The 57,671-nt window shown below is 56.8% G+C and carries 41 protein-coding genes and 1 pseudogene (1 of these 42 running past the window's edge); 19 read left to right on the forward strand and 23 right to left on the reverse strand.

Annotated features, from left to right (window positions below):
• Nucleotides 1-47 precede the first annotated feature (47 nt).
• On the reverse strand, nt 48-1,832 hold the full coding sequence (locus HMPREF3178_RS27000) for a sigma-54 interaction domain-containing protein (protein WP_004103163.1): 1,785 nt from the start codon (nt 1,830-1,832) through the stop codon (nt 48-50).
• Nucleotides 1,833-2,322: 490 nt separating this feature from the next.
• Here HMPREF3178_RS27000 and ygeW point away from each other — a divergent pair, with 490 nt between their 5' ends.
• From ygeW to arcC, 5 genes are all read left to right on the forward strand, one after another.
• The gene (gene ygeW / locus HMPREF3178_RS27010) at nt 2,323-3,510 is read left to right on the forward strand and encodes a knotted carbamoyltransferase YgeW (RefSeq protein WP_004103164.1); all 1,188 of its coding nucleotides are present in this window, start codon (nt 2,323-2,325) and stop codon (nt 3,508-3,510) included.
• 61 nt (nt 3,511-3,571) lie between these two features.
• The gene (gene dpaL, locus HMPREF3178_RS27015) at nt 3,572-4,771 is read left to right on the forward strand and encodes a diaminopropionate ammonia-lyase (RefSeq protein WP_017145668.1); all 1,200 of its coding nucleotides are present in this window, start codon (nt 3,572-3,574) and stop codon (nt 4,769-4,771) included.
• Between the two features lie 62 nt (nt 4,772-4,833).
• Complete coding sequence (locus HMPREF3178_RS27020) at nt 4,834-6,045, forward strand: YgeY family selenium metabolism-linked hydrolase (protein ID WP_004113674.1); 1,212 nt, start codon at nt 4,834-4,836, stop codon at nt 6,043-6,045.
• A gap of 50 nt (nt 6,046-6,095) precedes the next feature.
• Nucleotides 6,096-7,502 carry a dihydropyrimidinase gene (gene hydA / locus HMPREF3178_RS27025; RefSeq protein WP_004113675.1) on the forward strand — a complete coding sequence of 469 codons (1,407 nt, stop codon included), beginning with the start codon at nt 6,096-6,098 and terminating at the stop codon, nt 7,500-7,502.
• Between the two features lie 12 nt (nt 7,503-7,514).
• Nucleotides 7,515-8,447 carry a carbamate kinase gene (arcC, locus tag HMPREF3178_RS27030; protein ID WP_004103169.1) on the forward strand — a complete coding sequence of 311 codons (933 nt, stop codon included), beginning with the start codon at nt 7,515-7,517 and terminating at the stop codon, nt 8,445-8,447.
• A 107-nt stretch (nt 8,448-8,554) separates the two neighbouring features.
• On the opposite strand, the pseudogene HMPREF3178_RS27035 reads toward arcC, so the two are convergent.
• Nucleotides 8,555-9,331: pseudogene (locus HMPREF3178_RS27035) on the reverse strand (XdhC family protein); the annotation flags it as partial.
• Nucleotides 9,332-9,862: 531 nt separating this feature from the next.
• Here HMPREF3178_RS27035 and ygfK point away from each other — a divergent pair.
• Both ygfK and ssnA read left to right on the forward strand, forming a co-directional pair.
• Complete coding sequence (ygfK, locus tag HMPREF3178_RS27040; protein WP_004113677.1) at nt 9,863-12,967, forward strand: putative selenate reductase subunit YgfK; 3,105 nt, start codon at nt 9,863-9,865, stop codon at nt 12,965-12,967.
• A 2-nt stretch (nt 12,968-12,969) separates the two neighbouring features.
• Nucleotides 12,970-14,301, forward strand: a complete 1,332-nt coding sequence (gene ssnA, locus HMPREF3178_RS27045; protein ID WP_175438969.1) for a putative aminohydrolase SsnA — start codon at nt 12,970-12,972, stop codon at nt 14,299-14,301.
• A 98-nt stretch (nt 14,302-14,399) separates the two neighbouring features.
• Here the strand turns inward: ssnA and HMPREF3178_RS27050 are convergent, their stop codons facing one another.
• Both HMPREF3178_RS27050 and ygfT read right to left on the reverse strand, forming a co-directional pair.
• Nucleotides 14,400-14,876 (reverse strand): 4Fe-4S dicluster domain-containing protein, encoded by a 477-nt coding sequence (locus HMPREF3178_RS27050; RefSeq protein ID WP_004103174.1) that lies wholly within the window; start codon nt 14,874-14,876, stop codon nt 14,400-14,402.
• Nucleotides 14,873-16,813, reverse strand: a complete 1,941-nt coding sequence (ygfT, locus tag HMPREF3178_RS27055; protein ID WP_017145667.1) for a formate-dependent uric acid utilization protein YgfT — start codon at nt 16,811-16,813, stop codon at nt 14,873-14,875. Before ygfT ends, HMPREF3178_RS27050 begins: the two co-directional genes overlap by 4 nt.
• Before the next feature lie 510 nt (nt 16,814-17,323).
• On the opposite strand from ygfT, the gene HMPREF3178_RS27060 reads away from it, so the two are divergent.
• Nucleotides 17,324-18,799, forward strand: a complete 1,476-nt coding sequence (locus HMPREF3178_RS27060) for a nucleobase:cation symporter-2 family protein (RefSeq protein WP_004103176.1) — start codon at nt 17,324-17,326, stop codon at nt 18,797-18,799.
• Between the two features lie 133 nt (nt 18,800-18,932).
• Nucleotides 18,933-21,080 carry a formate dehydrogenase subunit alpha gene (gene fdhF, locus HMPREF3178_RS27070; RefSeq protein ID WP_077252900.1) on the forward strand — a complete coding sequence of 716 codons (2,148 nt, stop codon included), beginning with the start codon at nt 18,933-18,935 and terminating at the stop codon, nt 21,078-21,080.
• Nucleotides 21,081-21,153: 73 nt separating this feature from the next.
• On the opposite strand, the gene HMPREF3178_RS27075 is transcribed toward fdhF, so the two are convergent.
• From HMPREF3178_RS27075 to HMPREF3178_RS27085, 3 genes are all read right to left on the reverse strand, one after another.
• Nucleotides 21,154-21,759, reverse strand: coding sequence for a CTP--molybdopterin cytidylyltransferase (locus tag HMPREF3178_RS27075; protein ID WP_017145665.1), 606 nt, complete (start codon nt 21,757-21,759; stop codon nt 21,154-21,156).
• Nucleotides 21,760-21,824: 65 nt separating this feature from the next.
• Nucleotides 21,825-22,283 carry a (2Fe-2S)-binding protein gene (locus HMPREF3178_RS27080; protein WP_004103181.1) on the reverse strand — a complete coding sequence of 153 codons (459 nt, stop codon included), beginning with the start codon at nt 22,281-22,283 and terminating at the stop codon, nt 21,825-21,827.
• A gap of 12 nt (nt 22,284-22,295) precedes the next feature.
• Nucleotides 22,296-25,508, reverse strand: a complete 3,213-nt coding sequence (locus tag HMPREF3178_RS27085) for a molybdopterin cofactor-binding domain-containing protein (protein WP_017145664.1) — start codon at nt 25,506-25,508, stop codon at nt 22,296-22,298.
• 1,011 nt (nt 25,509-26,519) lie between these two features.
• Between HMPREF3178_RS27085 and HMPREF3178_RS27090 the strand changes: the two genes are divergently transcribed.
• Together HMPREF3178_RS27090 and HMPREF3178_RS27095 are read left to right on the forward strand one after the other, a co-directional pair.
• Nucleotides 26,520-27,959 (forward strand): sugar porter family MFS transporter, encoded by a 1,440-nt coding sequence (locus HMPREF3178_RS27090; protein WP_004113687.1) that lies wholly within the window; start codon nt 26,520-26,522, stop codon nt 27,957-27,959.
• Complete coding sequence (locus HMPREF3178_RS27095) at nt 27,956-28,390, forward strand: PTS sugar transporter subunit IIA (protein WP_004103186.1); 435 nt, start codon at nt 27,956-27,958, stop codon at nt 28,388-28,390. The genes HMPREF3178_RS27090 and HMPREF3178_RS27095 overlap by 4 nt, the downstream gene beginning before the upstream one ends.
• Before the next feature lie 96 nt (nt 28,391-28,486).
• On the opposite strand, the gene uraH is transcribed toward HMPREF3178_RS27095, so the two are convergent.
• Entirely contained in the window at nt 28,487-28,861 is a 375-nt protein-coding gene (uraH, locus tag HMPREF3178_RS27100) for a hydroxyisourate hydrolase (RefSeq protein ID WP_029779342.1), read from the reverse strand.
• Nucleotides 28,862-29,110: 249 nt separating this feature from the next.
• On the opposite strand from uraH, the gene HMPREF3178_RS27105 reads away from it, so the two are divergent.
• Nucleotides 29,111-29,638: a lipocalin family protein gene (locus HMPREF3178_RS27105; protein ID WP_004103190.1), complete on the forward strand. Its 528-nt coding sequence runs from the start codon at nt 29,111-29,113 to the stop codon at nt 29,636-29,638.
• A 78-nt stretch (nt 29,639-29,716) separates the two neighbouring features.
• Here the strand turns inward: HMPREF3178_RS27105 and HMPREF3178_RS27110 are convergent, their stop codons facing one another.
• Both HMPREF3178_RS27110 and pckA read right to left on the reverse strand, forming a co-directional pair.
• Nucleotides 29,717-30,211, reverse strand: a complete 495-nt coding sequence (locus tag HMPREF3178_RS27110; RefSeq protein WP_004103192.1) for a hypothetical protein — start codon at nt 30,209-30,211, stop codon at nt 29,717-29,719.
• Between the two features lie 232 nt (nt 30,212-30,443).
• Nucleotides 30,444-32,084 carry a phosphoenolpyruvate carboxykinase (ATP) gene (gene pckA / locus HMPREF3178_RS27115; RefSeq protein ID WP_004103194.1) on the reverse strand — a complete coding sequence of 547 codons (1,641 nt, stop codon included), beginning with the start codon at nt 32,082-32,084 and terminating at the stop codon, nt 30,444-30,446.
• Between the two features lie 315 nt (nt 32,085-32,399).
• On the opposite strand from pckA, the gene HMPREF3178_RS27120 reads away from it, so the two are divergent.
• Nucleotides 32,400-33,293 carry a LysR substrate-binding domain-containing protein gene (locus HMPREF3178_RS27120; protein ID WP_004103196.1) on the forward strand — a complete coding sequence of 298 codons (894 nt, stop codon included), beginning with the start codon at nt 32,400-32,402 and terminating at the stop codon, nt 33,291-33,293.
• A gap of 59 nt (nt 33,294-33,352) precedes the next feature.
• Nucleotides 33,353-34,039: an RluA family pseudouridine synthase gene (locus HMPREF3178_RS27125; protein WP_017145663.1), complete on the forward strand. Its 687-nt coding sequence runs from the start codon at nt 33,353-33,355 to the stop codon at nt 34,037-34,039.
• 187 nt (nt 34,040-34,226) lie between these two features.
• Here HMPREF3178_RS27125 and HMPREF3178_RS27130 read toward each other — a convergent pair whose 3' ends face one another.
• From HMPREF3178_RS27130 to HMPREF3178_RS27140, 3 genes are all read right to left on the reverse strand, one after another.
• Nucleotides 34,227-35,027, reverse strand: a complete 801-nt coding sequence (locus tag HMPREF3178_RS27130; RefSeq protein ID WP_017145662.1) for a phosphate/phosphite/phosphonate ABC transporter substrate-binding protein — start codon at nt 35,025-35,027, stop codon at nt 34,227-34,229.
• On the reverse strand, nt 35,020-36,003 hold the full coding sequence (locus HMPREF3178_RS27135; protein WP_017145661.1) for a fatty acid desaturase: 984 nt from the start codon (nt 36,001-36,003) through the stop codon (nt 35,020-35,022). Before HMPREF3178_RS27135 ends, HMPREF3178_RS27130 begins: the two co-directional genes overlap by 8 nt.
• Nucleotides 36,004-36,108: 105 nt before the next feature.
• Nucleotides 36,109-37,248, reverse strand: coding sequence for a multidrug effflux MFS transporter (locus tag HMPREF3178_RS27140; RefSeq protein WP_017145660.1), 1,140 nt, complete (start codon nt 37,246-37,248; stop codon nt 36,109-36,111).
• 94 nt (nt 37,249-37,342) lie between these two features.
• Between HMPREF3178_RS27140 and HMPREF3178_RS27145 the strand changes: the two genes are divergently transcribed.
• The gene (locus HMPREF3178_RS27145) at nt 37,343-38,110 is read left to right on the forward strand and encodes an AraC family transcriptional regulator (protein ID WP_004103208.1); all 768 of its coding nucleotides are present in this window, start codon (nt 37,343-37,345) and stop codon (nt 38,108-38,110) included.
• On the opposite strand, the gene HMPREF3178_RS27150 is transcribed toward HMPREF3178_RS27145, so the two are convergent.
• The 7 genes from HMPREF3178_RS27150 to HMPREF3178_RS27180 all read right to left on the reverse strand — a co-directional run bounded on the left by HMPREF3178_RS27150 (nt 38,095) and on the right by HMPREF3178_RS27180 (nt 48,026).
• Complete coding sequence (locus HMPREF3178_RS27150; protein WP_004103211.1) at nt 38,095-38,847, reverse strand: proteasome-type protease; 753 nt, start codon at nt 38,845-38,847, stop codon at nt 38,095-38,097. The two genes, HMPREF3178_RS27145 and HMPREF3178_RS27150, sit on opposite strands and share 16 nt — an antisense overlap.
• A 16-nt stretch (nt 38,848-38,863) precedes the next feature.
• Nucleotides 38,864-39,679, reverse strand: coding sequence for a transglutaminase family protein (locus tag HMPREF3178_RS27155; RefSeq protein WP_017145659.1), 816 nt, complete (start codon nt 39,677-39,679; stop codon nt 38,864-38,866).
• A complete protein-coding gene (locus HMPREF3178_RS27160; RefSeq protein WP_004103215.1) occupies nt 39,676-40,605 on the reverse strand; it encodes an alpha-E domain-containing protein in 930 nt (309 codons plus the stop codon). The genes HMPREF3178_RS27155 and HMPREF3178_RS27160 overlap by 4 nt, the downstream gene beginning before the upstream one ends.
• Entirely contained in the window at nt 40,599-42,038 is a 1,440-nt protein-coding gene (locus tag HMPREF3178_RS27165; RefSeq protein WP_004113694.1) for a circularly permuted type 2 ATP-grasp protein, read from the reverse strand. Before HMPREF3178_RS27165 ends, HMPREF3178_RS27160 begins: the two co-directional genes overlap by 7 nt.
• Nucleotides 42,039-42,312: 274 nt before the next feature.
• The gene (locus HMPREF3178_RS27170) at nt 42,313-45,093 is read right to left on the reverse strand and encodes a beta-glucosidase (protein WP_017145658.1); all 2,781 of its coding nucleotides are present in this window, start codon (nt 45,091-45,093) and stop codon (nt 42,313-42,315) included.
• 83 nt (nt 45,094-45,176) lie between these two features.
• On the reverse strand, nt 45,177-46,568 hold the full coding sequence (locus HMPREF3178_RS27175) for a carbohydrate porin (RefSeq protein WP_004113698.1): 1,392 nt from the start codon (nt 46,566-46,568) through the stop codon (nt 45,177-45,179).
• Between the two features lie 99 nt (nt 46,569-46,667).
• Entirely contained in the window at nt 46,668-48,026 is a 1,359-nt protein-coding gene (locus tag HMPREF3178_RS27180) for a glycoside-pentoside-hexuronide (GPH):cation symporter (protein ID WP_017145657.1), read from the reverse strand.
• Nucleotides 48,027-48,534: 508 nt separating this feature from the next.
• Here HMPREF3178_RS27180 and HMPREF3178_RS27185 point away from each other — a divergent pair.
• Nucleotides 48,535-50,241: an alpha,alpha-trehalase gene (locus tag HMPREF3178_RS27185; protein WP_004113700.1), complete on the forward strand. Its 1,707-nt coding sequence runs from the start codon at nt 48,535-48,537 to the stop codon at nt 50,239-50,241.
• A 102-nt stretch (nt 50,242-50,343) separates the two neighbouring features.
• On the opposite strand, the gene emtA is transcribed toward HMPREF3178_RS27185, so the two are convergent.
• A complete protein-coding gene (gene emtA / locus HMPREF3178_RS27190; protein ID WP_016808276.1) occupies nt 50,344-50,955 on the reverse strand; it encodes a membrane-bound lytic murein transglycosylase EmtA in 612 nt (203 codons plus the stop codon).
• Between the two features lie 95 nt (nt 50,956-51,050).
• On the opposite strand from emtA, the gene ldcA reads away from it, so the two are divergent.
• A complete protein-coding gene (gene ldcA / locus HMPREF3178_RS27195) occupies nt 51,051-51,965 on the forward strand; it encodes a muramoyltetrapeptide carboxypeptidase (RefSeq protein ID WP_004103238.1) in 915 nt (304 codons plus the stop codon).
• 92 nt (nt 51,966-52,057) lie between these two features.
• Nucleotides 52,058-53,791, forward strand: a complete 1,734-nt coding sequence (locus HMPREF3178_RS27200; RefSeq protein ID WP_004103240.1) for a potassium/proton antiporter — start codon at nt 52,058-52,060, stop codon at nt 53,789-53,791.
• A 16-nt stretch (nt 53,792-53,807) separates the two neighbouring features.
• On the opposite strand, the gene dadX is transcribed toward HMPREF3178_RS27200, so the two are convergent.
• Nucleotides 53,808-54,878, reverse strand: a complete 1,071-nt coding sequence (gene dadX, locus HMPREF3178_RS27205) for a catabolic alanine racemase DadX (RefSeq protein ID WP_017145656.1) — start codon at nt 54,876-54,878, stop codon at nt 53,808-53,810.
• A 12-nt stretch (nt 54,879-54,890) separates the two neighbouring features.
• Nucleotides 54,891-56,189: a D-amino acid dehydrogenase gene (locus HMPREF3178_RS27210; RefSeq protein WP_004103245.1), complete on the reverse strand. Its 1,299-nt coding sequence runs from the start codon at nt 56,187-56,189 to the stop codon at nt 54,891-54,893.
• A gap of 320 nt (nt 56,190-56,509) precedes the next feature.
• Between HMPREF3178_RS27210 and HMPREF3178_RS27215 the strand changes: the two genes are divergently transcribed.
• A protein-coding gene (locus HMPREF3178_RS27215; protein ID WP_004103247.1) for a SpoVR family protein crosses the window boundary here: on the forward strand, nt 56,510-57,671 show its 5' portion. The gene runs 371 nt beyond the window's last position; the window shows 1,162 of its 1,533 coding nt (coding positions 1-1,162); its start codon is at nt 56,510-56,512; the stop codon falls past the right edge of the window.

The raw sequence follows: 57,671 nt of genomic DNA on the forward strand, positions 1-57,671 counted from the left end.
CAAAAGCCACCTTCTCAGAAGGTGGTCTTTTACTGACGCCGTTCCCGTCAGTTCTGACCCGCCGCCAGCGAATATTTCTTTATTTTGCGATACAGCGTGGCGATGCCGATACCCAGCTCGTCCGCTGCCTGCTTTTTATTACTGTAGCGAGAGAGGGCGTCACGGATCATCTGCCGCTCCATCTCTTCCAGCGCCGTTACGTTTTCCTCCTGGGCGATGGTCGCTGCCGCTGAAACAGGCGCTGTCGGCTGGCTCGCCAGTTCACCGCTGCTCAACAGATTGGGCGGCAGGAGGGACATATCGATAATCTCGCCCGAGGGCACCACGTTGACCAGGTACTCCATCAAATTGCTGAGTTCGCGAATATTGCCCGGCCAGCGGTAGCGTTTGAGGAAATCGATCACATCCTGCGCGACGCCGGGGTAAACCAGGTTGAGCCGACCGGTATGCAAATGCAGAAAATAGTGAATCAGTAGCTCAATGTCGTCCTGGCGTTCGCGTAGCGGCGGTAGACGCAGCGGGATGACGTTCAGGCGATAGTAGAGATCTTCGCGGAACTTCCCTTCCGCAATGTACTGGTCAAGGTTTTGATTGGTTGCGGAAATAATGCGGATATCGACCTGAACCGGATGGCTGGCGCCTACCGGCTGAATCTCTCGTGATTCGATGGCCCGCAGCAGCTTGGCCTGCAGGGTGAGCGGCATATCGCCAATTTCATCCAGGAATAGCGTTCCGCTGTTGGCCGCCTGAATCAGGCCGGTCTTACCGTTAGCCGATGCGCCGGTGAACGCCCCCTTCACGTAGCCGAACAGTTCACTCTCCAGTAGCTGCTCGGGTATGGCGGCGCAGTTAATGGCGATAAAGGGCTTCGTGTGGCGGTCGCTGAGCTTGTGGATAGCGCGGGCAACAACCTCTTTCCCGGTCCCGCTCTCGCCGGCTATCATCACGCTGGACGGGCTTGGCGCCACGCGGCTGATGAGCTTTTTCAACTGCCGCATAGGCCGACACTCGCCAACCATCGCTTCAATTTGCGGCCCTTCCTGCCCGCAGCTGAAATCGCCAGAAGAGTGCGACTGGTGAAAGGCCATTAAAAACAGCCATTGATCCTGCACCGCGTGCAGCTGGCCGATAATGAGCTCCTTGCGATCGTCAAAGGAGATAATGTGCTGCATATGGCCGTGCTTGAAATTATCTTCGAAGGTCAAAGGCTGAAACTGGATGGACTTGCCAATAACGTGGCCCTGCGTCACGCTCATTATTTTCAGCGCGGCCTGGTTGGCAAATTTAACTTTTTGATCGTTGCCTACCACCAACACGCCCTGGTCCATATTTTCAATCATGGTTAAAAATATTTTGTGGATATTATCGCCAACCGCCCGTTCCTGTAAAAAGCGGGAAACGAATATGCTGGATACGTGGCGAACGTAATCTGAAAATTCCTGAATGTTCTCATTAATACGTTCCTGCTGCTCGCGGGTTAGCGCCACCAGGCTAATAACGCCAACGCAGCGGTCGTGATACATCACCGGAGTGCCGAGGAACGCTTTCTCTTCGCACTTGTCCTTATTGTTACAATCTTTGCAGAGAGGATCGAAGCGGGAATGGGTGACGACCTTTTCGCTCTGTGTTTCAATAATGTAACGAAGAAGCCGTGAATTTGAATTTAATTTATAGCCAATCTGCTTACTATAAGCCCCGGTTCCCGCAACGCGGTATAATTCGTTATCGACAATCTCAACCTCCAACTGTAGTACGCTGGACAACATCCTTGCAAACTTCTGAATTGTAGGCTGAATCTGCATTAAAATGGAAGGTGCTTTGGACGGTATCATGTATATCGGCCTTCTATTATTGCTCACCTGATCGGCATCGAGCGAGGCGGTTTTATTTATCTCTGAAGAATGATACCACTCCCTTTAGCGGCGAGCATTGATATAGATAGGGCCGATCCCCCCACCTTATCTTAATTATGCAATAGCTATCACAGTTCCTTATCAATATGATAAATTCACAGCGGATTTTATCATATTGGCGCAGTGTGAAGATGATAATCGTATTATTCACTGCGCCCTCCCTTGCCTGTACTGCTGGAATTGACGCCAGTGGCACAAATGTCAGCGTTTCCCTGCCGGAGAAACACGCCTGAATTCGTGACCGAGTTAGCATAATCTCAACCATTCAATTTTGACCGTCGCCTCCTGCGGAGGATTTGGCACGCTTATTGTTAGTGATTATACAGCGCTGGCAGTCGCTAATTCGGCAACTCTGCATATCCGACCGCACAGCAATCATTAAGCCGTCATTCACGACCAGGATTGAAACATGAAAACTGTTAACGAACTGATTAAGGATATCAATAAACTTAACTCTCATCTCAGTGAGAAAGACTTTTTGCTGACCTGGGAGCAATCGCCGGATGAGCTGAAGCAGGTGCTGGATGTCGCCGCCGCGCTGAAAACCCTGCGCGATGAAAATATCGCCACCAAAGTGTTTAACAGCGGATTAGGTATTTCCGTATTCCGCGATAACTCAACCCGCACCCGCTTCTCCTATGCCTCCGCGCTCAACCTGTTAGGTCTGGCCCAGCAGGATCTGGATGAGGGAAAATCGCAAATTGCCCACGGCGAAACGGTCCGTGAAACCGCCAACATGATCTCCTTCTGCGCCGATGCCATCGGCATCCGCGATGACATGTTCCTTGGCGCGGGCAATGCCTACATGCGTGAGGTAGGCGAAGCGCTGGATGACGGCCACAAGCAGGGCGTCCTGCCGCAGCGTCCGGCGCTGATCAATCTGCAGTGCGATATCGACCACCCGACGCAATCCATGGCCGATCTCGCCTGGCTGCGCGAGCACTTCGGTTCGCTGGAGAACCTGAAGGGCAAGAAAATCGCTATGACCTGGGCCTATTCGCCGAGCTATGGCAAACCGCTCTCGGTACCGCAGGGCATTATCGGCCTGATGACCCGCTTCGGAATGGACGTTACCCTCGCCCACCCGGAAGGTTACGACCTGATCCCGGACGTTATTGAAGTGGCAAAAAACAACGCCAAAGCTTCCGGCGGCAGCTTCCGCCAGGTAAACAGCATGGAAGAAGCATTTAAAGACGCCGATATCGTCTACCCGAAATCCTGGGCGCCGTACAAGGTGATGGAAAAACGCACCGAGCTGCTGCGCGCGAATGACCATGAAGGTCTGAAGGCGCTGGAAAAAGCCTGCCTTGAACAGAACGCCGGACATAAAGACTGGCACTGTACGGAAGAGATGATGAAACACACCCGCGACGGCGACGCGCTATACATGCACTGCCTGCCGGCGGATATCACCGGCGTCTCCTGCGACGCGGGCGAAGTCACCGAGGGCGTCTTCGAGAAGTACCGTATCCCGACCTACAAAGAGGCCAGCTGGAAGCCGTATATCATCGCCGCGATGATCGTGTGCCGCAAATACGCCAATCCGGGCAAGGTGCTGGAGCAGCTGCTCAAGGAAGCGCAGAAACGCATCAAATAATCCCCAGGCTGGCCTGCGGGCCAGCCTCATGACTTCGCCCATAAAAGGATAAGGATCGAGTATGTCTGCTTTCTCACTGAAAATGGATATTGCTGAAAACCGTTTTTTCAACGGGGAGACTTCGCCGCTGTTTTCACGCCAGCAGGCGCAGCAGGCTCGCCGCTTTCATCAAAAAATTACCGGCTATAAGCCTACGCCGCTGGTGGCGCTGAACGAGCTTTCCGCCCTGTTTGGCGTGCAAAAAATCCTCGTCAAAGACGAGTCCCGGCGCTTTGGCCTCAATGCCTTCAAAATGCTCGGTGGCTCTTACGCTATTGCCAGGCTGCTCTGTGAAAAATACCATTTAGATATCAACGACCTCTCATTCGAAACGCTCAAATCCAGCATTAAAGAGAAGATGACGTTCGCCACCACCACCGATGGCAACCACGGCCGCGGAGTGGCGTGGGCGGCCCGCCAGTTAGGCCAGAACGCCGTTATCTATATGCCTAAAGGTTCCGCACAGGAGCGGGTTGATGCCATTCTGCGCCTCGGCGCCGAGTGTATCGTCACCGACATGAACTACGACGACACCGTCCGCTTTACCATGCAGACCGCGCAGAAAAACGGCTGGGAGGTGGTGCAGGACACCGCCTGGGAAGGCTACACAAAAATTCCGACCTGGATTATGCAGGGCTACGCCACCCTCGCTGATGAAGCGGTAGAACAGCTCTCCTCGATGGGTATCGCCCGTCCGACGCACGTGCTCCTGCAGGGCGGCGTGGGGGCGATGGCGGGCGGCGTGCTGGGCTACCTGGCCGATGTCTACGGCGCGAAGCATCTCCATTCCATTATCGTCGAACCGGAGCTGGCCGACTGTCTCTACCGCTCTGCCCTGAAGGGCCAGATCGTTAACGTCAGCGGCGATATGGCCACCATTATGGCCGGCCTCGCCTGCGGTGAGCCTAACCCGCTGGGCTGGGAAGTGCTGCGCAACTGCGCCACGCAGTTTGTCTCCTGTCAGGACGCCGTCGCCGCCCTCGGCATGCGGGTGCTGGGAAACCCGACGGGCCAGGATCCTCGCATCATCTCCGGCGAATCCGGCGCCGTCGGTCTCGGCCTGCTGGCGGCGATTCATTTCCATCCGCAGCGCGAAGCGCTGATGCACAAGCTCAAGCTGGATAGCGATTCCGTGGTGCTGGTGATTAGCACCGAGGGCGACACCGACGTTAAGCACTATCGCGAAGTCGTCTGGGAAGGCAAACATCCGGCCGCGCAGTAGCCGACTTATCAAATTCCTCCCGCCCGGCGGGAAACCTGTATTCAGAACTGGAGAACATCCTTATGGCTAAGCAAATTCCGTTCAACGCGATCCTGGAAAAATCAAAGCAGTATGAAAAAGAGATGACCCGCTTCCTGCGCGATATGATCGCCATCCCCAGCGAAAGCAGTGATGAGAAGCGCGTGGTGCACCGCATCAAAGAGGAGATGGAGAAAGTCGGGTTCGACAAAGTTGAAATCGATCCGATGGGCAACGTACTGGGCTACATCGGCCACGGCCCGCGTCTGGTCGCCATGGACGCGCACATTGATACCGTCGGCATTGGCAACATCAAAAACTGGAACTTCGACCCGTACGAAGGTATGGAGACCGATGAGCTGATCGGCGGACGCGGCGCGTCTGACCAGGAGGGCGGAATGGCCTCCATGGTTTATGCCGGTAAAATTATTAAAGATCTGGGTCTGGAAGATGAGTATACCCTGCTGGTGACCGGTACCGTTCAGGAGGAGGATTGCGACGGCCTGTGCTGGCAGTACATTATTGAACAGTCCGGCATTCGTCCTGAATTTGTCGTCAGCACCGAACCCACCGACTGCCAGATTTACCGCGGCCAGCGCGGGCGTATGGAGATCCGCGTGGAAGTTCAGGGCGTCAGCTGCCACGGCTCCGCTCCGGAGCGCGGCGATAACGCCATTTTCAAAATGGCCCCCATTCTCACCGAGCTGGAACAACTTTCGCAGAAGCTGGGCTACGACGAGTTCCTCGGCAAAGGCACCCTGACGGTGTCAGAGATTTTCTTCACCTCGCCGAGCCGCTGCGCGGTGGCGGATAGCTGCGCCGTCTCCATTGACCGCCGTCTGACCTGGGGCGAAACCTGGGAAGGCGCGCTGGAAGAGATCCGCGCGCTGCCGGCGGTGAAAAAAGCCGCCGCGGTGGTCTCAATGTACAACTACGAACGCCCCTCCTGGACCGGGCTGGTCTACCCGACCGAATGCTACTTCCCGACCTGGAAAGTGGAAGAGAACCACTTCACCGTCCGCGCCCTGAGTAACGCCTACGAAGGTCTGTTCGGCAAAGCGCCGGTGGTGGATAAGTGGACCTTCTCCACCAACGGCGTGTCAATTATGGGCCGCCACGGCATTCCGGTTATCGGTTTTGGGCCAGGGAAAGAGCCGGAAGCGCACGCGCCAAATGAGAAAACCTGGAAATCGCATCTGGTGACCTGCGCCGCAATGTATGCCGCCATCCCGCTGAGCTGGCTGGCTACGGAGTAATTGTTCGTCCTGTCTGCCGCCGCGCTCTGCGGCGGTATGTTGAGGTTTCTATGCGCGTACTGATTAAAAATGGCCTCGTCGTCAACGCCGACGGACAGGTAAAGCAGGACCTGCTCATTGAAGATGGCCTCGTCAAGCGCCTTGCCGATTCTATTGAGGCAGAACAACCCTGCGAAGTGATTGACGCCGAGGGCTGCTACGTGATGCCCGGCGGCGTCGACGTTCATACTCATTTCAATATTGACGTGGGGCTCGCCCGCAGCTGCGATGATTTTTTTACCGGAACCCGGGCCGCGGCCTGCGGCGGCACCACCACCATTGTTGATCATATGGGCTTTGGCCCCGTCGGCTGCCACCTGCGCCACCAGTTCGAAGTCTATCGCGGCTACGCCGCCTATAAAGCCGTTATCGACTACAGTTTTCACGGCGTTATCCAGCACGTTAACCACGGCATTCTCGACGAGATCCCGATGATGGTGGATAGCGGCATCAGCAGCTTTAAGCTCTATCTGACCTACCAGTACAAACTTAACGATGACGAGTTGCTGCAGGCAATGCGCCACCTGCAGCGCGCCGGCGCGCTGACGACGGTTCATCCGGAAAACGATGCCGCCATTGCCCAGCGCCGGGCGGAATTTATCAACGCCGGTAAAACCGCGCCGCGCTATCACGCCCTGAGCCGCCCGCTGGAGTGCGAGGCGGAAGCCATCGCCCGAACGATCAACCTCGCCAGGCTGGCGGGAAACGCGCCGCTCTATATTGTTCATCTTTCCAACGCCCTGGGCCTGGAGTATCTACGTCTTGCCAGAAGACGCCACCAGCCGGTGTGGGTAGAGACCTGCCCGCAGTATCTGCTGCTCGACGAGCGCTGCTATGAGCGTGAAGATGCGCTTAACTACCTGCTCAGCCCTCCTCTGCGCAACGCCAGTAATAACGATGCGCTATGGCGCGGCATCCATGATGGGGATATTGACACGGTCGCCACCGACCACTGCGCGTTCTCTGCGCAGCAGCGCAGGCAGATCTCCGGCGGCGACTTTAGCCGCTGCCCGAACGGCCTGCCTGGGGTGGAAAACCGGCTGCTGCTGCTGTTCTCGCACGGCGTGATGACCGGGCGCATCACCCCCGAGCGCTTTGTGGCGCTCACCAGCGCCAATCCGGCGAAGCTGTTTGGTCTGTGGCCGCAGAAGGGTCTGCTGGCGCCCGGCGCCGATGGCGACGTGGTTATCATCGATCCACAGCGTACGACCACCATCCGCCATGCCATGCTGCACGACAACGCAGACTATTCACCCTATGAAGGCTTTATCTGCCAGGGCGCGATTCGCCAGACGCTCTCCCACGGCAGAGTGATCTTCGATAACGGCACCTTTACCGGCATCGCCGGACAGGGCCGCTTTTTACGCCGACAACCTTTTTCCACCGCTCACCAGACCGTCAGCGGAACAGAAACGTAATGAGAGGAAGCTATGAGTAAAAAAATTGTTCTCGCTCTCGGCGGGAATGCGCTGGGCGACGATCTCGCCGGACAGATGCGGGCCGTACAGCACACCGCCCGGACGATCGTCGATCTTATCTCCCTTGGTCACCAGGTGGTGGTCACTCACGGCAACGGCCCGCAGGTGGGCATGATTAATCAGGCCTTCGAGGCCGCGGCAAAAACCGAAGCCCACACACCGATGCTACCGATGTCGGTCTGCGTGGCTCTCAGCCAGGGCTACATCGGCTACGACCTGCAGAACGCGATTCGTGAAGAACTGCTCACGCGCCAGCTGGACATTCCGGTGGCCACCCTGATAACCCAGGTGGAAGTGGACGCTAACGATGAGGCTTTTCTTAATCCGACCAAGCCCATCGGCTCATTCTTCAGCAAAGAAGAGGCTGAGAAGCTGAGCCAAAACGGCTACATCATGAAAGAGGATGCCGGGCGCGGCTACCGTCGCGTCGTCGCGTCGCCAAAGCCGGTCGATATTATCGAGAAACAAACGGTAAAAGCGCTGATGGATGACTGCCACGTGGTGATCACCGTCGGCGGCGGCGGCATTCCGGTCATACGCGAAGGTAATCATCTGCGCGGCGCCAGCGCGGTCATCGACAAGGACTGGGCCAGCGCGAAGCTGGCGGAGATGATCGACGCCGATCTGCTGATCATCCTCACCGCCGTGGAGAAGGTGGCGATCAACTTCGGTAAACCTGACGAGCAGTGGCTGGATAACCTCTCCCTGCGCGATGCCGAACGTTTTATCGAAGAGGGACACTTTGCCAAAGGCTCTATGCTGCCAAAAGTGGAAGCCGCCGCCGCCTTCGCCCGCTCAGGCCCGGGGCGCAAAGCGCTGATCACGATGCTAAGCAAAGCCAAAGAGGGGATAGAAGGAAAAACGGGCACCATCATAAGCCAATAAGCTGTACGCTACGGGTTGCCGGGAACCTCCCGGCAACTCTCCCCTGCTCTTCAGATTGCCACCGCTTCAGCCAGACAATCCGGCTGACAAGATTGCCGCACCTGATCCATAAGCCCCCCAGGCGCGCCGTTTTTCACCTGCAGGATTTCCGCCAGTACGCTGATAGCAATCTCGTTTGGCGTCTCGGCGCCGATGTCATAACCAATCGGCGCCCGCAGGCGGCTGATATCCGCCTCCGGCACGCCGTTCTCCCGCATCTGGCGTAAAAAAGCCTGCACTTTCCGTCGGCTGGCCAGCAGCCCAAGCCAGGCTACCGGCTGGGTTATCAGCCTGTCCAGCGCCTCGCGATCCTGGTTGTTGGTGGCGATCAGTACGAAATCCTGCGGCCGCACCGCCATCGCCTCGACCACTTCCGTAAAGCTGGAGCCATGGACCAGCCTCGCCGAAAGCGGAAAAGCCTCCGGGCAAAGGCTGGCGGGATAGATATCGCCCACGCAGATGTCAAAATCCACCAGCGCCGCGGCGTGGGCAACCGCACGATTGACGTGCCCGGCGCCGACCAACAGCAGGCGCGGGCGCAGGCCGTGAACGCTGATATAAACCGACATCGCGCCGCCGCAGTCGGAGCCCACGGCGTCGCTACCGGTGCGCGCCATGCGGCCGTGGAACATTCGCGACTCCCGCTCGCTCAGCGCCTCCAGCGCCTCATCGATGACTTTACGCTCCACCATCCCGCCGCCAATGGTGCCCACAATCGAGCCGTCCTCCCGGATGAGCATCTGAGCGGAGTGTCGGGGGGTAGAGCCCCGGCTTACGACAATCTGCGCCAGGGCAAAGGGACGGTTCTGCTCCTCAAGTCGTGCAGCTTCTGCAAAAATATTCATACCAACCTCAAAGGCGATGTTTACGGCTCTATTTGATTATCTGCGATATTTCCCCGGGTTCTCAGTTTGAGAGTCTACCCGGCGTAGAAATAGCGTCGCAGCGACCCGTAGCAACTATGCAATATTTATACTTAGCCGCTATTTTTCATCGTAAATTGTGAGCCAGGTCATTTCGTTAGCCCTATTGACGCTGCAACGAGGGTATCTCATCGATTATTTCCTCTGTTACCGCAGCAAAAATAAGCCGCCTGCTGAAATCACCGCCGAATAGCCGACATAAATTATCATTCTGATATTCCGGATCTGATTTTGAGAAATCTCGCCGAATGATAAAGCGTATTGATTTGAGTTCTCATTTACCCGCTATGGAATTATTCGCCCGGCATCGTCGAGTTTCGACCTGGTTCACAAATTAATTATTTCGCCGCCGCGGTTTGAATAACTGGTGTGATTGTTGCTCCTCTTTCGTTATCCGTCGGGATTATTACCACCGGCAATGTCGATCTTACAATGATATCTAAGGAGAGGGTTATGGGAGATATAATGCGTCCCGTGCCGTTTGAGGAGCTTTTAACGCGCATTTTCGACGAGTATCAGAGTCAGCGGACTATTTTTGGCATTCCCGAGCAACAGTTTTACACGCCGCAGGCGCAGAGGTCGATCGGCGTATTCGGCGAAAGCTGTGCGACGCCGCTCGGCCCGGCAGCCGGGCCGCATACCCAGCTGGCGCAAAACATCATTACCGCATGGCTCACCGGCGGGCGGTTTATCGAGCTGAAAACCGTACAGATCCTTGACCGGCTGGAGCTGGAAAAACCCTGTATCGATGCCGAAGATGAGTGCTTTAACACCGAATGGTCCACCGAATTTACCCTCAAGAAAGCCTGGGATGAATACCTGAAAGCCTGGTTCACGCTGCATCTGCTCGAGCAGGTCTTTCCGCTGGGCACCCATAAAGAGAGCAAGTCGTTTATTTTCAATATGAGCGTTGGCTACAACCTTGACGGTATTAAACAGCCGCCAATGCAGGAATTTATCGACAATATGATGGACGCCTCCGCCCATCCTAAATTCGCCCAGTACCGCGACACCCTGAACCGCTGGCTGCAAAATAGAACCTTTATCGATCGCCTGCCAACATGCGCGCGCAAAGACGGGCTCGATAACCTTGCCCAGCGCGTGCCCGCCAGGCTGGTGGAAGGGGTGACCCTCTCGACGATGCACGGCTGTCCGCCGGATGAGATCGAAGCCATCTGCCGCTATATGCTGACGGAGAAAAACCTCAACACCTTTGTGAAGCTCAATCCGACCCTGCTCGGCTATCCACGCGTACGCCAGATCCTCGACGCCTGCGGCTTCGGCTATATCGGCCTTAGCGAAGAGTCATTTGACCACGACCTTAAGATCGACCGGGCACTGGAGATGCTGACGCGCCTGATGGCGCTGGCGAAAGAGCGCAGCCTTGGCTTTGGCGTCAAGCTGACCAACACCCTCGGCACCGTCAATAACAAGGGGGCGCTGCCGGGAGATGAAATGTATATGTCCGGCCGCGCCCTGTTCCCGCTATCTATCAACGTGGCCGCCCTGCTCTCGCGGGCGTTTGACGGCAAGCTGCCGATCTCCTATTCCGGCGGCGCCAGCCAGCTGAACATTCGCGAAATTTTCGAAACCGGCATTCGCCCTATCACCATGGCCACCGACCTGCTGAAGCCGGGAGGATATCTGCGCCTGAGCGAGTGCATGCGCGAGCTGGAAAAAGCCGACGGCTGGAACATGACGCAGATCGACGTCGAGCGCCTCAACGCGCTGGCGGAAAAAGCGGTGAGCATGGACTACACCCAGAAACAGTGGAAGCCGGAAGAGCGCATTGATACCGGCGAGCCCCTGCCGCTGCTTGACTGCTACGTCGCCCCCTGCGTAACGGCCTGCGCCATTAAGCAGGATATTCCGGAATATATTCGCCTGCTGGGCGAGCATCGCTACGCCGACGCGCTGGAGCTAATCTATCAGCGTAACGCGTTGCCGGCCATTACCGGCCATATCTGCGACCACCAGTGCCAGTACAACTGTACGCGCCTGGATTACGACAGCGCGCTCAACATTCGTGAGCTGAAAAAAGTGGCGCTGGAGAAAGGCTGGGACGAGTACCGCAGCCGCTGGCACAAACCCGCGGGCTCCGGCTCCCTGCACCCGGTAGCGGTGATCGGCGCAGGCCCTGCGGGTCTCGCCGCCGGATACTTTCTCGCCCGCGCCGGGCATCCGGTCACGGTTTTTGAACGCGAAGCCAACGCCGGGGGCGTGGTGCAGAATATCATTCCGCAGTTCCGCATTCCCGGCGAGCTTATCCAGCACGATATCGATTTTGTCGTCGCCCACGGCGTCAAAATTGAGTACGGCTGCGACCCGCATCTGAGCGTAGAAAAGCTGCAGGCGGAAGGTTTTCGTTATGTGCTGGTCGGCACCGGTACCGATAAAAACAGCGGCGTGAAGCTGCGCGGCGATAACCAGAACGTGCATAAGTCGCTGCAGTTCCTGCGCCAGTTCAACCGCGGCGACCGACTGGATCTGGGCAAACGCGTGGCCGTGGTCGGCGCCGGCAATACCGCGATGGACTGCGCCCGCGCGGCGCTACGCGTGCCGGGCGTGCAGAGCGCAACCATCGTCTATCGCCGTTCTCAGCAAGAGATGCCCGCCTGGCGCGAAGAGTACGATGAGGCGCTGCTCGACGGCGTCGACTTCGAGTGGCTATGCAACCCGGAACAGTTTAACGCCGACGGAACGCTCGTCGTACGCGTGATGAAGCTGGGCGAGCCGGATGAGAAAGGCCGCCGCCGTCCGGTAGAAACCGATGAACTTCGCACGCTGAAAGTCGACTCCCTGATTACCGCCATCGGCGAGCAGCAGGACGGCGAAGCGCTGTCGGCAATGGGGATCCCGCTCGACCCGCAGGGCTGGCCGGTGGTCAACGCCGATGGCGAGACCAGCAAGCCGAACGTCTTTCTGATTGGCGACGTTCAGCGCGGCCCCTCTTCTATCGTCTCCGCTATCGGCAACGCGCGGCGGGCCACGGACGTGATCCTGGCGCGGGAGAATATCGCCAGCAGCTACGGGAATAAAGTCTGGAACAATGTCGATCCGGCGAAGGTGTATCAGCGTAAAGGCGCTATCGCCGTCACGCTGGTGGATAAAAACCAGCGCGAGGCTTTTGTCGAGCAGGAAGCCAGCCGCTGCCTGGAGTGCAACTACGTGTGCAGCAAGTGCGTCGACGTCTGTCCAAACCGCGCCAATATTTCCGTGGCCGTCCCGGGGTTCCAGAATCGTTTCCAGACCCTGCACCTGGACGCTTATTGCAACGAATGCGGCAACTGCGCTCAGTTCTGCCCGTGGCAGGGGAAACCGTATAAAGACAAAATCACCGTATTCAGCCTCGAGCAGGATTTTGTCAACAGCACCAATCCGGGCTTCTTCGTCGAGGGTGCCAGCGTCAAAGTGCGTCAGAACGACCAGACGTGGCAGCTGGAAATTAACGACCGCGGCCAGTTTAACGAGGTGCCGGCCCAGCTCGACGCCATGTGCCGCATCATAAGCCATATTCATCAGCATCAAAGCTATCTCCTGGGAGGCGTTGAAGTATGAGTATCCTGATCCTGAAAAATGCCACCGCCGCGCAGATCTATCCGGCGAAAGTGTGGGAGAACGTCGATATTGCCATTGAGGATGATAAAATTCTCGCCGTCGGCCCCGGCCTGTGCCAGCGCTATCCGCAGGCGCAGGTGAAAGAGATGGGCGGGCAACTGGTAATGCCCGGCATGGTCTGCTCGCACAATCACTTTTATTCCGGCCTGTCCCGGGGGATTCAGGCTAATATCGCGCCCAGCCCGGACTTTATCTCCACGCTGAAAAACCTGTGGTGGCGCCTTGACCGGGCGCTGGACGAAGAGTCGCTTTTCTACAGCGGGCTGATCTGCGCCATGGAGGCCGTGCGTAGCGGCTGCACGGCGGTTATCGATCATCATGCGTCGCCCCACTATATCGCTGGCTCCCTGAGCCAGCTGCGCAACGCTTTTCTCAAAATCGGGCTGCGCGGGATGACCTGCTTCGAAACGACCGACCGCAACTTTGGCAGCCGCGAGCTGCGCGACAGCGTTGAGGAGAACATTCGCTTTGCCAGAGAGATCGACGCCGCCCGCGAAAAAGGAGAGCAACCTTATCTGGTGGAGGCCCATATCGGCGCCCATGCGCCGTTCACCGTGCCTGATGAAGGCCTGGCGATGCTGCGCGAAGCGCTAAAAGCCACCGGCCGCGGCCTGCATATCCACGCGGCGGAAGACCGCTACGATGTTTCTCACAGCCATCACCTTTACGGCAAGGACCTGCTGGTGCGGCTGGCGGAGTTCGACCTTATCAACAGTAAGACGCTGATTGCTCACGGTCTGTATATCTCCGATGCCGACGTGGAGCTGCTCAATGCGCAGGACGGTTTCCTGGTGCATAACGCGCGCTCCAATATGAACAATCACGTCGGCTACAACTACCGCCTGCCGCAGATCCGTAATCTGGCGCTCGGCACCGACGGCATTGGTTCCGATATGTTCGAGGAGCTGAAGTTTGCCTTCTTTAAACACCGCGACGCCGACGGGCCGCTGTGGCCGGACAGCTTCGCGAAGGCGCTGAGTAACGGTAATGAACTGTTGAATCGCAACTTCAACGCCCACTTTGGCCGCCTTGAGGCGGGCTATAAAGCGGACCTCACCATTTGCGACTATATGGCGCCGACGCCGCTGATCGCGGAAAATATCGCCGGACATATCGCCTTCGGCCTGGGAGCAAACAGCGTGCGCAGCGTGATGGTGAACGGCGTGATGATCTACGAGGATCGCCAGTTCAGCTTCGACTGCGAGCCGATATTCCGCGAAGCGCAGAAAGTGGCGAAAAAAATGTGGGCGCGAATGGATGCGCTCCCCGCATAGCCCGTGCAAAAATGCTAAACCGGCCTGACAAGCCGGTTTTTTTTGCAGACAGCGCGCGTGAAATGACCCGGCAGCTTACGCGCCGCCGGGCGCAACGTTTATAGCGACAGCAGCGCGGCAGTAGCGATATTGCGCTGCTTTTGCAGCGCTCTGAGCTGCTCTTCGGTCATGATACTCAGCGCCGCCGTCGGGCAGACATCAACGCAGGCGGGGCCGCGCTCGCGGGTACCGCAAAGGTCGCACTTGACGATAACCGGCGTCAGACCGGCCTCCACCTCGATGGTAATCGCCCCAAACGGGCAGGCGACAACGCAGCTCTGACAACCAATGCAGCGTCCGCCGTCGGCTTCAACTTTCTCCGCCCCCATACTCAGCGCCCCGGTCGGGCAGGCGCCCACGCAGGGCGCATTCTCGCACTGATGACACATCACCGGCACGCTAAGATCGTCGAGGCGCATCACCTTCAGGCGGGGATGGAACTCCGCCCCCGGCGCCACATGTTCCAGCGCACAGGCAACCTCACAGGTCCTGCAGCCGATGCAGGCCTGCGAACTGGCAACGATAAAACTGGTCATATCTCCTCCCGGGCCCTGAATTGCGTCAACATCTCGCTGGCCGCCTGCCGCCCGGCGACCATGGCGGTAACCACCAGGTCCGCCCCGGTCACGGCGTCGCCGCCGGCAAAGATTTTGTCATGGCTGGTTTGCGTCGTTCCGCGCCCTTTTCCACCGGTGACTATCTGCCCCCAGCGGTCCAGCTTAATGCCGTGGCCGCGTAGCCACGGCATCTCGTGAGCCTGAAAGCCAAACGCCATAATGAGCACATCGGCTTGAAGTTCAAACCCGGAATCCGGGATCGGCTGCGGCCGGCGGCGGCCGTCCGGCCCCGGCTCGCCCATCTTCGTGCGGATCATCTCCACCGCGCAGACCTGCCCCTTACGGTTGAGCTGAATGCGCTGCGGCTGCACGTTAAACTCAAATTTCACGCCCTCTTCCCGCGCGTTCACCACCTCTTTTTTCGATCCGGGCATACTCAGTTCATCGCGACGGTAAGCGCAGGTCACGCTCGCTGCGCCGCGGCGAACGGCGGTGCGCAGACAGTCCATCGCCGTATCTCCCCCGCCAAGCACCACCACGCGTTTCCCCTTGATGTCGGTCAGCGGATACTCGGCGCTCTCTTCAAGCCCCATCACCTCGCGGGTGCTGGCAATCAGGAACGGCAGGGCCTGAATCACGCCGGGGGCGTTCTCTCCCTCCAGACCGGCGGCCATCAGACCGTAGGTGCCCACGCCGAGGAAGACGGCGTCATAGTTTTTCAGCAGATCGGCAAAAGCCACGTCGCGACCCACCTCCTGATTGAGATGAAAATTGACGCCCATGGCGCTAAAAATGTCGCGGCGCATCTCAAGCACCTTTTTATCCAGCTTGAACGGCGGGATACCGAAGGTCAGCAGACCGCCGATCTCCGGATGGCGGTCAAAAACGTCAACGTGCACGCCCGCGCGCACGAGAATATCGGCGCAGCCCAGACCGGCAGGCCCGGCGCCGATCACCGCCACCCGCTCCGGTCGCGGGGCCACTTTGTCGATTGTCGGCCGCCAGCCCATCGCCAGCGCGGTATCGGTGATATAGCGCTCAAGGTTGCCAATGGCGACCGAGCCGCCTTCGTTCTTGAGCGTGCAGGCCCCTTCGCACAGCCTGTCCTGTGGACAGACCCGGCCGCAAATCTCCGGCAGGGAGCTGCTCTGATGGCATAACTCCGCCGCCTCGATAATCTTGCCCTCGTTCACCAGGCGAATGAAATCGGGAATATGATTATGTAAAGGACAGGTCCAGTTGCACCATGCCTTCTGCGCGCAGTAGAGACAGCGTTCGCTCTCGTACTCCGCATCGCACTCGCTCAGCGGCTGATAAATTTCCCGGAAGTGCTGCATGCGGTCATCGGCGGGCACTTTTTTCGCGCCAACGCGCGGAGGTTTATTGAGTATCGCCCGACGTCTTACGCCGCGAACGGCTTCCAGCGGGGTTTCCAGCGCGGAGCGGATCTGCCGCGCGGTACGCAGCTGGTTAATCGCGGCTTCATCCATCAGACGCAGCGCCTGGGTTGGACAGCTGGCCACGCATGCCTGCTGACCGGAAGGATGCTGACGGCAAAGATCGCATTTCTGCGCCAGCTGCGGCGCGTCGTCATCGTTGGCCACCATCTCAATCGCCCCAAAGGGACAGGCGATGACGCAGTTTTTACAGCCGATGCACAGCGCCTCTGTAAACTGAACGCTGTCGTTGGCTACGATCAGCGCCTGGGTCGGGCAAGCGCCGACGCACGGAGCGTCGTTGCAGTGGCGGCAGGTTGTCGCACTGCTGGCGTTGCGGTGGAAGAACACCCGAATACGCGGCAGAAAGTCGCTGCGCTGCTGGGGCCAGCTGTCCTGGCGATGAGAGGTGACGCAGGCCACTTCACAGGCGTGGCAGCCAATACAGTTTGCAGAATCGGCAACAATAAATTTATTCATTTGCTTCCCTTTATTATTCCAGGACTCACCGGGAAGCGATGCAATAATCAGGCGATTTTTTTCAGGGTATTCATATGCTGTTCATTTTTGCGAGCAGCCTCAAAAAAAAGTGCCCCTCAGCGTAACGGCGAGATAATTATCCACGCGCCCTGAGGGAAGATTATTCGCTGCGTTCTGGATTTAATCATGTTGATAATTCAACGTATCGTGCGTAATACCAAAATGAGATTATCCCTATCTCAATGTGATAGCGCACATTTTTTGCCAACGTGTCTTATTTAAAGATATTGCCCTCAGAGAGATATTCCGCCCTTTTTCCCGTGAGTTATTTCACACAATTCCCCTTCGATTCTCCGGATATTTATTTTTGGCACATCTTACGCATATCACTCAACGTGCGCGCAACACGCTGGTGAACGCATCAGCTCAGGGAGGCAGCGGCCTTCGAATCGTAACTTCGGCTCCGTTCACGTTTATACGGAGTGAAGTCGTACAGGAGATAACAACTTCATGAAAGATATCGCCAATTCCGCCTCACGCAACGGTCATTCAACCGCACCGGTTGATGAGGTTTTACCCGTTACGCAAATGATTCTTTATGGACTACAGCACGTGCTGGTGATGTATGCGGGCGCCGTGGCGGTTCCGCTCGTTGTGGGTAATGCGGTAGGGCTCCCGCCGGAGCACATTATTTTACTGATTAGCGCCGACCTGTTTATCTGCGGCGCGGCCACCATCGTACAGTCGCTGGGGGTCGGTAAGTGGCTCGGCTGTCGGCTGCCGCTAATCCAGGGTTGTACCTTCGCCGCGCTGATCCCGATGGTGTTGATCGGCAAGGAGTATGGGATCGGCGGTATTTCCGGGGCGGTGATCGTCTCCGGTATTTTCATCCTCTGCTGCGCCCCGTGGATTAGCAAGCTCATCCGCTTCTTTCCCAAGGTGGTCATGGGCAGCATCGTCACGCTTATCGGCATGTCTATTATGCCGGTCGCTGGCGGGTGGATCGGCGGCGGCAGCAGCGAGATGAGCGGCTTTGGCGCCCCCTTCTCGCTGCTGATGGCGGCGATTACTCTGGTGATTATTCTTAATATTTACACCTTTGCCTCCGGCGTGGTGAAAAATACGTCGGTACTGATCGGCCTGATTATCGGCACCGTACTCTGGAGCTGCTTTAAGCCTCTCGACTTTAGTCTGGTCCACGCCACACCCTGGCTCCATCTACCGACCCTGATGCCGTTTGCCAAACCTGAATTTCATATTATCCCCGTCGCCCTGCTATCAATGGTCATGGTGGTGGTCATGGTGGAAACCATGTCCTCAATGATGGCGACCGGGGATATCGTCGGGAAAAAAGTTGACGCGAAAATGCTGCGCAACGGCCTTAACACCTGCGGCATCGCGACCACTATCTGCGGCTTTTTTAATCTGTTTCCCTACGCCGCGTTCGCGCAGAACGTCGGCCTGATCGGTTTAACCGGGGTACGCAGCCGCTTTGTGGTGTCGGTCTCCGGTATCATTCTGATTCTGATGGGCGTGTTCTCAAGGATGGCGGCGCTGGTGGTGCTGATACCAAAGCCGATCCTCGGCGGCGCAGGCATCGTCATGTTCGGTATGGTGGCCGTCTCCGGTATTCGTACCCTGGGGCAGGTGAACTATCGCAACAATAATAACGGCATGGTCGTGGCGTTGACCCTCGGCCTCGGCATGATGCCGGTGCTGGTGCCCAATCTGTTTACCCAGTTTCCGCCGATGGTTCAGCTGTTTCTGCACAGCGGGATCACCATCGGTACCCTGACGGCTATCGTCGCCAACCTCACCCTCAACGGCAGCGTACCTTTCCGCGTTAACCACGAAACGCCGGTCCCCGATCCGGCCCCGCCGAGCTCAGCGGCGCGCAATATGGCCGTCAGAACCGTCAGAATGTGGCTCCTGCTGCGCAAAGTTCAGAAGGAGAGACAGCCTGAAGAAGCCCAGGAGGGACAGTAATGCCCACCCGAATCCTGTTTGCCTTGATCACCCTGCTGCTGCTGGCGATACCCGTCGTGCAGCAGGGAATAGCGCAGGGCCTTAGTTGCCGCTTTAGTTATGCCCTGCTGTTCTAAGTTTAAGGACCACTGCTATGAAGAGAGTAACGACCGTCTGCCCCTACTGCGCCTCCGGCTGCAAAATGCAGCTCACGGTAGAGGAGGGAAAAATTACCCGCGCCGACGCCGCGATGGGGAAAAACAATCAGGGCACTCTGTGCCTTAAGGGCTACTACGGCTGGGATTTTATTGACGACCCGCAGATCCTCACGCCGCGCCTGAAAACCCCTATGATCCGCCGCCAGCGCGGCGGCAAACTGGAATCCGTCTCCTGGGACGAAGCGCTCGATTATGTGGCAAATCGCCTCAGCGACATCAAGGCGAAATACGGACCGGACGCGATTCAGACCACCGGCTCTTCGCGCGCCACCGGCAACGAAACCAACTACATCATGCAAAAATTTGCGCGCGCCGTTATTGGTACCAATAACGTCGACTGCTGCGCACGCGTCTGACACGGCCCTTCGGTTGCAGGTCTGCACCAGTCGGTCGGCAACGGCGCAATGAGTAATGCCATCACCGAGATCGATAATACCGATCTGGTGTTTATTTTCGGCTATAACCCGGCGGATTCGCACCCGATCGTGGCGAATCACATCCTCAATGCTAAACGCAACGGGGCCAAAATCATCGTCTGCGATCCGCGCAAAATCGAAACCGCGCGCATTGCCGACCTGCATCTGGCCCTGAAAAACGGTTCCAATATTGCGCTGCTCAACGCCATCGGGCAGGTGATTATTGCAGAGGATCTCTACGATAAATCCTTTGTCGCCGGGCGTTCCGAAGGTTTCGAAGCGTATCGCAAAATCGTCGAAGGCTATACGCCGGAGTCGGTGGAAGCCATCACCGGCGTCAGCGCCAGGCAGATTCGCGAATGCGCGCGGCTGTATGCCACCGCCGGAAACGCCATGATTCTGTGGGGAATGGGCGTGACCCAGTTCTGGCAGGGCGTTGAAACGGTGCGTTCCCTGACCAGCCTGGCGATCCTCACTGGCAATCTGGGGAAACCGCACGTCGGCGTTAATCCGGTGCGCGGCCAGAATAACGTCCAGGGCGCCTGCGACATGGGGGCGCTGCCGGACACCTATCCCGGCTATCAGTACGTGAAATTTCCGGAGAACCGCGAGAAGTTCGCCAAAGCCTGGGGCGTCGGGAGCCTGCCGGAGAACCCTGGCTACCGCATCAGCGAGCTGCCGCACCGCGTAGCGCACGGCGAAGTGCGGGCGGCGTATATCATGGGAGAGGATCCGCTCCAGACCGATGCCGAGCTTTCCGCCGTGCGTCAGGCCTTCGAAGAGATGGAGCTGGTCATCGTCCAGGATATCTTTATGACCAAAACCGCCGCGGCGGCCGATGTGATTCTGCCCTCGACCTCATGGGGCGAGCATGAAGGCGTCTATACCGCAGCGGACCGCGGCTTCCAGCGGTTTTTCAAGGCGGTAGAGCCGAAGTGGGATCTGAAAACCGACTGGCAGATCATCTGCGAGATCGCCACCCGTATGGGTTATCCGATGAAGTACGACAACACCCAGCAGATCTGGGATGAACTCCGCCACCTGTGCCCCAATTTCTTCGGCGCGACCTACGAGAAAATGGGGGAACTGGGCTACGTGCAGTGGCCGTGTCGCGACGAGTCGGAGGCGGACCAGGGCACTTCGTATCTGTTTGCGGAACGTTTCTCCACCCCGAACGGGCTGGCGCAGTTCTTCACCTGCGAATGGCAAGCGCCGATCGATAAGCTGAGCGACGAGTATCCACTGGTGCTCTCCACGGTGCGCGAAGTGGGCCACTACTCCTGCCGTTCGATGACCGGCAACTGCGCGGCGCTGGCCAAACTGGCGGACGAACCGGGCTACATCCAGATCAACACCGCCGACGCAAAACGTCTCGGCATTGAGGACGAAGAACTGGTGTGGGTTCACTCGCGCAAAGGCAAGGTGATTTCCCGGGCGAAGATCAGCGACAGGCCGAATAAAGGGGCCGTCTATATGACCTATCAATGGTGGATCGGCGCCTGCAACGAGCTGGTCACCGAGAATCTCAGCCCGATAACCAAAACCCCGGAGTACAAGTACTGCGCCGTTAACGTTGAGCGCATTGCCGATCGGCAAGCCGCCGAAAGGTACGTCATTGAGGAATACAGCAAGCTGAAAGCCCGCCTGCGCGAAAGCGCCGCGGGGTAAAAATATCGCCCCGGCGGTCAATCCCCGGGGCGATATTGTCTCTGCTTATTTTTTCTGGTGACGTCCATCAACGCTATCCGACAGCCGTCAGATCCTTGCGGCAGCGGCGCGCGACCGCAAGATACTGCTGCGGAGTGTCTACATCCCAGTGAATTCCCTCATTCTCCACCGGGATAACGCGCACTGCCATCTGACCGATGACCTCCCTCAGGGTGACCTCTTCCGCCGCGTGGTTAATCAAAGATATCGCCCGCTGCGGCAGAAGTACCGGGTGGCCTTTACCGCGATCGTAAGCCGGAATGAGGCAGCTTTCCGCGTCGGCGTTGGCCCATAGCCTGCGGTACACGCCCGGCGTGACCTCCGGCATATCGCCCAGCGCCAGAAAGAAACGCGAAGCGCGGATATGGCTCACCCCGCACTGAATCGAAGAGAACATGCCCTCCTGATATCGCGGGTTAAAGACCACCTCAACGCCCGGATGGTCCTGATAGCACGCGGCCAACTCATCGCCGCGAAACCCCGTGACCAGCACCACCCGATCGCAGAACGCCAGGGCGCTGGCAAGGGCGCTATCCAGAATCGTTCCTTCGCCCCACGGCATCATCATTTTCCACTTGCCCATGCGGCTTGAGAGCCCGGCGGCCAGCATAATGCACTGCTTATCGACTTTTTTGCTCATTGTCATCCTCCTCCTGCAGCCGAAAAAGCGCCGCCGTCAACTGGCGACGGCGGCGCTTACGATGGTCAGGATTTCAGCACGGCTTTAATCGAGGTGATGATCGGCTGATATCCCGTACAGCGGCAGATATTTCCCTCCAGCGCCTCTTTCAGCTCATCGTCGCTGGGGGCCGGGTTGGCATCCAGCAGCGCTTTAGCGCTCATCAATACGCCGGGGGTGCAGAAGCCGCACTGAACGCCGCCGTGACGAATAAAGGCATTCTGCAATTTTTTGCCGACCGGATCGTGATGCAGCGCTTCGACGGTAGTGACCTCCGCCCCGTTGCACTGGGCGGCCAGCAGCAGGCAGGAGCAGACCGATTTTCCGTCCAGAATGACGGTGCAGGCGCCGCACTCACCCACCGAACAGCCCTCTTTGGTGCCGGTTAACTTGAGATCTTCACGTAGAAAATCGATCAGGCGGACATTGTCTTTAACATCGCGGGCAATGCGGATGCCATTCACTTTTAGCTCAATATGGTTCATGTTCATGGCTCCTTATTTCTTCTGCTCTGTCATGACTTCCTGCAGCATCTGCCGGAACATATCGATAAATACGGGGACTTTATAGGGGGCTGACCAGCGTCCGCCGATGGCTTTTTCTACCTTGTCGTGAAGCACGCCGGCCGCATAGTCGATGGTGGCGGCGTCTAGCATCCTACCGGTGAGCGCCTGCTCAACCTCAGTCAGCCGCTGCGGTTTAGCCATCAGCGCGCCATCCACCAGACGGCACAGGCGAACCACGCCCTTATCGACCATGAACTGCCCGGTTAAGCTCTGGCGCGTAATGTTCAACGCATTGCGCCGGCCAAGCTGCAGATAGCGATTGATCAGCGGTTGCTGCGTCGGCGCCGGCAGGATAAAGCGGACCACCAGCTCTTCGGGTTCAAGAAGGGTGCGATAGCCGCCCACGACGAATTCGCTGACCGGCATCCGGCGCGTTCCGCGCGCGCTGCGCAGCTCGACTTCCGCATCATAGATAATGAGCGGCGGCATGGAGTCCGCGCACGGGGCAGCGTTGACGATATTGCCGCCGATCGTTGCCCGATTGCGCAGCTGCAGGGAGCCGACGGTTTTACAGGCAGTGACCAGTAGCGGATAGCGCTGCTGAATCAACGGATGCTTAACCAGATCGGTAAAGCAGACGCCGGAACCAATTGAGACGCCACCCTCAACGTCAAAAATCTCCTTCAGCTCCGCCAGCCCGGCAATATTAACAAGCGGCACTTCGCCGGACAGCATCCGGGCCTGAACCAGCACATCGGTACCGCCGGCAATAGGCATTGCCCCCTTCTCGGCCATCAGCGTCAGAGCCTCTTTCAGGGTTTGCGGGACGCTCAGCGACAGGGTGTTGAGGCGGTGAACCTGTTTCTTATCGCCCGATTCCAGCATCTGCTCGCTCTGGCGTTCCGGCTTCTTAAGGTTATAGCCGAGGCGAACCTGTTCAAGCGTCAGCGGCAGGGTCCGGTTGGGTCGGTCGATGGCGAAGCTCACCGCGTTGTTGAGGGCCGCAGCGCCCAGTTCGAGCACCGGTTCGCCGATAACCTTCGCCCCCATCGGGCCCGCTTTATCATAGTTTTCCACCGCGATGATATCGATGTGCGGCATATCCTTGATGGTCGGCAGCAGATAGGTATCGAAGTTTTCCGATTTCACCACGCCGTGCTCGGTGTTGAAATCCTCCAGCATGCCGTAGCCGATCATCCCCTGCAGCACGCCGCCGTAAACCTGGCCGCTAAAGCCAACCGGGTTAATGACTTTTCCCACATCGTGAGTGGCGACGACGTTATTGACGGTAATTTTACCGGTGCGCATATCCACCGCCACGTCGGCCAGCTGGCAGCCGTACACCCAGGTGAAATAGGGGCTGCCGCAGCCTTTCTCTTCATCCCAGTGAATATTCGGCGCCACGTGCCAGCCGTAGGCGGAGAGGTTTGCCCCGGTAGCCCGGGTCATATCGCACACCTGCTGGAAACTGAGACTCAGCTCCGGGTTGTGGCGGTTGAACACTTTGCCATTTTGCCAGGCAATATCGTCAATGCTCTGCGCTTTTAGCGTTTCCCTGACGGCGTCCGCCATGCGTTGTTTAATTTTGTTCGCCGCGCTCAGAATCGCCTGCCCGCCCATCAGGGTACCGCGCGAAGCGACCGTTGAGCCGCCGTCGGCGATCATCGCGGTGGCCGGTTCGCTAAACATCACCCGATCGAGCGCAATACCGAACGCTTCCGCCGCCAGCAGCGACATGGTGGTCTGCAGCCCCTGCCCGTTCTCGGATACCGAAGTGGAAATGTTCACGCTGGCGTCGGCATTCACCTGAATCAGGGCCGAGGACGCATCCAGCCCCTCCGCCCCCAGAGAGCAGCCGCGATGGCTCAGCGCGAAGCCAATCCCGTAGCGGATCGGGCCGCCTTCCGCGTTAAGTTTTTTATAGTGCTCGCGTTTGGCCTCATATTCGGCCTTGAGCAGCGTCTTCTCCAGCACCTCCTGCGCGGAGACGGTGTGTTCGCTGAAGACCTGCCCGGCCATGCTGGTATCGCCCTGCTTGAGAATATTGCGCAAACGGAATTCGACGGGCGACAGGCCCAGTTCGCCCGCCACGTCATCCATCAGCGATTCGTTGGCGAAAATGACCTGCGGCGCGCCGTAGCCGCGGTAGGCCGAGGTGTAGTTGTTGTTGGTATACACCCCCACCAGATCGACGCGCACGTTAGGAATATTATAGGGGCCCGCCGCCTGGACGGAACTGCGCCAGGTGACAAACACCGTCTGGCCGCAGTAGCTGCCGCCATCGGCGATGATGTCAATTTTAATCGCCTGAATACGCGCGTCGTCGTCCACGCCAATGCGGTATTTCATCTTATAAGGATGGCGCTTGTAGCTCTCGCGCATCGACTGTTCACGGTTATAGGAGATCTTAACCGGCCGTCCGGTCAGGTGCACCAGCAGCGCCGCGCGGCAGGAGACATTATCGATAATGTCATCCTTACCGCCGAAGGAGCCGCCGAGGACCGAACGCTTAATATTGACTTTCGCCTGGGGCAGGTCGAGATATTTGGCAATCACCGCCCGGGTGCGGTGAGCGTTCTGAATCGACCCTTCAATGGTCATGATCTGTTCATTATTATCCAGATAGGCAGTAATGGACTCCGGCTCAATATAGCCATGCTCCTGAAAACCCACTTCATATTCACGTTCAAAGATATGGGTGGAGGCGGCAAAGCCGGCTTCTATATCGCCCTTCGCCGTGTGGTGGCGATTGATGATATTGCTATCGAGTTCGCTGTGGATAAGGCGCGCCCCGGGCTTCATGGCCTCTTCCGGCGAAGTAATCGGTTCCCACGGGGTATAGGTGATTTTGATTTTATCGACGGCAATGCAGGCCGCCTCATAGGATTCCGCCGCCACGACGGCTACCACGTCGCCGCGGTAGGCGATCTCCTTGTCAATAATCGGCGGATGATCGGGAACAATCGCCCCCAGTTTACGCTGGCCGGGTATATCGTCCCAGGTGGCGATGCACACGACCCCCGGGACTTTTTCCGCCTCCGACAGGTCGAGAGAATCAATACGCCCGGCAGGGATATCGACGTAGCGGCATACGCCATACAGCATATTATTCATGGTGATGTCATCGCCGTAGACAGCTTTACCCGTCACCTTGGCGAGCCCGTCTACGCGGGGCACCTCACTGCCAACAAGCACTGTATCCATATTATTCAGTCTCCACTCACAAAGAAAGATGACTGAATAAAGCAATGGCTATGCCACCTATAAATAAAGGGTTATTTGAGGGTAAGTTATGTGAAGCATCTCTAAAAAAACCTGCCGCTGAAATAATATGACATGGATAAGCCTGCCGGGTAATTATCAAAAAGAGAACAGGCGTATCACTATGATAATCGGTTGTTCTCAATTCTCTTTCCCGGAGCCGCCCCGCCGCTAATCATTGACGACATACATAGATCTCAGCCTTCGCTTGCAGTCAAAAAGCGGACTCAGGAGGTTAAGCCGTGAATGTTAACGCTCGCCACGGCAGCAGCTTTTTGCCATCAAATTTCGAATAAAAATTAAAATAATTTCAATAATGGAATTTAAATTCCATAAAATATGCGGTAAACAAATGTGATATATATCATAATTTTAACAATACATCGGCATACTGATAGCTACACCCCCCATTTGCAAGCTAAAAAATTACTCTATATATCAGATGATTATAAACAAAGCCCTTGTATAAACAAGGCTGCTACACTTGCCTCACAAAACACACTCGAAACAAAACTTTCAAAATGTGATCTGTTTGCATTTTTATTTCACTTATTGCGTCAATAATAACGTCTCACTAAACGCACTCTGCCCGCCTTAATGGCGCAGCAGAAATCCTAACCCCCCGGAGGATGCAATGAAGGAAGTGAGATCAGGATTTATCAGAACCGTTTATATTGGCCCACCCCTTTTCCACCCTCACGCTGCCGGGGACTTTCTGAACGTCGACCATCCCGGAGGACCCAGCCCCGCATCTACCGATGATTCATCATTAATCAAAAAGAAACCTCTTTGATCGGTTTTATTTAGCGCATAGCAATCGCGCTAAATAGTTGCACTAAGAACAAAAAATTATTTCATCCCGACCGTGCTTCGCCTGGCGCAAAGGCAGGCCATGACGGGGATGGGATGACACGTTTTTATCTCGTGCCGTTAATCAAAACAAAAGGTATAAAAATGTCTCTTATTATGAATCTGAACCTACAGCAGAGAAAACGACTACACCAGATAACCCTGGTTGCGACATTTGGCGGCCTGTTATTCGGTTATGACACCGGCGTTATTAATGGCGCATTTTCCTCTCTGAAACAATATATGGCGTTGACGCCGACCACTGAAGGTCTGGTCATGAGCGTATTGCTGATCGGCGCTGCGCTAGGCAGCGTGTTCGGGGGAAAATTCGCCGATTTCTTTGGCAGAAGAAAATACCTGCTTTTTTTATCCTTTATTTTTTTCATCGGCGCACTGATGTCCGCTCTGGCGCCAGATATCACCGTACTGCTTATTTCACGTTTCATCCTCGGCTATGCCGTCGGCGGCGCTTCGGTCACCGCCCCCACCTTTATATCTGAAGTCGCGCCAACGGAAATGCGCGGAAAACTCACTGGCTTAAATGAAGTCGCGATTGTCATCGGCCAGTTAGCCGCATTTGCCATCAACGCCATTATTGGCATCCTCTGGGGCCATCTGCCCGACGTCTGGCGCTATATGCTGATGGTACAGACCATTCCCGCTATCTGCCTGTTTATCGGCATGCTGCGTTCGCCGGAAAGCCCTCGCTGGCTCGTTAGCAAAAACCGCCATGAAGAAGCGCTGGAAATTTTAAAGCAAATCCGCCCGCTTGAACGCGCAACCAAAGAATTCAACGATATCACCACCTTAATTAAGGCCGAAGCCGATAAAAAGCTCCATTCGCAAAACGCCTTTATCACCATCCTTCAGACGCCATGGATTTTCAAACTCCTGCTGGTAGGGGTGATTTGGGCGGCGCTGCAGCAGACCACCGGGGTCAACGTCATTATGTACTATGGCACTGAGATCCTGAGCAGCGCCGGATTCTCCGAAAGAACCTCCCTCATCTGCAACGTACTCAATGGCGTGTTCTCCGTCGGCGGCATGTTATTTGGCGTTCTGTTCCTGGTCGATCGTTTTAAGCGTAAAACCATCATTATTTATGGTTTCGCGATCATGGCTACCCTGCACCTTATCATTGCCGGCGTAGACTACACCCTGGTCGGCGACATCAAAGCCACGGCCATCTGGCTGCTCGGCGCGATGTTCGTTGGCGTAATGCAGGGGACGATGGGCTTTATCACCTGGGTGGTGCTGGCGGAACTCTTTCCGCTCAAGTTCCGCGGACTGTCGATGGGCATATCGGTATTTTTCATGTGGGTGATGAACGCCATCGTCAGCTATCTGTTCCCATTATTGCAGGCCAAGCTCGGGTTAGGCCCGGTGTTCCTGATTTTTGCCGCGATTAACTACCTGGCGATTATTTTTGTCGTCACGGCGCTACCTGAAACATCAAATAAATCGCTGGAGCAGCTGGAAGAAGAGCTGTCGGCCAATAAATCTTCAGCACGACTCAATGCAGCAACAAAGGAAAGCGGATTATGATCGATAACATTACGCAAGATAATCTTCATCTGTCATGCCGGGCGAAAAATAAAGCGGAAGTGCTGGCGATGATTGGCGCTGACTTTAAGGCCAGGGGTTATGTCAGTGAAGATTGCGTGGCCTTTCTTGCTGAAAGAGAGCGCCAGGTCTCCACCTTTTTAGGTAACGGCATTACGCTGCCGCATCTGCCTAAATCAGCCACAAACATCATAGTTAAAACCGGCGTTGAGATTTATCAGTTCCCTGACGGCGTAATCTGGGACAGAAATAACGTCATGTTCATTGCCATTGGCGTGATTGCTAAAGAGAGTGAGCACATTGATGTGCTAAGAGAAGTCGCGTCAATCTTTAGCGATGAAGTTATCGCCAGAGCGCTGTCATTGATTGCCAATAAAGCGGACTTTTTAAGGATCCTCCAGCAAAACCAATAAGCACGGCGCGCTACCGAAAGTCGTCAGATAAAAGCCTGCTTGTAAGCAGGCTTTTGTTTTTTATGGCGTGAGGTAAAGCGTGTTTATTGCGAGCGATCAGCTGCCTTTATAGGTGGAATAGCCATACTGGCTGAGCAGCAAAGGAATATGTAGCTTTTCATTGGTGCGCGTCACGGTAAAGAGAACCGGGATCTCCGGGAAAAATGAGGCCAGTTTCTGCTTATTGAAGTCATCGCCGGTTTTGAAGGTCACTTTGTAAATCCCCGGCTGCATATCCCCTTCTGCCGGATACAGCGATTTAATTCGGCCATCGTTGTCGGTTACGCCGCTTGCAAGCTCGGTCCATTTATTCGCCTGCTGTTTTTCCAGGGTCACCGTCACGCCCGAGGAAGGCAGCCCGGTTTGCTGATTGAGAATATGTACGCTGAGCGTCCCGGTGGGAGCACTAAACGCTGCGGGGATGAAAGACATAGCAGATAACAGAACCAGACCGGATAATTTTTTCACAATGTTTTCCTGTTGCGGATAATAACAATTAAACGTTAGCAGCTGGGCTGTGAAAATATATTCAATTTTTCGTGATAAACGCGGTTATGGAAACAAGCGCAGAATGCTATTCGTCCCGGGGACGATAGATTTTTCTGAATATAACCTCAACGATCGGGAAAAGAATAAGCCTGCGCTATACTTCCTGTTCCTGCGTTCACAAAAGGACTTCACATGAAGATATGGCCTGTTCTGACTGGCGTTGCTATCGCATTAACCCTTGTCGCCTGTAAATCCCCCACGCCACCCAAAGGTGTCCAGCCCATAAGCGACTTTGACGCGAGTCGGTATCTGGGCAAATGGTATGAAGTTGCCCGCCTTGAAAATCGTTTCGAACGCGGCCTGGAGCAGGTCACCGCGACCTACGGTCAACGCAGCGATGGCGGCATTAGCGTAGTTAACCGTGGTTACGATCCGCAGAAACAAAAATGGAACGAGAGCGAGGGTAAAGCTTATTTCACCGGCGCTCCTGATACTGCGGCGCTGAAAGTCTCCTTTTTTGGCCCGTTTTACGGTGGCTATAACGTGATCGCGCTGGATAGCCAGTATCAATATGCACTGGTCAGCGGCCCCGATCGCGGCTATCTGTGGATCCTGTCGCGCACGCCGACCATCCCTGACTCCGTGAAGCAGGAGTATGTGAGCATTGCGCGGAAGTTGGGCTTCCCGGTCGATAAACTCGTCTGGGTGACCCACAAGTAAAAGGCAGAATCAACATTATCTTCAGCGAACCAACGCGCTGAAGATAATGTTGGCATAAGGCTGGAGGGCGAAAAATAATCAGTGTGATGTCTGCTGGTTAGCATTGGCCGCATCTTCTGCGGTTTTAGCGGGAGCGATACTCTCTTTAATTTCTTTTGTTTTATTCGCCGCATCGTTGGCCAGGTTATTGGCATCAACAATCGCGCTGTCTTTAATTTTGCCAGCTTCCTGCACGATTTGGTCGCTTTTCTGCCGGGCATCCTGCTTGACGGCATCAGCCTGGGCCTGGGCCTGCTGAGCAATTGCTTCCGCTTTTTTATCCGCCTCCGCCTTGATGCTGGAGGCCTGGCTGCTGAGATTGTTGGCCTCGTCCGCCGCCTGTTTTTTTATTGCATCAATGTGTTTATCAGCTTCATCCTTAATGGCGTCGGCTTTATCGGACGCCGCCTCTTTAATTTGTTGGGCGTTATCTTTTGCTTTATCCAGATTAGCATCAACCTTTGAGGAATCATCACAGCCGGCAAGAAATAAGCATACGGCAGAAGCGATTAGCGTTTTACTCCAGAGTTTCATAGTCATTCCTTTATTTATCGATATCAGCGTATCGAGGGATCATCGCAGCTGGGTTACCAGGATAATTCTCATAACAACAATGCCATGAGGTTATTTTGACCCAATCCTGAGCCCTGCATCCCTTTATTTATAATCGCTAAACAGGCAGAGTCAAGTTCCTGCGCCATTCACCCGGCGATGGCTAACGTAAAAAACCCGGGCGGCTGCCCGGGTTGGTCGCTGAAAAAATGCCTTAGGCCGTGACGGCTGATTTTGTCAGCGTCGGACCGGCTAACGCCAGGCGGGCGCCGGCTTCGGTATCGCTATATTGCCTGAAGTTATCCATAAACAACTGCGCCAGGCTTTCGGCCTTCTCCTGCCATTTGTCGGCGGAAGACCAGCCGCTACGCGGGTCAAGCAGCGCGCTATCCACGCCTGGCACGGTTTGCGGAATAGACAGACCGAACACCGGGACCGTCTCCTCGCGCAGCTCGCCGGTAGTGCCGTTTAAGATCGCGCTGATGATATTGCGCGTATCGCGTAGCGAAAGGCGCTTGCCCTCTCCGTTCCAGCCGGTATTCACCAGCCAGGCCTCGGCGCCCGATGCCGCCATTTTCGCAGCCAGAACGCTGGCATACTGCGTCGGGTGCAGCAGCAGGAAGGCCGCGCCATAGCAGGCGGAGAAGGTTGGCGTGGGCTGAGTAATGCCGCGCTCGGTTCCGGCCAGCTTCGAGGTAAAACCCGACAGGAAATGATACTGCATCTGCTCGGTTGTCAGACGGGATACCGGCGGCAGCACGCCAAAAGCATCGGCGGCAAGAAAAATGACCTTCGACGGATGGCCCGCGCGCGATACCGGTTTCACGATGTTGTCAATATGCGACAGCGGATAAGAAACGCGGGTATTTTCAGTCTTACTGCCGTCGGCGTAATCCACGCTGCCATCGGCTCTGACCACCACGTTTTCCAGCAGCGCGTTACGACGAATCGCGCCGTAAATTTCCGGTTCGGCATGCGGGTCAAGATTAATGGTCTTGGCATAGCAGCCGCCTTCGAAGTTAAACACGCCTTCATCGTCCCAGCCGTGCTCGTCATCGCCGATCAGCTGACGCAGCGGGTCGGTGGAAAGCGTGGTTTTGCCGGTGCCTGACAGACCAAAGAAGAGCGCCACGTCTCCCGCTTCGCCGCGGTTAGCTGAACAGTGCATCGAGGCGATCCCCTGCTGCGGGAGCAGATAGTTCATCACCGAGAAGAGACCCTTCTTCATTTCGCCGCCGTACCAGGTGCCGCCGATCAGCTGAATTTTTTCGCTCAGGTTAAAGGCGACAAAGTTCTCGGAATTCAGCCCTTGTTCCTGCCATTTATCGTTGGTGCAGCCCGCGCCGTTGAGGACGACGAAGTCCGGCGTAAATTCAGCCAGCTCTTCCGCGCTCGGCGCAATAAACATGTTTTTGACGAAGTGCGCCTGCCAGGCCACTTCGGTGACGAAGCGGACGCCCAGGCGCGTTGCCGGACTGGCGCCGCACCAGGCATCGACAACATACAATTTTTTGCCGCTCAGCTGTCCGGCAACCAGCGTCTTCAGGTCAGCCCAAATCTCCGTGGATAACGGCTTATTATCGTTGCGGCCAAGGCCGGAATCGGACCACCAGACGGTGTCACGCGTCAGCTCGTCTCTGACGATATATTTGTCGCGCGGAGAGCGTCCGGTAAAGATCCCGGTATCCACGGCAACGGCCCCGGACTCGGTCATGACGCCGCGCGCCGCGCCGGTGAGCTCTGCACTGGTTTCATGCGCAATCAGCAAGTCGTAATCGGGGTTATAAAACAGCTCGCTGCTTTCCTGAATTCCGAGCGCAAGAAGAGCGTCTTTTACTGATTCAATACGTGACATGGCACTCCTGACAAACTATTGGCTGGATAAGATGCTATTCGGTTATTTCAACCCGTTAGTTAAGCAGATGGATTTATTTTAATAAAAAAACCATCGTGCAATTAAATAACCAGGATGAACAGACCAGAGCCGGCGATTTAAAATCGTGCTCGTGTAGGGTTTCGCCTGTACTTTAGAAATATCGTTGGCACGTATACCTCATAAGCTAACTCTGCTAAAAATGTTAACACCTGTAGGTAAGTATGTTAATTGCATAGTTTCTATGCATTATGCTAAAATTGCATAGCATTTATTGCAGGAATGAGGAATGGATCGGTGCTGGCGAATCTTGAAGTAAAATGGCTTTACGATGTGATTGCCCTTGAGGAAGCCAGAAGCTTTACGCTCGCGGCCAAAAGCCGCAATATTTCGCAGTCCTCCTTCAGCCGCCGCATTCAGGCGCTCGAGTCTTCGCTGGGCTTCAGCATCTTCGACCGTTCGGCAAACCCGCTGCAGCTGACCAACCGCGGGAAGATTTTCGTTGGCTACGCACGAAATATGCTCGACGATATGGACTTCCAGATCAGCCGAATTAAAGGGCTGAACAACACCACGCAGAAAATAAGAATCGACGCCGCGCCGTCGCTTTCCGTTTTATTACTGCCAGAAATTATCGCCGGTTATACCGACCGGAAGAATAAAACTTTTCATGTTGAATCGATTAATGTCAACGATGCCGTATTTAATCTTAAAGAAGGCAAAAGTGATTTTATCCTGTCGTTTTATAATGAAGAGCTGATGAACTATCCGTTTATCAATCATAAAATTTTCGACTCAGCGCTGCACCTCGTTTCTCCCTGCGATAAGCACGGCAGACCGCTTTTTAATTTGCATCGCGGGGTGCTGCCGCTGATGAAATACGCCAACGACAGCTATATGGGGCGCCAGGTGAATCAGGTGATCGACCGCAAGCCGGAAATTACCTTCTCGCTGACCTTTGTCTCCTCAATGAGCGAGCTGTTAAAACGTATGATCCTCAACGGCGATGGCGTGGGCTGGCTGCCGCAATACTCTATCAAGCGCGAGCTCGAGGAAGGCCGCCTGACGATAATGGATGAGAGCCTGTCCTTGCCGATCGGCGCCTATATTTATCGCTCCGGTGCGCGGCTCAACCAGTCCGCCGAACGTTTCTGGCAGCATATTAAGGCCATGAGTACCGTCACCGCATAGCTCGCGTGAAGGCGAATAATACGCTATTATCCGCCTCCACTCTCTCTCCGTGCAGCCTGATGTCTACCGTTATCGATACCTTTATCGCCCCGCCGTGCCACGCTGAAATCGATATCCTCTACCAGGATGACCATCTGCTGCTGATCGATAAACCCTCAGGCCTGCTGAGCCTGTCGGGGAAAAATCCTCTGAATCTCGACTCGGTACATTATCGACTGGTACAACAGTTTCCCGGCTGCACGCTGGCGCACCGTCTTGATTTCGGCACCTCCGGGCTGATGGTGATTGCGCGCAACAAGGCCATCAACGCCGCGCTCTGCCAGCAGTTCAGCCAGCGTGCGGTGAGCAAAGTCTACAGCGCGCTGCTGTGCGGGCATCTGGCGGATGATGAAGGAACCGTTGACGCTCCGATAACCAAAGATCCGGCGCTGTTTCCGCTGATGACGATTTGCCCGCGCCACGGCAAACCTGCTCGCTCCGGCTATCGGGTCGTGGAGCGCCTGCGCTATCAAGGTCAAGTGCCGGTAACGCGAGTCCAGCTGACGCCGGAAACCGGCCGCACCCATCAGTTGCGTATTCACTGCCAGCACCTTGGCCATCCTATTCTGGGCTGCGATCTGTACGGCGGCATGGCGCTTCCGGGGACAGAACAGGCACCGCGCCTGATGCTGCACGCCAGCGAACTGCATTTCGTGCATCCGGTTAGCGGAGAGAGGATCGACGCCGTCAGCCCCAGCGCGTTTTAACTCGCTTCGCTCGCCAGCCCGACGCTCCCCTACGCCAATTGACGTCAACGCCTGAATTCGACTCTCTGACCGCGCTGCGACTTTCTTCCCGGTGGCGCTGCTGTATGACCGGGCTACGGGTTCACAGCCGCCTGCGATCGGGTAGCCCGGGCAAGGCGCTTGCGCCGCGGCCCGGGGCAATTGCCAACTATAGCCGCACAACGCCTCTGGCCGCGGCCTCTTCACGCCACGCCAGCAGCGGCTGATAGTCCGCGCGCCGCATATCGCTGTAGCCGCAGATAAACAGCGCTTCGCAAAGCGGCTGATAGCGTTCATCGCTCACCAGCTGCTGCAATGCCTCTCTGAGCAACTCCAGCGTCGCCGCGGGCGTCGTCGCCGACGTAATCAGCGGTAGCCCCGGGGCCAGTGGGCTATGGGCAATCACCGTCAGCCCCGCCAGCGCCTCCGGCTGATGACGCTGCAGCAGCGCCCAGGTCACGCAATCAATGGCGGCAATATCCGCCGTCCCCTGCTGAACTTCACGCAGCGACTGGCGATGGCTGCCGCTAAACGCGACCGTTGAGAAGAAACGCCCATCGCGCGACAGCGGCGCGATCATTTTTAACAGCACGTTATAGCCGGACTGGGAATCCGGCGAATTGCACGCGACCCGACGCCCGTGAAAATCTGCCAGCGACTTCCCTCCGTCCGCTTCACGCGCCACCAGCAGGCTGCGGTAGTTCCGCCCTTCGCATCCGGGCGCCGAATAGTGAAAACAGCCGACCGTTTGCACGTTCGCCAACAGCGTCACCAGCGGATAACCGCAGGTCTGGCTCAACAGCAGCGCCGGATGGCGCCAGTGCGCCAGCAGATCCTCAGGTACCGTATATGACAGCCCATCCTCATCCACCACGCCGCGAGCCGCCAGCAGCTGCCGCACCGCCCGCCAGAGCGCCTGAGTATCCTCGTCATTCACCGCGTACATCGGAAACGCCAGCCTTTCACTCATGCTCTTCATCCGCCTTACCCTGCTGGTTGAACCCGGGATGCGCATTCACCGCCACCGGTCTGGCAAAAAAATGCCGCAGCCATTCACCGTAGCCGCGCACCACAAACCCGGCGTTGCGCCGCTGATACTCCGCCTGATTATGCAGATAGATTTTTCGCAGCCCGTACCACGGTACGCCCGGCAAATCGTGATGCACTGAATGGTAGTTGAGATTGAGGAACAGCACCCGCCAGACCAGCCCCGCCTCGTTAATCACCGAACGGGCCAGCGGATCGTCCGCGGCGCGGTGCTCAAGAAAAGAGCGCACTTTGGTTAACGCCAGCGCAGGATAGCTGACAGCCAGCACGAAATAGAGCGGCGAAAAGTCAAGGTGATGCATCCACGCGAACAGCGCCGCCAGCAGCAGGCCGTGAACCAGCCACATCGCTAGCGTCTTCACCCGCCGAAGACGCAGCGCCGTCAGCGCGCAGCTGAGCGTCTGGGCAATATCCAGCAGCGGCGCTACCAGCAGCCTGCCGATAAACGTATTGCGCAGATGAATAAGACTGCGCTGCCAGGGGGCAAAATGCTGCCAGCTCTGCGGCGTAAAATAGTAGGATTCCGGATCGTCAACCGGCTGCGTCAGCAGATGATGATTATGGTGCGCCAGGTGCGAGTCGCGATACAGACCATAGGGGTACCAGACCGCCAGCGGCAGGGTCCCCAGCAGTTGATTAAACCACGGCCGCGAGGTGGGATGGCCGTGAATGAACTCGTGCTGCAGTGACATATACCAGGCGGTGAACCAGACCAGCAGCAGCGTGGCCGGGAACAGCCCCAGCGCGCGCCACCAGGCCAGCGAGGCAAACCAGCCGCCGTAGATCGCAAAAATCAGTAGCCAGGTCGGCAGTTCGCTGCGCCACAGCCAGCTGCGGGACAACTGCTGAATCCGCTCGCGCTGCTGCGGATGCAAATAGGCCGATCTGCTTTTTGCCATTCCTGAAGCTACCTTTTCGCGTTATCGTTTTGCTCCCCCGAAGATGTGAGATAACGCGTTAAATAACAAAGAAATTAAATCACTAAGCTTTGCCAGAAATCGGCCTTATGCGTCGTTGAGCGTGTGCATATAGCGCCACCCGGCGATGAGGCTTACCCCAGCGCACAGCAGCAGCGATGCGCCCAGCGATTGCCCCCATCCGGCCGCCAGCAGACCGGCGCCAATCAGAAGATAATAAAACAAGCCGAAAATGGCGCCGGCGGTGCCCCGACAGTCGCCATAGGCGCTCAGCGCCGACCCCAGAACCAGCGGGATCGCCATCGCATACGCGAGGGTGACCAGCGCGACCGGCGCCACAAACCACAGTGATTCCCGCAGCACGTACACGGCGGCAGCGCCCGCCAGGTGGAGGATGCAGGCGATCGCGAGCATTTGCCCCAGCGGGACATTCTGACGCAGCAGACGGCGGTTAAGCAGCGCGCCGAACAGCGAACCCGCGGCAAGCGCCACGCCGCTGTAGCCAAAGGCCAGGGCATCGAGATCGAATCTGGCGAACAGAAAGGGAGCCAGACTGTAGTAGCTGAACAGGCTGATGTTAAATGCCGCCACCAGAATTGCCGCCAGAGCGATACGCCTGTCGCCCGCCATCCGCCTCAGCACGTCAAGAAAAGACCCTCCCCTGAGGTTATGCGGGCGCGTTTCCGGCATCAACCACAGGCAGCCCAGCAGGAGCGCGGCGGCAAAAATCGCCAGCGCGCTGAATACACCGCGCATACCCCAGATGGCGGTCAACCCACCGCCGATATAGACCCCGATGGCCGGGCTCACCGCCAGCGCCAGGCCGATAAACGAAAAAATCCCCGCCAGCTGCCGCCCGCTATAGCAGTCCCGCAGAACCGTCTGCGTCACTACTGAGCCGGTTGCCGCGCCAGCGGCCGTGACGATCCGCGCCACCAGCAGCAGCGAAAAATCGCTGGCCCACAGCGCCAGCAGGCACCCCGCCGCGTAGACACCTAACCCCGCCAGCAGGGCCGGGCGCCGACCGTAGCGATCGCTGAATCCGCCCCACAACAGAACGCCGACGGCAAAACCGATAAAGTATACGGAGAGCGTTTGCGCCGCCTGCGCTGCGCTCACGGAAAACCGGGCGCTGATATCGGTCAGCGCCGGGCTATAAATCGTTTCCGCTATTTGCGGAAACATCAATAGCGCAGTAACCAGTACCAGCGCGGCACGTCCCAACATATCTACCTCCTGATAAACAAGAGGCGCTATTGTAGGTAAGCCGTTTATCGAACATTATAAACATAATGACTTTAAATATCGGAAATCAGACATTATGGCCTGGCTTGACGCTGATGCGGCATTCGATCCGGATGCGTTAATAAAAAGCCTGATTGGCGTGCAGTCGGCGCTGGGTAACCATGACTCCGGCAGCCACCAGCATAAGATGGCGCAGATCCTGTTTACCCGTCAGGGATGCGTACGTTTGACGCTCGACGATGGCGCGCTGCTGTGCCTGCTTCCGCCGGGACGCGCCGCCTGGATCCCGGCCGGTATCAGCCATCGCGCGGAGATGAAAAATATTGTCGATTATCGTTCAGTCTGGTTTCAGCCGCAGCGTTACCCTCAATTGCCAACGCAGGCGGCGATACTCAACGTGGTGCCACTGCTGCGCGAACTCTTAGAGCGTATCAGCGCCAGCCCCTGGGATACCGACTGGGAAACCGAGCCGGCGCGGCATCTCGCGGCCCTGTGCCAGGCGGAAATTCGCGCCGCCGCCCAGGAGCCGATGATGCTGGCGCTGCCGCAGGATAAACGGCTGGCGCAGCTTTCCGGCGATGCGCTACCGCCGGCGCTTGGGACGCTCGCAGCCCGCTGCGGTGCCAGCGAAAAAACCATCAGCCGCCTGTTCCGCCGCGATACCGGTATGTCCTACCAGCAGTGGCGTCAGCAGTGGCGATTAATGAAGGCAGTTGAGATGCTGGCTACCGGGCAGCGGATTACCGATACCGCGATGGCGCTTGATTTCGCCAGCGATAGCGCCTTTATCTACTTTTTCCGCACCATGACCGGCATGACGCCGGGACGCTATTTCGCCCCCTGATCCTGGCCGCCCGGCGTGAACGGCGGCAGCTGCAGGAAGGTGCTTTGTAACCCCTCGGACCAGGCTTTGCGAATGGTATTGAAATAGGGATCGTTCTCGGTGATCCGATGCTGCCCGGCGCTGCTCAGGCTACCGCTGCGGTAGAGCAGCGTGTCCAGCGGCAGTCCCACCGAAAGATTGCTGCGCAAGGTAGAGTCGATCGAGATCAGCGCGCAGCACATCGCCTGCTCAAGGGGGGTATCGATGGTCAGGACCCGGTCGATGATCGGTTTGCCGTATTTACTCTCGCCAATCTGGAAATAGGGCGTGTCGCGCGTGGCTTCAATAAAGTTGCCTTCCGGATAGATATGGAACAGCCGGTGCGTTTCCCCGGCGATCTGCCCGCCGAGCAGCAGGTTACAGTTGAAGTTGGTATTGCCGCAGTTTTGCTGATTGCTGGCGTCGCGTTGAATCACCTCCTGCAACGTTTTGCCGATCAGCATCGCCGCGTCGTATAACGAAGTCACCTGCATCAGATTCGGTTCCTGCTGGGTACGAATGCGGGCGCTGAGCAGGCTAATCACGCTCTGAGTCGTGGCCAGGTTACCCGCAGACTGCAGGACCATGACGCGTTCGCCATCCTGATGGAAAACGTGCAGTTTTTTAAACGTTGCAATATGGTCCACTCCCGCGTTGGTGCGGGAGTCTGAGGCAAACACCAGTCCATCTGACAAACACATGGCCACGCAATAGGTCATCGTTTCATTCCTGCGGTTATTGCTGCTGCGCCTGCTGTGAATGCTCGCGCACCTCAGCGTTAGTTAACAAAATTTCTCCGCCGCCGCCGAGGCGGGTACCGCGCACCGGACACGCATCAAGATAGTCCAGCCCGGTCGCCAGCCGCAAATGCTGATTCAGACGGCGGGTATTGTTCGTGATATCAAACGGCTGCCAGCGATCGTTCAGCCATACTTCAGCCCAGGCGTGCATAGCGACATGCTCGGCGTTATCGCTGTAGACATAGCCGCTGACGTAGCGCGCCGGGATCGCCAGCGCCCGGCAGCAGGCGAGAAACACATGGGTGTGATCCTGGCAAACCCCTTTCGATCGCGCGAACGCGTCGGCGGCCGAGTCCTGTACCTGCGTGGCGCCCGGCGAATAGGGCATTCTCAGCAGCAGCTCGGCCATTAACCGGTTCAGGCTCGCTTCCTGAGCCTCCGGCTGATACCAGCGCTGGGCAAATTCGCGGATCGGGCCGTCAGCGCGGGTAAGCGGGGTACAGCGCAAGAAAACCAGCGGCGACAGCAGCTCCTGCGGCTCCGCGCCAATCTCTTCCCCCTCTTCCACGATATCGACGATCCCGCTGGCGCGGATGGTAATCTCTTTATGCGGATTATCCAGCGTCAGCACGTGCAGCACGTTGCCCCACGCGTCGGTGGTGGCGACGGCGGAACCGTCCGGCAGGGTTAATGTCCAGGCGGTGATCTTCTGCCGACCGATGCTGCGCGGCGTCAGGCGCAGGTACTGGGTTGAAAACTTCACTTCTTCATCGTAGCCGTAGCGGGTCAGGTGATCGATTACCAGTTTCATAACGCCTCCAGATAGGTTTGTCTGATGCTGTCGGAAAGCGCGTTAATCCGCGCCAGCAGTGCATTAAGGGTGACCTGCAAATCAGCCTGCGCCAGATCGTCGCGGGTGCTAAAACGCAGGTCGACGTTAAGCTGGTGCGCCAGGCGCAGCGGCAGGTGCGAACGATCGTTGGCAATCTGCTCCAGCTGCCCGACGAGGTCGGAAATGCTCGCTCGCAGCGATCTCGGCACATCGTTGCGCAGGATCAGCAGCTCCATCACCGTTTCGCGGCTGACCGGCTGGCGGTAGATGCTGTTATAGGCCTCGCGTGCGCTGACCGCGTTAAGCAGCGTATCCAGCCGGTAATACTCGCGGACCGGATCGGGATCGCTGTTTAACTGCTGATCCTTAATCAGCAGCAGCTGGGCGGTGGCGGATGCCCGTTCGATCAGCGTCCCGATACCGATAAAGCTCAGGGCGTCGTTACGCAGCAGCGTGCCGAGAATCGCCCCGCGAAACAGATGAACCCGCTCTTTTACCCACTCAAAGAAAGCGTCGTTGCCCAGCTCGCCGATCCCCTGCTGGCGCAGTTTTCGCAGCTCAATACGCGTGGCGTTGATGCTTTCCCACACTTCCGCCGACAGGCTGCCGCGCACCGCGTGGGCGTTGTTCCACGCCATCTCGACGCAGCTAAAAATGCTGTACGGGTTGTTGCCGTCGAGGGCGAAAAAATTAAGCAGGTTGCTCATGGTGAAACGCGCGTGCCGGGCCTGAAACAGCTCGTGGGTCAGCGATAGATTTAGCGGCAAGGCTAAATCCCGCGACTGCTGGCTATGGCGGGGGATCATCGACAGCTTCCAGGTCACGTCCAGCACCCGGGCATAGCTTTCTGCGCGCTCAAGATAGCGCGCCATCCAGAAGAGTTCACTCGCTGTGCGGCTTAACATGATTCGTCCTCCTCCATCACCCAGGTATCCTTGGTGCCGCCGCCCTGCGACGAGTTCACCACCAGCGAGCCTTCGGTTAGCGCCACCCGCGTCAGACCGCCGGGAACCAGGCGGATCTCCTGACCGGAAAGGACAAAGGGCCGGAGATCGATATGGCGCGGCGCCAGCCCCTCTTCTATAAAGGTCGGACAGGTTGACAGCGCCAGGGTGTCCTGGGCGATATAGTTGGCCGGGTTTGCCAGCAGACGCTGACGAAACGCATCGCGCTCCTCTTTGGTCGAGCGCGGGCCGACCAGCATGCCGTAGCCGCCCGCGCCGTGAACCTCTTTCACGACCATCAGCTCAAGATGGCTCAGCACGTAGCTGAGATCTTCCGCTTTACGGCATTGCCAGGTGGGAATATTGCTGAGGATCGGTTGCTCGCCCAGATAGAAACGGATCATCTCCGGCACGAAGGGGTAGATCGATTTATCGTCGGCGACGCCGGTGCCGATGGCATTCGCCAGCACCACGCCTCCGGCGCGGTACACCGACAGCAGCCCCGGCACGCCCAGCATAGAGTCGGCGCGAAAGGCCAGCGGGTCGAGATACGCATCGTCGATCCGCCGGTATATAACGTCCACGCGCCGCGGCCCCTCGGTGGTGCGCATATACACCGCCCCGGTTTTAATAAACAGATCCGCGCTCTCCACCAGCTCAACGCCCATCTGCTGGGCCAGAAAGCTGTGTTCAAAATAGGCGCTGTTAAACCGCCCTGGGGTCATCACCACCACGCACGGGTCGTCCACGGGCGAGCTTTCGCGCAGCGTTTGCAGCAGATAGCTGGGGTAGCGTTCTACCGGCGCAATACGATGCTGTTCGAACATTTCGGGGTAGAGCCGCATCATCATTTTGCGGTTTTCCAGCATGTAGGAGACGCCGGAGGGGGTGCGGAGATTATCCTCCAGCACGTAATACTGGCCGTCGCTGTTGCGCACCATATCAACCCCGGTGATATGGGCATAGGTGTTATTGGGTAAGTTTATCCCCTGCATACAGGGCTGATACTGTTCATTCGCCAGCACCTGTTCGGCCGGGATCAGTCCCGCGCGCAGGATATTTTGATCGTGGTAAATATCGTAAAGAAAGGCGTTGAGCGCCTTCACCCGCTGGCGGATGCCGCGGTCGATTCGCTGCCACTCGCCGGCGGGGATAATGCGCGGCACGCTGTCGAAAGGGATCAGACGTTCGGTCCCCTCGTCTTCGCCGTAGACGTTAAAAGTGATGCCGATGCGGTGAAAGAGCAGCTCCGCCTGCTCTTTTTTCTGCCGGATAGAGAATTGATCGGTACTGCGAAACCATTGCCACCAGGCGTTATAGTGCTGACGCTGCTCTCCCTGTGCGGTAAGCATCTCATCATAATAATGCCCGTCAGGAAGCGTTATTTTTATCATGGCCGTCTCCTCCGGTTGTACTCACTTTGAGGTCATCCCCGGGAGAGATAAGCATTAATTATGCCAGGTAGCACAGCGCAGCGGCATAGCGTAACGCCGCGCTTATCTGAATAAAAAATAACCCGTTATTTTGCTTGTTCAGGCTCTGCCGTCAGCCAGAATCGCACCAAATTGGGGCGTTCGCTTCCGCGTTAACGGGCGGGTCGATAGCCCGCATCCGTCGCCAGATAACGGCTCGCGAAGAGGCCGCACGCGACCTGAACGTCTGCCACGGTTAGTCGTTAACGCGCCTCAGCTCCAGCCACTCCACCACCAGACCCGGCTTGATAACGTCAAACCCCACGCGGTATTTCCCCGGCTGTAGCGCAACCCGACACAGCTTCTGCACCATTTCCCGGCCGAGCGTGCCGTGGGTGTGTATCGTTGCCACGAACTGGTCATTGAGCAGCAGATTGCCGGCGGTTTGCGCCAGTGGCGCGCCGTCGGCGTACACGCTGACCAGCACATCGTAGACTGCCGCCTGTTCAACGCTCAGCACCAGGTCCTCGTCATAGCGCAGACGCGACTGCTCGGCGATTTTAATTGCCCCCTCGCAGCCGGCGGCGCAGGCCGGTTCTGCCGCCAGGTGAATCACATTCGCCCGGGGCGCCTCTCCACGCTTAAAGGCCTGAGTCTGCAGCATAAAATCGAGGATGTTTATCGCGCAGCGCTGAAGCTCCCCGAGCGTGAGTTCCCCTTTTGCCAGCGCCGCCAGGGTGTTATCACCGGCAGCGTTAACCTCCGCGCCGTTATTATTGACCACCATATAGAGATCGTTCTGCGCGCGGATCATCGCCGCGGTGTTGCGGGTGCTCGCCGCGCCGCCATCGATGGGATCGTTCATCGTTGCCCACCAGTCGGTCATGACGATCCCGCGAAAGCCCCACTCTTCGCGCAGTATGGTGGTGGTGAGATCGTAGCTGGAGGCCGCCTGGTAACCGTTGACCGGGTTGTAGGCGGTCATCACCGCGCTGGCGCCGGCGGATTTCACCGCGTACTCAAAGCCTTTCAGGTAGATTTCACGCAGCGCGCGCTCCGACACTACCGAGTCCGCTGTGGCTCTGGCAAACTCCTGATTATTACAGGCAAAGTGCTTAAGCGTCGCCACGCCGCCGCCGCTGCGAATGCCGCGCACCACCGCCGCCGCCATCATCCCGGTGATAAGCGGATCTTCGGAAAAATATTCAAAATTGCGCCCGTTGAGCGGATGGCGCTGGATGTTCATCCCCGGCCCCAGCAGCAGGTCGATACCGTTGCGCAGCAGCTCCTTGCCCTCCATCACGTATAAACGCTCCACGAGTATCGGGTCCCAGCTGGAGGCCAGCAGCGTACCGCTGGGCAGCAGAGTGGCCTTTGCGCCGTTATCCATGCGAATACCGGAAGGCCCGTCGGCGGCACACGCCAGCGGAATGCCTTTTTCCAGCAGGCTGTCCGCCACTCCGCCAAAGGCCGACGCGACGCCGGGGGTGACTTTGTAGCTGCACATGCCCTCCCCGCGCACCAGACAGGCCAGCTCCTCCACCGACAGCTGAGCAACAAAAGCGTTCATCGTCGCGCGCCCTTCCGCAACGTCGCTGAGGGTAAGCCCCTGGTTGCCGGTGAGAGTGATGCTCTCTGGCAGGCGCTCCTCAATACGCGAGCGCAGGTTAATCTTCCGTCGCGGCACTTCTTCCCATTCGATCTGGTAGCGCCCATCGCCGCCATCGCCAGCGGGCCTAATGCGCACGAAAGGTACCGTTGGCGCCAGCACCTGCTGATGGCGGGAGAGGATCCGCAGAGTCTTCTGCGTGTACCCCGCCTCTCCGTCTACCGGCAAAGGTTGCAGATCGCGCACGCTGTTACCGATCAATAAACGATACAGTCCGGGTTCCATCACGTAGCAATGGGGATGCCCGGTAGCCCCGCTATCGTCGAGGGAGGCAAAACGCTCCAGCGGGATCGATAACGTTAAGGTTTCACTTTCACCCGGCTGCAGCAGGCGGGTTTTGGCGAAGGCCACCAGCGCCCTGGCCGGTTTCCCGAGCGCGCCCTGCGGCGCCTGAAGGTAAATCTGGACGACTTCTTTGCCCGCAAAACGCGCGCCGTCGTTGGTTACGGTGACGGTCGTCTGGATCTGGTCGTCAAAGGCTTCCGCTCGCGCCGATTGCAGGGTGAAGCGGGTATAGGAGAGACCAAACCCAAAAGGAAACTGCAGACGCTGGGGACAAAAGGTTTCAAAGTAGCGATAGCCGACGTAGATATCCTCCTGATAGAGGTTTTGCGCTTCCGCTCCCCAGCAGGGCGATGCCGGATGGTCATCCAGCGATTTGACGATGCTGCCCACCAGCTTGCCGGATGGCGTTACCTCACCATAGAGAAGCGAAGCAGCCGCCTGCGCCCCGTCGGCGCCGCCGTGCCACACGTACAGCAGCGCGCGAATGCGAGTACGCAGCAGCGGATCGTCGGCCCATGCGAGATCGATAAGCCCGGCGGTATTCAGCACGACCGCCACATCGTCAAACTCGCGGCAGACCTGATGTAGCAGCATCATTTCATCGGCCGTGAGCCGGTATCCGCCTTCAACATCCGCGTTATCCTGATCTTCACCAGCGGTACGGCCAAGGACAATCACCGCCTGGGTCGAGACGGCGCGGGCCTGACGAATCTGCTCATCGCTCAGCGGCATCTCCTGCTGATACCAGGGCTCAGCCGCCCAGCCTCCGCCGCCGTTGTCAAAAGGATGCTGTTGCGTCCAGCTCTCGTAAAGCGCGGCCAGCTGCTCATTGAGCTTCCCCCCGCTGCGCGCGCGCATTGCCTGCAACAAGGTGGTTCGGCTCACCACGTTTACCGCCCCGCCCGAGCCGGTACCGCTACGATAGTAGTCAATTTGCGTACGGCCAAATAACGAAACCGGCTGCTGAGCGTCAAGCGGCAGCATGCCGCGATCGTTTCTCAGCAGCACCGCGCCCTCGGCAGCGGCGGCGGCGGCAAATTCGGCAAACCCTTCCAGCGGGGTCCCCGCTTTACTGTCATACATGGTGTTGTCCTGTTAACTCGAGCCTCCGCAGGAGGCGTAATGGCATCATGACCAGAGCCCGCGCAATGCGGGCTCTGCTTTGATCAGAAGAAATATTTGAAGCGAAGACGGCCGCCGTAGCGGGAGTCTTCATGTTTGTCGCCATCCGTTGGTTTCGCTTCAATCCACGAGGCGTAAGCGCCAAGGTAGATATTGAAGTTCTTCATATCCATGACATTGGGGAACAGGTACGACGCGTGAATGGTGTGGATATCGTAGTCACCCACGTTGGAGATCCAGCAGCCATCGTCGCAAGTAGAGACATAATTAGCCGAGTTGAACTTGTCGATTTTGTTGTGGGCGTAGATATAACCCAGTTCAAAACGATGCCAGAGGGAGTTAATAGCTGCGGTGAAATCCTTCTCATCGGAGGCATCCATATAGGCCACGTTCAGGTTAGTGGTGACCCCATCTTCCGGATCGGTTTTTTGTCCATTCCATGACATCGTCAAGCCATAGCCGGTGCGGTCCGACTGGTCGATCCAACTGCCGCGATTGTCGTAATAACCGTAAGCATTCTTCACGACGTTCTTTTCCATCGCGACGGCGGTAGAGAAGCGACCGCTATTCCACGCAATCACCGGACGTAAATAGGCAACGTTTTTCTCATTTTCCAGGTTATTGCCGTGATAGCTGGAGTCCCGGAACAGCGTGCTGCCATTTTCCACCAGATTATTAAGTTCGAAATACCAGTTATCTATCGTTTTACTGAGCAGGAAGTTGCCACCGCTGCTGCTACGGCCGCGGCCCTCTTTCATCATGTAAATATAGCCGTAGCCATCGCTATAAAGGTCGTTAGCCGTGTTGCCGGAGTATTCGACAAACGTATCCTGATTCAGCGGGAACATATCGTAGGCTTCGAAACGACCAACTTTGACCTTCCAGTCATCTTCCCGGCCAAAGAAGAATACCGCATCATCAAGGTTCATCTTACCGGTCATATCGGCCAGCGGCTGGGCGGAGAAACCGGCGAAATTGCCGTTATCCATTTTGCGCATACCATCGAAGCCCAGCAGAATACGGCCGTTAATATCCCAACGTTCTTTAGTACCCGGCGCCCAGTTTTTATTCGAAGAGGTTTTTACCGACGTCAGGCTACCGCTACCGCTGGCACCGTCCATATTGAATTCCACATCGCCATAAAACTTCAGGTCGCCGTAGCCAGAGAGCGTAAGCTTCGTGGGAGTCGCGCCGGGAGCGACCGGCTCAGCGGCATCGACTTTGACCGCCGACGCGGTTTTTGCTGCCGCTGTTTGCTGTTGTTTAAGCGTTTGTATCTGCGCTTCCGCGTCCGCGGCGCGCTGTTCAGCGTTAATTAATCTTTGCTCCAGTTGCGCAAGGCGCTGGTCAATATCTGCAGAGGTATTATTTTTTGCTGCTATCACATTAGAGGACATAATGGCGCCAATAGCCAATGCCATATATTTTATTTTCATTTGAACATCCCTAAATTAATTATTTTTTATTTCATTCAGGATACACCCGTGGCTATGTGAAGATTAACTCACAACGCCACAAATGTTATTCTATTATTTTCAGGACTCGGCAAAAGTTCCTTTTTTTAAATCATCAACGATGCCGTTCATTCTATTTTCAGTTAAGCCATAGAATTTAATAGAGACTGCGGTAAGAACATAAAAAACAGAAGGTACCAGCGTGAATAACAGCACCACCCCCTGTACGGCGGAAGCCGGCTGTACCGTGGTGTTAGCGGCGTAATGGTAATAGGCTAATATCCAGCCAAGGATCGCCCCACCGACGGCGACGCCCAGTTTTATCACAAAGATATTGGCCGCAACGTTCATACCGGTAATACGCCGCTGGGTTTTCCATTCGCCGTAGTTGTTCACATCGGTAATCATCGACCACTGCAGCGCGCCGTTACCGCCCTGAATAATGGAGATCAGAATATGGACCCCAAGCACCAGAAGCCAATATTGCACCGGTACAATAAAGCACACGACCCCCAGCGCAGCGGTCAACAGGTTAATCCAGAAAGAGAGTCTGACTTTACAAAAACGCGTACCGAACGGTTTTGCCAGCACCGAGCCCAGCATGGAGGCAAACATCCCACCAAGCATGAATACCGTAATCACGTCGGCGCCTTTGTGCAGCACGCTATTAACATAATAAACGACGGCGCCGCCGCGAATCACCACGGCAACCAGCATCATAAAGTTGTAAACGGAGAGAATACGCCACTGATCGTTGCGGAAAAGAATTTTCACATCGCGGGCAATATTCAGATTTTCTTCTTTAATCGGCTGAACGCGCTCTTTAGTGGTGGCGAAACAGGTGATAAACATCAGGCAGCCGATCACGCCAAATATTGCCATCGACACCTGAATACCGGTCGCACGGTCGCCCGGATAGAGAAAGTCAGCCAACGGTAGAATAAACGCGGTACCGAGCGCCCCGCCGATCGGCGTGATGGCAAAACGCCAGGATTGCAGAGAGAGGCTTTCACGCGGATCGGAAGTCAGTGCCGCGCCCAGCGAGCAGTAAGGAATATTAATGGCGGTGTACATCAACGTCATAAATATATATGCCGCAACCGCATAAACCACTTTCCCCGAGTCGGAGAAAGACGGTATGGAGTAAACCAGCACGCAGCTCACCGCAAAGGGGACGCATATCGCCAGCAGCCACGGACGAAAGCGCCCCCAGCGGGTTGAGGTGGCATCCGCAATCGCCCCCATAATCGGATCGGTAATCGCATCCAGCAGACGAACCAGCAAAAACATCGTCCCCATCACGGCGGGCGGTAGACCATAAATATCGGTATAGAAGTAGGCTAAGATGGCAACGGAGGAGTCAAATACAATATGGCTCGCTGCGTCCCCCAGGCTGTAACCTACTTTTTCTCTGACAGAAATTTTGTCGCCAGCAGACATACATCACTCCTTTACGAAAAAATGAAACCGGTTTCTGTAAAGTCTGCATTTTTTACTTTTCCCTCCTACAGATGCCATTATGTTTTTTTATTAATTATTTATGTTTTTTTATTTATGTGATCCTGTCAGCCTTCAATGGTATTAGAACCCGGTTTTTTGTTTGGCAGATCACATGTTTTAATACTTCGCTAACTTTTTTCAGGCGACAGGGATGAGCCGATAAAAATGCCATATAGGAATACCATGCCGCTTGTCTATTTATTTTTCTTATTCACGGATTATGTTTTTTATCAATTACCAGATATTCAGCGCCCCCCGAAGTACCATACAAGACAGCACTGTTTTAATCGCCAATATTTTGTCGGCGCGGAACAGAGCGATGCCCGGTAAATACTCTGTTTTCACTTAAAATGTTACCTCGGACACGCGCAGCGGCGGATATTCGTCTAAGGTTTTCTGATGGCCGAATGCAGTGGCACATAGTCTGCAATGATAAGGAGAACAATTTATGACGAGTCCGGTTTCCCGTCGCCCCGCAACCCTTCGTCTGGCGCTCGGGGGCGCATTTGTCGCTCTGGCGACGCTGACGGCTCAGGCTGAAGAGACCCGCCCTATCCCGCAATCGCCCGATATCCTGCTCGGACCGCTGTTTAACGACGTGCAAAGCGCCAAACTTTTCTCTGACCAGAAAACGTTCGCTGACGCCATCCCTAACGGCGATCCGCTGATGATCCTTGCCGATTATCGTATGCAGAAAAATCAGACCAGCTTTGATTTGCGGCACTTTGTCGAGCTTAACTTTACCCTGCCTCAGGAAAACGACCAGTACGTTCCGCCAAAAGGGCAAACCCTGCGCCAGCATATCAATGGACTCTGGCCAGTGCTGACCCGCAGTACCGTTGAAGTAGAAAAATGGGATTCGCTGCTGCCGCTGCCAAAACCTTACGTGGTGCCCGGCGGACGCTTTCGCGAAGTCTATTACTGGGATAGCTACTTCACCATGCTTGGCCTGGCTGAGAGCAGTCACTGGGATAAAATCGAAGATATGGTGACCAACTTTGCCGCCGAGATCGACGCCTGGGGTCATATTCCCAACGGCAACCGCACCTACTATCTGAGCCGTTCGCAGCCGCCATTCTTCCCGTTTATGGTTGAACTGCTGGCCACCCATGATGGCGACGAGGCACTCAAGAAATGGCTGCCGCAGATGGAGAAAGAGTACCAGTACTGGATGGATGGCGCTGAGGCGCTTCAGCCCGGCAGCGCCAGCAAGCGCGTGGTGCGCATGGCCGACGGCGCGCTGCTCAACCGCTACTGGGATGATAACGACACGCCGCGCCCGGAATCCTGGCTGGACGATGTGACCACCGCCAAAAATAACCCCAATCGTCCGGCGACTGAAATCTACCGCGATCTGCGCTCTGCCGCGGCATCCGGCTGGGACTTTAGCTCACGCTGGATGGATAACCCGCAGCAGCTCGGCACTATCCGTACCACCTCTATTGTTCCGGTCGATTTGAACTCGCTGATGTTCCATATGGAAAAAGCCATCGCTCGCGCCAGCAAAGCGGCGGGAGACTCGACCAAAGCCGCAAAGTATGACGCGTTAGCCAATGCCCGCCAGAAAGCGCTGGAAAACTACCTGTGGAATGATAAAGAGGGCTGGTATGCCGATTACGATCTTAAAAGTCATAAGGTGCGCAATCAGCTGACCGCCGCGGCGCTGTTCCCGCTGTACGTTAACGCCGCCTCCAGCGAACGCGCGGCGAAAGTCGCCGCCGCCACCGAAACGCGGCTACTTAAGCCCGGCGGCCTGACCACCACCACGGTGAATAGCGGCCAGCAGTGGGACGCCCCCAACGGCTGGGCGCCGCTGCAGTGGGTCGCGGCGGAGGGTTTGCAAAAATATGGCCAGCAAAAAATCGCGATGGAGGTAAGCTGGCGTTTCCTGAGCAACGTCCAGCACACTTACGACAGCAAACAGAAGCTGGTGGAAAAATATGATGTCAGTTCGACGGGAACCGGCGGCGGAGGCGGCGAGTATCCGCTACAGGACGGCTTTGGCTGGACCAACGGCGTCACGCTGAAGATGCTGGACCTCGTGTGCCCGAAAGAGAAGCCGTGCGATTCCGTGCCTACCGCGCGCCCGGCGGCGAATGACGATATCGGCTCGGCGCAGCCTGCTGCGGTTGAGGAGAAAAAAGCCGCGCAGTGAACCTTCGCGCGGCGGGACTCCGCCGCGCGTCTTTCTCACTTTACTGTCCCTGAATCGGCTGGGCTGATGACCCCCGGCAAGCTAAGCCAGTGGGAGCGCCCGTTACATGGCGTCCAGCGCTTTCTGCAGCTTCCAGATATAGCGCGGGGCCTGCGGTGCCGGATGTTTCTTCACCACGTGCTCAAAGAAATCATCGGCGTCCATATCGTTAATCTCCTCAATCGCATCCTGGCGATTAGACGAGAAGGTGCGCAGCAGCGCGCCCGCGCCGTTGGCGTAGGAAACCACCACCGCATAGCGCATTACCTGCGGATCTTTAATCCCCGCCAGCGGACCGTTCTCGAGAATGCTAAGGTAGGCCGCCCCCATAGAAATATTACGCTCGGGATTTTTCAGTTCGCTCACCGAAGGATCGCCGCTCCAGCCCATCCGCCGGTAAACATCGCGCCCGGACGTTGAGGGTTTCAGCTGCATCAGGCCAACCGCGCCGGATTTGCTGACCACCGTCGGGTTGCCGCCGGATTCAATGGCGATAATGGCGGTAATCAGCTGGGGATCAACGCCCCACGCCGCGCCGGCTTTTTCGCTGATTGGCATCCACTGCATCGCCCGCTTAACCGGGACTTCCGGATTCCACGGCGGGTTACGATAATCGTGTTTTGAACTACAACCGGCCAACAATACAAATAAAAAAACACACCATCTCAATTTCACACATCTATCCTTATTGGCTGAAGTTTGCCGCACGGAGATGACAATAAACGCTCCAGGCGGCATGATAACCCTTTCATTCTTAGCAAGGAATTGTCATGTCTCAGTTTTATCTCATCGCCCCCTCCGGCTATTGCATCAACCAGGAAGCGGCGAATCGCGGCGTGCAACGTCTGCAGGAGGCCGGGCATCAGGTGGCGCACCAGGAAGTCATTCCCCGCCGGGCACTGCGCTTTGCCGGGACTGAGAACCAACGCCTTGCCGATATTAACCAGCTCGCCGCCCTCGACGGCAAAAACCGTATCGTGCTGGCGGTACGCGGCGGCTACGGCGCGACTCGCCTGCTGCCGCAAATTGACTGGCAGGGGCTCATTGCCCGTCAGCAGCAGGATCCGCTGCTCATTTGCGGCCACAGCGATTTCACCGCCATCCAGATGGGCCTGCTGGCAAAGGGTAGCATAATCACTTTTAGCGGGCCGATGCTGGCGGGAAACTTTGGCGCCGAAGCGCTTAATGAATTTACCGAACACCATTTCTGGCAGGCCCTGCGCAACCCGGCGTTTACGCTTGAATGGCACGGCGAGGGGCCCGACTGTCGCGCCAGCGGCACGCTATGGGGCGGCAACCTGGCGATGCTGACCTCGCTTATCGGTACCCCGTGGATGCCGAAGATTAGCGACGGGGTTCTGGTTGTGGAGGATATTAACGAGCATCCCTTCCGCGTTGAGCGTATGCTCTTGCAACTGCTTAATAGCGGTATTCTGGCGCGCCAGCGGGCGATTATCCTCGGCAGCTTTACCGGCGCTGTCGCCAACGACTACGATGCCGGATACGATCTGCCGATGGTATACGACTACCTTCGCCAGCAGCTTAACATTCCGGTCATCAGCGGCCTGGATTTTGGCCACGAGCAGCGCACGGTCACCCTACCGCTTGGCGCCAGAGCATTGCTGGTCAACAACGCCTCTGCCACGACGTTGAGCATCAGCGGCCACCCGGTACTGACAGAATAAAAATTCCTCTAACGCATATCCTGATCGGCGTCGGATTGTTAAAATGGTGTAGTTTTTAATTTATCTTCACGCCGGTAAGGAGTACGTCAACATTGGACGCCGCTGCGGTCATCAGTCTGTTTATCCTGGGTTCTGTTTTAGTAACCTGTAGCATCTTATTAAGTTCCTTTTCCTCACGCCTCGGCATCCCGATTCTGGTTATCTTCTTAGCCATTGGGATGCTGGCGGGTATTGACGGTATCGGCGGCATTCCGTTTGACAACTACCCTTTCGCCTACATGGTAAGTAACCTGGCGCTGGCGGTCATTCTGCTTGACGGCGGGATGCGCACCCAGGCCAGCTCCTTTCGCGTAGCGCTTTGGCCCGCGCTGTCGCTTGCCACGGTCGGGGTGTTAATTACCTCGGCCCTGACCGGACTCATGGCGGCCTGGCTGTTTAAACTCGACCTGATTGAAGGCATGCTGATCGGCGCGATTGTCGGCTCGACGGATGCCGCAGCGGTGTTCTCACTGCTCGGCGGAAAAGGGCTAAACGAACGCGTCGGCTCAACGCTGGAAATTGAATCCGGCAGCAACGACCCGATGGCCGTGTTCCTGACCATTACCCTTATCGAGATGATTCAGCAGCATGAAACCGGCCTGAGCTGGATGTTCCTGGTGCATATCGTGCAGCAGTTTGGCTTAGGTATCGCCATCGGTCTCGGCGGCGGCTATCTGCTGCTACAGATGATTAACCGCATTGTGCTGCCCGCCGGGCTTTACCCGCTGCTGGCGCTGAGCGGCGGGATCATGATTTTCGCCGCCACCACCTCGCTGGACGGCAGCGGCATCCTCGCGGTCTACCTGTGCGGCTTCCTGCTGGGCAACCGGCCGATTCGCAACCGCCACGGCATTCTGCAAAACTTTGACGGGCTGGCGTGGCTGGCGCAGATCGCCATGTTCCTGGTGCTCGGCCTGCTGGTCACGCCGTCAGACCTGTGGCCCATCGCCATCCCGGCGCTCATTCTGTCGATGTGGATGATTTTCATCGCCCGTCCGCTGTCGGTATTCGCCGGCCTGCTGCCGTTTCGCGGCTTTAACCTGCGCGAGCGCATATTTATCAGCTGGGTGGGTCTGCGCGGCGCGGTGCCGATTATTCTCGCCGTCTTTCCGATGATGGCGGGCCTGGAGAATGCGCGCCTGTTCTTTAACGTGGCTTTCTTCGTGGTGCTGGTCTCGCTGCTTTTACAGGGTACGTCGCTCTCCTGGGCGGCCAAAAAAGCCAAAGTAGTGGTGCCACCGGTCGGATCGCCCATCTCACGCGTCGGGCTGGATATCCATCCGGAAAATCCGTGGGAGCAGTTTGTCTATCAGTTGAGCGCGGAGAAATGGTGCGTCGGCGCGGCGCTGCGCGACCTGCATATGCCGCCGGAAACGCGGATTGCCGCGCTATTCCGCGATAACGCTCTGCTGCACCCCACCGGCAGCACCCGCCTGCTGGAAGGCGATATTCTCTGCGTGATTGGCCGCGAACGCGATTTACCCGCGCTGGGTAAACTGTTCAGCCAGTCGCCGCCGGTGGCGCTCGATCAGCGCTTCTTCGGTGATTTTATTCTCGATGCCAGCGCCAGGTTCGCCGACGTGGCTCAGATTTACGGCATTGACGGGGGAGAAGAGTTTCGCGATCGTCAGCAGTCGCTGGGTGACGTCATACAGCACCTGTTAGGCGCAGCCCCGGTTGTCGGCGACCAGGTGGAATTTGCCGGCATGGTGTGGACGGTGGCGGAAAAAGAAGAGGATCACGTTCTGCGGGTTGGCGTACGGATGGCGGAAGATGAGGCGGAGTGATCCGCCTCGGTTCAGGTTACACTGTCACAACCGGCACGCGCGGCGCAAGGGCGCACATTAATTCATATCCGACGGTGCCGCAGGAGGCTGCGACATCGTCAATTTTGATCTCTTTACCCCATAGCTCGACCGGCGCGCCAATGCCCGCCTGCGGGCAGGTTGTCAGGTCCACCGCCAGCATATCCATTGAGATACGCCCGACCGTTACGGTGCGGACGCCATCAACCAGCACCGGCGTTCCGCTGGGCGCTAAGCGCGGGTAGCCGTCGGCATAGCCGCAGGCAACGATGCCGATTCGCCGCTCCTCAGCCGTGCGCCAGGTTGCGCCGTATCCAACCGCTTCACCGGCTTTCAGATTCTGCACGGCGATAATTTCGCTGCTTAGCGTCATGACCGGTTTCAGCCCGGTATTGGCCACATCCTGCCACTGGCCGGAAGGCGAAGCGCCATAAAGCACGATCCCCGGCCTCACCCAGTTAAAATGCGACTCCGGATGCCACAAGGTGGCCGCCGAGTTCGCCAGCGAGCGCGGGCAATCCAGCCCTTCCACCGCCTGCTCAATGCGCCGCATCGGCTCCGCGATGCCATCCGGATTTTCCGCTTCGGCAAAATGCGACATCAACGTCATTTCACTGACGTTGCTGAGCGCTCGCAGCTGCTGCCAGACGATTTGCAGACGATCCGGCATAAACCCCAGCCGGTTCATCCCGCTATTCACCTTGACGTAAATATCAAGCGGCGCATGCAGCTTCGCCTGCTGAAGGGCCTTAATTTGCCAGTTACTGTGCACGCTGGTGGTCAAGCGGTATTTATCAAATAACGCCAGCTCATCGGCATGAAAAAAGCCTTCCAGCATCAGTATCGGCCCTTTCCAGCCCAGCTCACGCAGCAGTATCGCCTCTTCAAGATTCAGCATCGCGAAACCGTCTGCGGCGCTAAGCGCATTCCAGACCCTTGCCAGACCGTGGCCATACGCATTGGCTTTGACCACCGCCCACAGGCGCGAGCCGGGCGCCGCGCGGCGAACAATTTGTTGATTCTGGCGTAAGGCTGACATATCAATGCTGGCCTTTACAGGACGAGACATGAAAGCTCCTTGTTAATTGTGAACGCCATGCAGATGCTGAGCGCGGGCCGGCGTAAAGCCGCGTCCGTAGCGGGCGACGGCAAGATCGTCATACGGGATCGCCGGCGTGCGTCCGGAGATCAGGTCGCTAATCAGCTGTCCTGAACCACAGGCCATGGTCCATCCCAGCGTGCCGTGGCCGGTGTTGAGCCACAGATTTTTATACCCCGTACGCCCCACCACCGGCGTACCGTCCGGAGTCATCGGACGCAGTCCGGTCCAGAAGGTTGCCTGTTCAACGTGGCCGCCGCGCGGGAACAGATCGCGCACTACCATCTCCAGGGTTTCACGCCGCGGCTGCAGCAGTTCTTTATTAAATCCAACAATTTCTGCCATTCCACCAACGCGAATACGCCTGTCGAAACGGGTGATGGCGATTTTGTAGGTTTCATCAAGGATAGTCGAAACCGGCGCGCCGTCCTCTTCCGCGATGGGGATCGTCAGCGAATAGCCTTTCAGGGGATAGACCGGAATATCCACCCGCCCTTTCAGCATGGCTGTCGAATAGGATCCGAATGCCATAACGTACGCATCGGCTTTAATAATTTCAGCGCCGCACTTCACACCCGAGATGAGATCCCCTTCATAGAGCAGTTCATCCACCGGAGTATTAAAACGGAAAGTCACGCCCGCCTGCTCCGCCATTCGGGCCAGACGAGTGGTGAAGAGCTGGCAGTCGCCGGTTTCATCATTAGGTAAGCGCAAACCGCCCGTGAGCTTATGGCTCACTTCTGCCAGCGCCGGCTCAACTTCCAGCAGGCGATTCGCTTCCAGCAGCTGGTAAGGCACGCCCGCATCCTGTAGCACCGCAATATCGCGGGTCGCGTTCTCGAACTGCTTGTCGGTGCGGAATAGCTGGAGCGTACCACCCTGGCGCCCTTCATACTGAATACCGGTGCTCTCGCGCAGCGCTTTCAGGCAGTCGCGGCTGTACTCGGCCAGGCGCACCATTCGTCCTTTATTTTCCATATAGTGGCGAGTGTCGCAGTTGCGCAGCATCTGCCACATCCATTTCAGCTGGAACTGGGTGCCATCCAGACCGATAGCCAGCGGAGCGTGGCGCTGGAACATCCATTTAATCGCCTTCAAGGGGACGCCCGGCGCCGCCCAGGGCGCGGCGTAGCCGGGGGAGATCTGCCCGGCGTTAGCGGCGCTGGTCTCTTCGGCCGGTCCCGGCTGACGGTCGATAACCGTCACTTCATGTCCTGCCTGGCTTAAATACCAGGCGCTTGCGACTCCTACAACCCCACTTCCCAGTATGACGACGCGCATAGCGGCTCCGTAATCGTTAAAGAACAATCATCTGATTACAAATTGATAACTCAGATGAAAATATTATTCAACATACGCTTTATTTATGGTGACTTATCTCACAGGATTCTGCGCCAGCGCTGACCCCGTCACTTTACCATCTCCTGCTGCGCCTCATTTTTCTACAGAATAAAATTCTGATTAAAGCGCAAAACAGCGCCTTTAAGATTGTGAAATCGCGAAGAAAGGAAATGCGGATAGACGCAGTTTGCGACGCCGTGTTCTATGCTTGTTTAGAGGTTTTCCGTACAGAGAGAACCATCAACAACGAGGGCGCGCTAATGGCTACGATTGATTCCATGAACAAGGACACAACCCGTTTAAGCGATGGACCCGACTGGACTTTTGAGCTGCTGGAGACCTATCTGGCAGAAGTCGACCGGGTGGCGAAGCTGTACCGTCTTGACACCTATCCGCACCAAATCGAAGTCATTACTTCCGAACAGATGATGGATGCCTACTCCAGCGTCGGGATGCCGATTAACTATCCGCACTGGTCGTTCGGTAAAAAATTCATCGAGACCGAACAGGCCTATAAGCACGGCCAACAGGGGCTGGCTTACGAAATCGTCATTAACTCCAACCCCTGTATTGCCTATTTGATGGAAGAGAACACCATTACCATGCAGGCGCTGGTGATGGCGCACGCCTGCTACGGGCATAACTCGTTTTTCAAAAATAACTATCTCTTTCGCAGCTGGACCGATGCCAGCTCAATCATTGACTATCTCATCTTCGCGCGGAAATACATCACCGAATGTGAAGAGCGCTACGGCGTTGATGAAGTTGAAAAACTGCTCGACTCCTGTCATGCCCTGATGAATTACGGCGTTGACCGCTATAAACGCCCGCAAAAAATCTCGCTGCAGGAGGAGAAGGCGCGGCAAAAAAGCCGGGAAGAGTATCTGCAAAGCCAGGTGAATATGCTGTGGCGCACGCTGCCGAAGCGAGAAGAGGAAAAAACCATCGAAGCCGCGCGTCGCTACCCTTCTGAACCGCAGGAAAATCTGCTCTATTTCATGGAGAAAAACGCGCCGCTGCTGGAGCCGTGGCAGCGTGAGATCCTGCGCATCGTGCGCAAGGTCAGCCAGTATTTTTATCCGCAGAAGCAGACTCAGGTGATGAACGAAGGCTGGGCGACTTTCTGGCACTACACCATCCTGAATCACCTTTATGATGAAGGTAAAGTGACGGAGCGCTTTATGCTGGAGTTCCTGCACAGCCACACCAATGTGGTGTTCCAGCCGCCATACAACAGCCAGTGGTATAGCGGTATTAACCCCTACGCGCTGGGGTTCGCCATGTTCCAGGATATCAAACGTATTTGTCAGTCGCCGACGGAAGAGGACAAATACTGGTTCCCGGATATTGCCGGCTCTGACTGGCTTGAAACTCTGCACTTCGCGATGCGCGACTTTAAGGATGAAAGCTTTATCAGCCAGT

The sequence above is a fragment of the Klebsiella sp. HMSC09D12 genome (assembly GCF_001808475.1).
GTDB lineage: Bacteria > Pseudomonadota > Gammaproteobacteria > Enterobacterales > Enterobacteriaceae > Klebsiella > Klebsiella oxytoca.

What these genes read in the sequence shown, in the direction of transcription:
- HMPREF3178_RS27000 (WP_004103163.1), bottom strand. Translation starts at nt 1,832, where the DNA reads ATGATACCGTCCAAAGCACCTTCCATTTTAATGCAGATTCAGCCTACA.
- ygeW (WP_004103164.1), top strand. Translation starts at nt 2,323, where the DNA reads ATGAAAACTGTTAACGAACTGATTAAGGATATCAATAAACTTAACTCT.
- dpaL (WP_017145668.1), top strand. Translation starts at nt 3,572, where the DNA reads ATGTCTGCTTTCTCACTGAAAATGGATATTGCTGAAAACCGTTTTTTC.
- HMPREF3178_RS27020 (WP_004113674.1), top strand. Translation starts at nt 4,834, where the DNA reads ATGGCTAAGCAAATTCCGTTCAACGCGATCCTGGAAAAATCAAAGCAG.
- hydA (WP_004113675.1), top strand. Translation starts at nt 6,096, where the DNA reads ATGCGCGTACTGATTAAAAATGGCCTCGTCGTCAACGCCGACGGACAG.
- arcC (WP_004103169.1), top strand. Translation starts at nt 7,515, where the DNA reads ATGAGTAAAAAAATTGTTCTCGCTCTCGGCGGGAATGCGCTGGGCGAC.
- ygfK (WP_004113677.1), top strand. Translation starts at nt 9,863, where the DNA reads ATGGGAGATATAATGCGTCCCGTGCCGTTTGAGGAGCTTTTAACGCGC.
- HMPREF3178_RS27050 (WP_004103174.1), bottom strand. Translation starts at nt 14,876, where the DNA reads ATGACCAGTTTTATCGTTGCCAGTTCGCAGGCCTGCATCGGCTGCAGG.
- ygfT (WP_017145667.1), bottom strand. Translation starts at nt 16,813, where the DNA reads ATGAATAAATTTATTGTTGCCGATTCTGCAAACTGTATTGGCTGCCAC.
- HMPREF3178_RS27060 (WP_004103176.1), top strand. Translation starts at nt 17,324, where the DNA reads ATGAAAGATATCGCCAATTCCGCCTCACGCAACGGTCATTCAACCGCA.
- HMPREF3178_RS27075 (WP_017145665.1), bottom strand. Translation starts at nt 21,759, where the DNA reads ATGAGCAAAAAAGTCGATAAGCAGTGCATTATGCTGGCCGCCGGGCTC.
- HMPREF3178_RS27080 (WP_004103181.1), bottom strand. Translation starts at nt 22,283, where the DNA reads ATGAACCATATTGAGCTAAAAGTGAATGGCATCCGCATTGCCCGCGAT.
- HMPREF3178_RS27085 (WP_017145664.1), bottom strand. Translation starts at nt 25,508, where the DNA reads ATGGATACAGTGCTTGTTGGCAGTGAGGTGCCCCGCGTAGACGGGCTC.
- HMPREF3178_RS27090 (WP_004113687.1), top strand. Translation starts at nt 26,520, where the DNA reads ATGTCTCTTATTATGAATCTGAACCTACAGCAGAGAAAACGACTACAC.
- HMPREF3178_RS27095 (WP_004103186.1), top strand. Translation starts at nt 27,956, where the DNA reads ATGATCGATAACATTACGCAAGATAATCTTCATCTGTCATGCCGGGCG.
- uraH (WP_029779342.1), bottom strand. Translation starts at nt 28,861, where the DNA reads ATGTCTTTCATCCCCGCAGCGTTTAGTGCTCCCACCGGGACGCTCAGC.
- HMPREF3178_RS27105 (WP_004103190.1), top strand. Translation starts at nt 29,111, where the DNA reads ATGAAGATATGGCCTGTTCTGACTGGCGTTGCTATCGCATTAACCCTT.
- HMPREF3178_RS27110 (WP_004103192.1), bottom strand. Translation starts at nt 30,211, where the DNA reads ATGAAACTCTGGAGTAAAACGCTAATCGCTTCTGCCGTATGCTTATTT.
- pckA (WP_004103194.1), bottom strand. Translation starts at nt 32,084, where the DNA reads ATGTCACGTATTGAATCAGTAAAAGACGCTCTTCTTGCGCTCGGAATT.
- HMPREF3178_RS27125 (WP_017145663.1), top strand. Translation starts at nt 33,353, where the DNA reads ATGTCTACCGTTATCGATACCTTTATCGCCCCGCCGTGCCACGCTGAA.
- HMPREF3178_RS27130 (WP_017145662.1), bottom strand. Translation starts at nt 35,027, where the DNA reads ATGAGTGAAAGGCTGGCGTTTCCGATGTACGCGGTGAATGACGAGGAT.
- HMPREF3178_RS27135 (WP_017145661.1), bottom strand. Translation starts at nt 36,003, where the DNA reads ATGGCAAAAAGCAGATCGGCCTATTTGCATCCGCAGCAGCGCGAGCGG.
- HMPREF3178_RS27140 (WP_017145660.1), bottom strand. Translation starts at nt 37,248, where the DNA reads ATGTTGGGACGTGCCGCGCTGGTACTGGTTACTGCGCTATTGATGTTT.
- HMPREF3178_RS27145 (WP_004103208.1), top strand. Translation starts at nt 37,343, where the DNA reads ATGGCCTGGCTTGACGCTGATGCGGCATTCGATCCGGATGCGTTAATA.
- HMPREF3178_RS27150 (WP_004103211.1), bottom strand. Translation starts at nt 38,847, where the DNA reads ATGACCTATTGCGTGGCCATGTGTTTGTCAGATGGACTGGTGTTTGCC.
- HMPREF3178_RS27155 (WP_017145659.1), bottom strand. Translation starts at nt 39,679, where the DNA reads ATGAAACTGGTAATCGATCACCTGACCCGCTACGGCTACGATGAAGAA.
- HMPREF3178_RS27160 (WP_004103215.1), bottom strand. Translation starts at nt 40,605, where the DNA reads ATGTTAAGCCGCACAGCGAGTGAACTCTTCTGGATGGCGCGCTATCTT.
- HMPREF3178_RS27165 (WP_004113694.1), bottom strand. Translation starts at nt 42,038, where the DNA reads ATGATAAAAATAACGCTTCCTGACGGGCATTATTATGATGAGATGCTT.
- HMPREF3178_RS27170 (WP_017145658.1), bottom strand. Translation starts at nt 45,093, where the DNA reads ATGTATGACAGTAAAGCGGGGACCCCGCTGGAAGGGTTTGCCGAATTT.
- HMPREF3178_RS27175 (WP_004113698.1), bottom strand. Translation starts at nt 46,568, where the DNA reads ATGAAAATAAAATATATGGCATTGGCTATTGGCGCCATTATGTCCTCT.
- HMPREF3178_RS27180 (WP_017145657.1), bottom strand. Translation starts at nt 48,026, where the DNA reads ATGTCTGCTGGCGACAAAATTTCTGTCAGAGAAAAAGTAGGTTACAGC.
- HMPREF3178_RS27185 (WP_004113700.1), top strand. Translation starts at nt 48,535, where the DNA reads ATGACGAGTCCGGTTTCCCGTCGCCCCGCAACCCTTCGTCTGGCGCTC.
- ldcA (WP_004103238.1), top strand. Translation starts at nt 51,051, where the DNA reads ATGTCTCAGTTTTATCTCATCGCCCCCTCCGGCTATTGCATCAACCAG.
- dadX (WP_017145656.1), bottom strand. Translation starts at nt 54,878, where the DNA reads ATGTCTCGTCCTGTAAAGGCCAGCATTGATATGTCAGCCTTACGCCAG.
- HMPREF3178_RS27210 (WP_004103245.1), bottom strand. Translation starts at nt 56,189, where the DNA reads ATGCGCGTCGTCATACTGGGAAGTGGGGTTGTAGGAGTCGCAAGCGCC.